Annotated in this window: 54 protein-coding genes and 1 pseudogene (1 of these 55 running past the window's edge); 32 read left to right on the forward strand and 23 right to left on the reverse strand. The window is 57.8% G+C overall.

From position 1 onward, the window contains the following. Nucleotides 1-45 precede the first annotated feature (45 nt). Nucleotides 46-702 (reverse strand): annotated as a pseudogene (locus ACIONG_RS06685) (flagellar basal body rod protein FlgF); the annotation flags it as partial. Between the two features lie 355 nt (nt 703-1,057). After that, nucleotides 1,058-2,620, reverse strand: a complete 1,563-nt coding sequence (locus tag ACIONG_RS06690; protein ID WP_103305336.1) for a sigma-54-dependent transcriptional regulator — start codon at nt 2,618-2,620, stop codon at nt 1,058-1,060. A 372-nt stretch (nt 2,621-2,992) separates the two neighbouring features. On the opposite strand from ACIONG_RS06690, the gene phhA reads away from it, so the two are divergent. The 6 genes from phhA (at nt 2,993) to ACIONG_RS06720 (ending at nt 7,500) form a co-directional block, all read left to right on the forward strand. Continuing rightward, nucleotides 2,993-3,784, forward strand: a complete 792-nt coding sequence (gene phhA / locus ACIONG_RS06695; protein WP_003222800.1) for a phenylalanine 4-monooxygenase — start codon at nt 2,993-2,995, stop codon at nt 3,782-3,784. 117 nt (nt 3,785-3,901) lie between these two features. Then, the gene (locus ACIONG_RS06700; RefSeq protein ID WP_003222798.1) at nt 3,902-4,258 is read left to right on the forward strand and encodes a 4a-hydroxytetrahydrobiopterin dehydratase; all 357 of its coding nucleotides are present in this window, start codon (nt 3,902-3,904) and stop codon (nt 4,256-4,258) included. Next, nucleotides 4,258-5,451, forward strand: a complete 1,194-nt coding sequence (locus ACIONG_RS06705) for an amino acid aminotransferase (RefSeq protein ID WP_401297587.1) — start codon at nt 4,258-4,260, stop codon at nt 5,449-5,451. The genes ACIONG_RS06700 and ACIONG_RS06705 overlap by 1 nt, the downstream gene beginning before the upstream one ends. Nucleotides 5,452-5,814: 363 nt before the next feature. Beyond that, nucleotides 5,815-5,946, forward strand: coding sequence for a hypothetical protein (locus tag ACIONG_RS06710; protein ID WP_256583563.1), 132 nt, complete (start codon nt 5,815-5,817; stop codon nt 5,944-5,946). Nucleotides 5,947-6,015: 69 nt separating this feature from the next. Continuing rightward, nucleotides 6,016-6,198 carry a hypothetical protein gene (locus ACIONG_RS06715; RefSeq protein WP_025113527.1) on the forward strand — a complete coding sequence of 61 codons (183 nt, stop codon included), beginning with the start codon at nt 6,016-6,018 and terminating at the stop codon, nt 6,196-6,198. A gap of 102 nt (nt 6,199-6,300) precedes the next feature. Continuing rightward, nucleotides 6,301-7,500: an MFS transporter gene (locus ACIONG_RS06720; RefSeq protein WP_401297589.1), complete on the forward strand. Its 1,200-nt coding sequence runs from the start codon at nt 6,301-6,303 to the stop codon at nt 7,498-7,500. Here ACIONG_RS06720 and arfB read toward each other — a convergent pair. Next, nucleotides 7,497-7,910 (reverse strand): alternative ribosome rescue aminoacyl-tRNA hydrolase ArfB, encoded by a 414-nt coding sequence (arfB, locus tag ACIONG_RS06725; RefSeq protein WP_095050152.1) that lies wholly within the window; start codon nt 7,908-7,910, stop codon nt 7,497-7,499. The genes ACIONG_RS06720 and arfB overlap by 4 nt on opposite strands. Before the next feature lie 259 nt (nt 7,911-8,169). On the opposite strand from arfB, the gene ACIONG_RS06730 reads away from it, so the two are divergent. The 9 genes from ACIONG_RS06730 (at nt 8,170) to queC (ending at nt 13,299) form a co-directional block, all read left to right on the forward strand. After that, nucleotides 8,170-8,667, forward strand: a complete 498-nt coding sequence (locus tag ACIONG_RS06730) for a hypothetical protein (protein WP_401297591.1) — start codon at nt 8,170-8,172, stop codon at nt 8,665-8,667. A 127-nt stretch (nt 8,668-8,794) separates the two neighbouring features. Further along, nucleotides 8,795-9,283: an SUKH-3 domain-containing protein gene (locus ACIONG_RS06735; RefSeq protein WP_401297593.1), complete on the forward strand. Its 489-nt coding sequence runs from the start codon at nt 8,795-8,797 to the stop codon at nt 9,281-9,283. A gap of 8 nt (nt 9,284-9,291) precedes the next feature. Further along, nucleotides 9,292-10,029: a hypothetical protein gene (locus tag ACIONG_RS06740; protein ID WP_401297595.1), complete on the forward strand. Its 738-nt coding sequence runs from the start codon at nt 9,292-9,294 to the stop codon at nt 10,027-10,029. Nucleotides 10,030-10,136: 107 nt separating this feature from the next. Then, nucleotides 10,137-10,565 carry a hypothetical protein gene (locus tag ACIONG_RS06745; RefSeq protein WP_401297597.1) on the forward strand — a complete coding sequence of 143 codons (429 nt, stop codon included), beginning with the start codon at nt 10,137-10,139 and terminating at the stop codon, nt 10,563-10,565. Between the two features lie 42 nt (nt 10,566-10,607). Beyond that, the gene (locus ACIONG_RS06750; protein WP_401297599.1) at nt 10,608-10,958 is read left to right on the forward strand and encodes a hypothetical protein; all 351 of its coding nucleotides are present in this window, start codon (nt 10,608-10,610) and stop codon (nt 10,956-10,958) included. Beyond that, the gene (locus ACIONG_RS06755) at nt 10,955-11,365 is read left to right on the forward strand and encodes a hypothetical protein (RefSeq protein WP_401297600.1); all 411 of its coding nucleotides are present in this window, start codon (nt 10,955-10,957) and stop codon (nt 11,363-11,365) included. The genes ACIONG_RS06750 and ACIONG_RS06755 overlap by 4 nt, the downstream gene beginning before the upstream one ends. 199 nt (nt 11,366-11,564) lie before the next feature. After that, entirely contained in the window at nt 11,565-12,029 is a 465-nt protein-coding gene (locus ACIONG_RS06760; protein WP_401297602.1) for a hypothetical protein, read from the forward strand. A gap of 6 nt (nt 12,030-12,035) precedes the next feature. Further along, nucleotides 12,036-12,428, forward strand: a complete 393-nt coding sequence (locus tag ACIONG_RS06765) for a hypothetical protein (RefSeq protein ID WP_103305325.1) — start codon at nt 12,036-12,038, stop codon at nt 12,426-12,428. Between the two features lie 172 nt (nt 12,429-12,600). Further along, entirely contained in the window at nt 12,601-13,299 is a 699-nt protein-coding gene (gene queC, locus ACIONG_RS06770) for a 7-cyano-7-deazaguanine synthase QueC (RefSeq protein WP_103305324.1), read from the forward strand. 62 nt (nt 13,300-13,361) lie between these two features. On the opposite strand, the gene ACIONG_RS06775 is transcribed toward queC, so the two are convergent. Together ACIONG_RS06775 and ACIONG_RS06780 are read right to left on the reverse strand one after the other, a co-directional pair. Beyond that, nucleotides 13,362-14,240, reverse strand: a complete 879-nt coding sequence (locus tag ACIONG_RS06775; RefSeq protein WP_103305323.1) for a queuosine precursor transporter — start codon at nt 14,238-14,240, stop codon at nt 13,362-13,364. After that, on the reverse strand, nt 14,224-14,829 hold the full coding sequence (locus tag ACIONG_RS06780; protein ID WP_103305322.1) for a helix-turn-helix transcriptional regulator: 606 nt from the start codon (nt 14,827-14,829) through the stop codon (nt 14,224-14,226). The genes ACIONG_RS06775 and ACIONG_RS06780 overlap by 17 nt, the downstream gene beginning before the upstream one ends. Before the next feature lie 555 nt (nt 14,830-15,384). Here ACIONG_RS06780 and glyA point away from each other — a divergent pair. After that, nucleotides 15,385-16,734 (forward strand): serine hydroxymethyltransferase, encoded by a 1,350-nt coding sequence (gene glyA, locus ACIONG_RS06785; protein WP_213027907.1) that lies wholly within the window; start codon nt 15,385-15,387, stop codon nt 16,732-16,734. A 54-nt stretch (nt 16,735-16,788) separates the two neighbouring features. On the opposite strand, the gene ACIONG_RS06790 is transcribed toward glyA, so the two are convergent. Then, on the reverse strand, nt 16,789-18,210 hold the full coding sequence (locus ACIONG_RS06790; protein WP_103305320.1) for an amino acid permease: 1,422 nt from the start codon (nt 18,208-18,210) through the stop codon (nt 16,789-16,791). 893 nt (nt 18,211-19,103) lie between these two features. Between ACIONG_RS06790 and ACIONG_RS06795 the strand changes: the two genes are divergently transcribed. Further along, entirely contained in the window at nt 19,104-19,241 is a 138-nt protein-coding gene (locus ACIONG_RS06795) for a hypothetical protein (protein ID WP_003222780.1), read from the forward strand. 70 nt (nt 19,242-19,311) lie between these two features. Beyond that, nucleotides 19,312-20,277, forward strand: a complete 966-nt coding sequence (locus ACIONG_RS06800) for a leucyl aminopeptidase (protein ID WP_401297606.1) — start codon at nt 19,312-19,314, stop codon at nt 20,275-20,277. Nucleotides 20,278-20,489: 212 nt separating this feature from the next. Here ACIONG_RS06800 and rluB read toward each other — a convergent pair whose 3' ends face one another. The 6 genes from rluB to ACIONG_RS06830 all read right to left on the reverse strand — a co-directional run bounded on the left by rluB (nt 20,490) and on the right by ACIONG_RS06830 (nt 25,531). Further along, on the reverse strand, nt 20,490-21,710 hold the full coding sequence (gene rluB / locus ACIONG_RS06805; RefSeq protein ID WP_103305383.1) for a 23S rRNA pseudouridine(2605) synthase RluB: 1,221 nt from the start codon (nt 21,708-21,710) through the stop codon (nt 20,490-20,492). A gap of 154 nt (nt 21,711-21,864) precedes the next feature. Beyond that, a complete protein-coding gene (locus tag ACIONG_RS06810; protein WP_007919669.1) occupies nt 21,865-22,056 on the reverse strand; it encodes a DUF1289 domain-containing protein in 192 nt (63 codons plus the stop codon). A 145-nt stretch (nt 22,057-22,201) separates the two neighbouring features. Then, nucleotides 22,202-23,191 (reverse strand): SMC-Scp complex subunit ScpB, encoded by a 990-nt coding sequence (gene scpB, locus ACIONG_RS06815; RefSeq protein WP_401297608.1) that lies wholly within the window; start codon nt 23,189-23,191, stop codon nt 22,202-22,204. An 11-nt stretch (nt 23,192-23,202) separates the two neighbouring features. After that, nucleotides 23,203-23,901, reverse strand: coding sequence for a ScpA family protein (locus ACIONG_RS06820; protein WP_177431432.1), 699 nt, complete (start codon nt 23,899-23,901; stop codon nt 23,203-23,205). 123 nt (nt 23,902-24,024) lie between these two features. Further along, nucleotides 24,025-24,654: an L-threonylcarbamoyladenylate synthase gene (locus ACIONG_RS06825; protein ID WP_103305316.1), complete on the reverse strand. Its 630-nt coding sequence runs from the start codon at nt 24,652-24,654 to the stop codon at nt 24,025-24,027. 13 nt (nt 24,655-24,667) lie between these two features. Further along, entirely contained in the window at nt 24,668-25,531 is an 864-nt protein-coding gene (locus ACIONG_RS06830; protein ID WP_103305315.1) for a PHP domain-containing protein, read from the reverse strand. 87 nt (nt 25,532-25,618) lie between these two features. Here ACIONG_RS06830 and ACIONG_RS06835 point away from each other — a divergent pair, with 87 nt between their 5' ends. The 6 genes from ACIONG_RS06835 to ACIONG_RS06860 all read left to right on the forward strand — a co-directional run bounded on the left by ACIONG_RS06835 (nt 25,619) and on the right by ACIONG_RS06860 (nt 30,030). Then, a complete protein-coding gene (locus ACIONG_RS06835; protein ID WP_401297611.1) occupies nt 25,619-26,215 on the forward strand; it encodes a septation protein A in 597 nt (198 codons plus the stop codon). Nucleotide 26,216: 1 nt separating this feature from the next. Further along, nucleotides 26,217-26,516, forward strand: coding sequence for a YciI family protein (locus tag ACIONG_RS06840; protein WP_096512859.1), 300 nt, complete (start codon nt 26,217-26,219; stop codon nt 26,514-26,516). A gap of 223 nt (nt 26,517-26,739) precedes the next feature. Then, a complete protein-coding gene (locus ACIONG_RS06845; RefSeq protein ID WP_103305312.1) occupies nt 26,740-27,150 on the forward strand; it encodes a translation initiation factor 2 in 411 nt (136 codons plus the stop codon). A 7-nt stretch (nt 27,151-27,157) separates the two neighbouring features. Continuing rightward, nucleotides 27,158-27,835, forward strand: a complete 678-nt coding sequence (locus ACIONG_RS06850) for a response regulator transcription factor (protein ID WP_016771129.1) — start codon at nt 27,158-27,160, stop codon at nt 27,833-27,835. A 166-nt stretch (nt 27,836-28,001) separates the two neighbouring features. Further along, entirely contained in the window at nt 28,002-28,451 is a 450-nt protein-coding gene (locus ACIONG_RS06855) for a Spy/CpxP family protein refolding chaperone (protein ID WP_103305311.1), read from the forward strand. A gap of 238 nt (nt 28,452-28,689) precedes the next feature. After that, complete coding sequence (locus tag ACIONG_RS06860; protein ID WP_401297614.1) at nt 28,690-30,030, forward strand: sensor histidine kinase; 1,341 nt, start codon at nt 28,690-28,692, stop codon at nt 30,028-30,030. Nucleotides 30,031-30,289: 259 nt separating this feature from the next. Here ACIONG_RS06860 and ACIONG_RS06865 read toward each other — a convergent pair whose 3' ends face one another. Beyond that, nucleotides 30,290-30,856: a nitroreductase family protein gene (locus tag ACIONG_RS06865; RefSeq protein WP_401297616.1), complete on the reverse strand. Its 567-nt coding sequence runs from the start codon at nt 30,854-30,856 to the stop codon at nt 30,290-30,292. A 121-nt stretch (nt 30,857-30,977) separates the two neighbouring features. On the opposite strand from ACIONG_RS06865, the gene ACIONG_RS06870 reads away from it, so the two are divergent. After that, nucleotides 30,978-32,432 (forward strand): TrkH family potassium uptake protein, encoded by a 1,455-nt coding sequence (locus ACIONG_RS06870; protein ID WP_103305308.1) that lies wholly within the window; start codon nt 30,978-30,980, stop codon nt 32,430-32,432. Here the strand turns inward: ACIONG_RS06870 and ACIONG_RS06875 are convergent. Continuing rightward, nucleotides 32,389-33,450 carry an AraC family transcriptional regulator gene (locus tag ACIONG_RS06875; RefSeq protein ID WP_401297618.1) on the reverse strand — a complete coding sequence of 354 codons (1,062 nt, stop codon included), beginning with the start codon at nt 33,448-33,450 and terminating at the stop codon, nt 32,389-32,391. The genes ACIONG_RS06870 and ACIONG_RS06875 overlap by 44 nt on opposite strands. 164 nt (nt 33,451-33,614) lie before the next feature. Between ACIONG_RS06875 and ACIONG_RS06880 the strand changes: the two genes are divergently transcribed. Next, complete coding sequence (locus tag ACIONG_RS06880; protein ID WP_095187810.1) at nt 33,615-33,926, forward strand: DUF962 domain-containing protein; 312 nt, start codon at nt 33,615-33,617, stop codon at nt 33,924-33,926. 23 nt (nt 33,927-33,949) lie between these two features. Further along, a complete protein-coding gene (locus ACIONG_RS06885) occupies nt 33,950-34,540 on the forward strand; it encodes an HD domain-containing protein (protein ID WP_401297621.1) in 591 nt (196 codons plus the stop codon). Between the two features lie 116 nt (nt 34,541-34,656). Here the strand turns inward: ACIONG_RS06885 and ACIONG_RS06890 are convergent, their stop codons facing one another. Then, nucleotides 34,657-35,472, reverse strand: a complete 816-nt coding sequence (locus ACIONG_RS06890) for a UDP-2,3-diacylglucosamine diphosphatase (RefSeq protein WP_103305305.1) — start codon at nt 35,470-35,472, stop codon at nt 34,657-34,659. 132 nt (nt 35,473-35,604) lie between these two features. Here ACIONG_RS06890 and ACIONG_RS06895 point away from each other — a divergent pair, with 132 nt between their 5' ends. After that, a complete protein-coding gene (locus ACIONG_RS06895) occupies nt 35,605-36,369 on the forward strand; it encodes an AraC family transcriptional regulator (protein ID WP_401297623.1) in 765 nt (254 codons plus the stop codon). A 196-nt stretch (nt 36,370-36,565) separates the two neighbouring features. Next, nucleotides 36,566-37,459 (forward strand): DMT family transporter, encoded by an 894-nt coding sequence (locus ACIONG_RS06900; RefSeq protein ID WP_401297625.1) that lies wholly within the window; start codon nt 36,566-36,568, stop codon nt 37,457-37,459. Here ACIONG_RS06900 and ACIONG_RS06905 read toward each other — a convergent pair. Further along, complete coding sequence (locus tag ACIONG_RS06905) at nt 37,453-37,740, reverse strand: SelT/SelW/SelH family protein (protein WP_103305382.1); 288 nt, start codon at nt 37,738-37,740, stop codon at nt 37,453-37,455. The two genes, ACIONG_RS06900 and ACIONG_RS06905, sit on opposite strands and share 7 nt — an antisense overlap. Nucleotides 37,741-37,811: 71 nt before the next feature. Between ACIONG_RS06905 and ACIONG_RS06910 the strand changes: the two genes are divergently transcribed. Then, nucleotides 37,812-40,001 (forward strand): patatin-like phospholipase family protein, encoded by a 2,190-nt coding sequence (locus tag ACIONG_RS06910; RefSeq protein WP_401297628.1) that lies wholly within the window; start codon nt 37,812-37,814, stop codon nt 39,999-40,001. Nucleotides 40,002-40,154: 153 nt separating this feature from the next. On the opposite strand, the gene ACIONG_RS06915 is transcribed toward ACIONG_RS06910, so the two are convergent. The 3 genes from ACIONG_RS06915 to recQ form a co-directional block, all read right to left on the reverse strand. After that, on the reverse strand, nt 40,155-41,939 hold the full coding sequence (locus tag ACIONG_RS06915) for a FimV/HubP family polar landmark protein (protein ID WP_401297632.1): 1,785 nt from the start codon (nt 41,937-41,939) through the stop codon (nt 40,155-40,157). A 127-nt stretch (nt 41,940-42,066) separates the two neighbouring features. Further along, entirely contained in the window at nt 42,067-42,501 is a 435-nt protein-coding gene (locus tag ACIONG_RS06920; RefSeq protein ID WP_213027896.1) for a MarR family transcriptional regulator, read from the reverse strand. A 134-nt stretch (nt 42,502-42,635) separates the two neighbouring features. Next, nucleotides 42,636-44,765, reverse strand: coding sequence for a DNA helicase RecQ (gene recQ / locus ACIONG_RS06925; RefSeq protein ID WP_103305300.1), 2,130 nt, complete (start codon nt 44,763-44,765; stop codon nt 42,636-42,638). A gap of 411 nt (nt 44,766-45,176) precedes the next feature. On the opposite strand from recQ, the gene ACIONG_RS06930 reads away from it, so the two are divergent. Both ACIONG_RS06930 and ACIONG_RS06935 read left to right on the forward strand, forming a co-directional pair. Next, complete coding sequence (locus ACIONG_RS06930; RefSeq protein ID WP_007919726.1) at nt 45,177-45,764, forward strand: YecA family protein; 588 nt, start codon at nt 45,177-45,179, stop codon at nt 45,762-45,764. 10 nt (nt 45,765-45,774) lie between these two features. Then, nucleotides 45,775-46,170 carry a YbaN family protein gene (locus tag ACIONG_RS06935; protein WP_401297637.1) on the forward strand — a complete coding sequence of 132 codons (396 nt, stop codon included), beginning with the start codon at nt 45,775-45,777 and terminating at the stop codon, nt 46,168-46,170. A gap of 252 nt (nt 46,171-46,422) precedes the next feature. Here the strand turns inward: ACIONG_RS06935 and ACIONG_RS06940 are convergent, their stop codons facing one another. The 4 genes from ACIONG_RS06940 to ACIONG_RS06955 all read right to left on the reverse strand — a co-directional run. Beyond that, nucleotides 46,423-48,807 (reverse strand): autotransporter outer membrane beta-barrel domain-containing protein, encoded by a 2,385-nt coding sequence (locus tag ACIONG_RS06940; RefSeq protein ID WP_401297640.1) that lies wholly within the window; start codon nt 48,805-48,807, stop codon nt 46,423-46,425. A 122-nt stretch (nt 48,808-48,929) separates the two neighbouring features. Further along, a complete protein-coding gene (locus tag ACIONG_RS06945) occupies nt 48,930-50,888 on the reverse strand; it encodes a hypothetical protein (RefSeq protein WP_401297643.1) in 1,959 nt (652 codons plus the stop codon). A gap of 127 nt (nt 50,889-51,015) precedes the next feature. Beyond that, on the reverse strand, nt 51,016-53,034 hold the full coding sequence (locus tag ACIONG_RS06950) for a hypothetical protein (RefSeq protein ID WP_401297646.1): 2,019 nt from the start codon (nt 53,032-53,034) through the stop codon (nt 51,016-51,018). Between the two features lie 326 nt (nt 53,035-53,360). After that, a protein-coding gene (locus tag ACIONG_RS06955) for a retention module-containing protein (RefSeq protein WP_401297649.1) crosses the window boundary here: on the reverse strand, nt 53,361-57,671 show its 3' end. Its footprint extends 5,052 nt past the window's final position; only the last 4,311 of its 9,363 coding nucleotides appear in the window; its start codon lies beyond the right edge, outside the window; the stop codon is at nt 53,361-53,363.

The raw sequence follows: 57,671 nt of genomic DNA on the forward strand, positions 1-57,671 counted from the left end.
AAATATACCGCATAACATAATCAAAACATTCAAATCAAAATGCTAGGCCAGAGCCAGCACCGAGGTCATCTCTTCCACGGCATTGACGTTGCTCGACTCCAGGAAACCCGACACCAGTTTGACGTTGGCATCGGCCGGCGCAGGCTGGCCGTCCTTGGTGTAGATCGAGCCGTCGAGGCCCTTGTTCATGTTCTTGATGTCCGGGTTGACCAGTTTGATCCGGTCGACTTCCGCCATGACGCGCGGGCCTTCGCCCATCGCACGAATACTGATGGTGCCGTCTTCACCGACTTCGACCTGCTGCTCGGGCGGCACGGCGATCGGACCGCCATTGCCCATCACCGGCATGCCGTTGCCGGCACGCAACACGCCGAGGGCGTCGATATTGAGGCTGCCGGTGCGCACGTAGCTTTCGCCGCCGTTGGGGTTCTGCACGGCGATGAAGCCGTTGCCGGTCACCGCGACGTCGAGGTCACGCCCGGTCTGTACCAGCGAGCCGGGAGTGAAATCAGTGGCGGGCCGTTCGCTCATGGCAAACGCGCGCGCCGGAAAGCTGTCACCGAACACCGGCATCGAACGCGCCTGCTCCAGGTCGCGCTGAAAACCGTTGGTGGAGATGTTCGCCAGGTTGTTGGCATGAGCCTTCTGCGCCAGCGCGTTCTGGCTGGCGCCGGTCATTGCCACATAAAGGTACTTGTCCACACTCTTTCCTCTGCATGCCGGACGTTTGCCGCCCACCGCTGTACTGCTGAGCCATAAGCAATTTGCAGACCAACTTTTTTCTGGCGGCTCGCGGCCCGGTAAACAAAGGACTTGGGGGATTTTGCGGGGATCGGGGAAATGTATCGAAGTCGAAAAACCGGCGGTGTCATGCCGCTAGGCGGCAATCCCGATCTCGGGCTGGGCGAATAACCCTGTGGCGAGGGGATTTATCCCCGATGGGTGGCGAAGCCGCCCCGATACCGATGAATGCGGTTCAGCTGATACATCAAGTTAAGCGGCCTTGGGGCTGCTTCGCAGCCCATCGGGGATAAATCCCCTCGCCACAGGGGGCCACTTAGCTTTCAGGATCTTTGCCCACTTCATATTCGCGGAGTTTGTTGGCGATGGTGGTGTGCGAAACCCCCAGCCGCTTACCCAGTTGCCGACTGCTCGGATGCTCTGAATACAGTCGCTCCAGCACCGCTTTCTCAAACCGCCCGACAATATCGTCCAGCCCACCCTCCAGCGAAAAATCGCCAAGCGGCTGACGCACGCCGTAATCCGGCAGGCGAATATGCTCAGCCTTTACCGTGCCGCCATCACACAACGAAACCGCCTGAAACAGCACGTTCTCCAACTGCCGCACATTGCCCGGCCAGTGGTAATGGCTGAGCCGATCCATCGCCGCCGGCGCGAGTTTCGGCAGCGAACAACCGATCTGCCGGCTGGCCTGATCCAGAAAGTGCTCGACCAATGGCGTCAAACCGTCGAGGCATTCGCGCAGCGGGGGAATATGCAGCGAAAGCACATTCAAGCGGTGATACAGATCCTGGCGAAACTCGCCACGCGCGCACAGCTCGGACAAGTCGACCTGGGTTGCGCAGATCACCCGTACGTCCAGATAAACCTCTTCATCACTGCCTACACGACGGAAGCAACCGTCCTGCAGAAAGCGCAGCAATTTCACCTGCAAGCGCGGACTCATTTCACCGACGCCATCGAGAAACAACGTGCCGCCCGCCGTCAGTTCCAGTAGCCCGAGCTTGCCTTCCGCCCGCGCACCTTCGAAGGCACCCGGGCCGTAGCCGAACAATTCGGTCTCGGCCATCGACTCCGGCAGCCCTGCACAGTTGAGCGCCATCAACGGCGACTGCCCACGCGGACTGGCGAGGTGACAGGCACGCGCCAACAACTCCTTGCCGGTGCCGGTTTCGCCTTCTATCAATAACGGCGCATCCAGCGGCGCCATGCGCCGCGCTTCGCGCACCACCGCCGCCATGACTTTCGAACTCTGGAAGATGCTGTCGAAGCCGCGCAACTCCTGCTTGCGCACGTTATAGATGCGCTCACCGACGCGGTCGGCGCGGTGCAAGGTCAGCACTGCACCGGCCATGGCTTCGCTGTCGTCGTGTTCGGATTGCAGCGGCGCGATGTCAGCGAGAAAGATGTCGCCCTTGACCTTGACTCGCATGCCGTTGATTCGGGATTTATTGGCGCGCACCAACTCCGGCAAATCGAAATCCTCGGCATAGCGCGACAGCGGAATCCCCGGCACTTCATCGACCCGCACGCCGAGCAATTGCGCCGCCGCACGGTTGGCGGCAACGATCGAGCCGCCCATGTCGATCGACAACACCGGGAATTCCAGCGCACCGAGCAGCGCATTCAACTCCATGTGCCGGCGTTCGCTTGGCATCAGCCCTACCCGCTTGACGCCGAACACCCCGGCAATCGCTTCGAACTTCGGCCGTAGCGCCTGGAACTGGATGTTGATCAAGTTCGGGCAATGCAGATAGATCGCGTTGCCATGCTCACCGCCGACCTCGCCGCGCGCGACGTTGATCCCGTACGCCACCAGCAGATTGAGGATGTCGCGCAGGATGCCGATGCGGTTCTGGCAGTGGACTTTGATGCGCATATAAATGACCCGTGAAGACAGTAATACCTGTAGGAGTGAGCCTGCTCGCGATAGCGGTGGGTCAGTTGATATTGATGCTGACTGATACACCGCTATCGCGAGCAGGCTCACTCCTACAAGGGAACGGCGCCGGACTTTTCTGTCGAGGGGCGCAGATAGTTGTCAAGATTATGTGACAGCCATTGGCCTTTTCAAACCCGAGAATCACCGCAAACGCGAGATATCCACAAAACCGTAACGATAACTTTACGAATTAAAGAGAAATTTCCTACGCGTAGGCCATTCAACCTGCTGCACATCAACACGCTCTCAGGTAATTCTGAATCCATCGCTGGACATAACAAGAACGAATTCCCCTAGCAGGAGAGCAGTATGAAGCAGACGCAATACGTGGCCCGCGAGCCCGATGCGCAAGGTTTTATCGACTACCCCGCCGAAGAACATGCGGTGTGGAACACGCTGATCACCCGTCAACTGAAAGTGATCGAGGGTCGTGCGTGCCAGGAATACCTGGACGGTATCGAAAAACTCGGTCTGCCCCACGACCGCATTCCGCAGCTCGGCGAGATCAACAAGGTGCTCGGCGAGACCACCGGTTGGCAGGTCGCCCGTGTCCCGGCGCTGATTCCGTTCCAGACTTTTTTTGAATTGCTCGCCAGCAAACAATTTCCGGTGGCCACGTTTATTCGCACCCGTGAAGAACTGGACTACCTGCAAGAACCGGATATTTTCCACGAGATCTTTGGTCACTGCCCGCTGCTGACCAACCCGTGGTTCGCCGAATTCACGCACACCTACGGCAAACTTGGTCTGCAAGCGACCAAGGAAGAACGCGTGTATCTGGCGCGGCTGTACTGGATGACCATCGAATTCGGTCTGGTCGACACCCCGCAAGGCAAACGCATCTACGGCGGCGGCATCCTGTCTTCACCCAAGGAAACTGTTTATTCCCTGTCGGACGAGCCCGAGCATCAGGCCTTCGATCCGCTGGAAGCCATGCGCACGCCATATCGCATCGACATTCTGCAACCGCTGTACTTTGTCCTGCCGAATCTCAAGCGCCTGTTCGACGTGGCTCATGAAGACATCATGGCCATGGTCAAGCAAGGCATGCAGCTGGGTCTGCACGCGCCAAAATTTCCGCCGAAACCGAAAGCGGCGTGAACCGTCGCTTTTAGTGACAAGTGAGTCTGTCAGTCGTCGCGGCTTTGGTTTAGCGTGACGGCATTGACGTCCGTAACAGCTCTTATAAAAAAGACACCCGATCTCAGGAATCCAACCATGTCCACTTTGAACCAAGCCCACTGCGAAGCCTGCCGCGCCGATGCGCCACAAGTCAGCGACGAAGAACTGCCGATCCTGATCAAGCAGATCCCTGACTGGAACATCGAAGTGCGCGACAGCATCATGCAGCTGGAGAAGGTCTTCCTGTTCAAGAACTTCAAGCACGCGCTGGCCTTCACCAACGCCGTCGGCGAGATCTCCGAGGCCGAGGGTCATCACCCGGGCCTGCTGACCGAGTGGGGCAAAGTCACCGTGACCTGGTGGAGCCACTCGATCAAAGGCCTGCACCGCAACGACTTCATCATGGCCGCGCGCACTGACGAAGTGGCCAAGACCGCAGAAGGACGCAAGTAATGCACTTTGACGCCATCGGCCGGGTACCCGGCGACCCGATCCTCGGTTTGATGGAGGCGTATGCGCAGGACAGCAACCCGCGCAAATTCGACCTGGGCGTTGGCGTCTACAAGGATGCCCAAGGCCTGACGCCGATCCCGGAAGCGGTGAAAATCGCCGAAGCACGGCTGGTCGAAAGCCAGGACACCAAGACTTACATCGGTGGCCACGGCAATCCGCTGTTCGGCAAAGTTATCAACGAGTTGGTGCTCGGCGCCGACTCGAAGTTGATCGCCGAACAGCGTGCCGGCGCTACCCAGACGCCGGGCGGTACCGGTGCCCTGCGTCTGGCCGCTGACTTCATCGCCCAATGCCTGCCGGGCAAAGGCGTGTGGCTGAGCAACCCGACCTGGCCGATCCACGAAACCATTTTCGCCGCGGCCGGGGTCAAGGTCAGTCACTACCCGTACGTGGGCAGCGACAACCGCCTCGACGTCGATGCCATGCTCGCCGTGCTCAATGAAGTACCGAAAGGTGATGTGGTGCTGCTGCACGCGTGCTGCCACAACCCGACCGGTTTCGACCTGAACCACGACGACTGGCAGCGCGTACTCGACGTGGTGCGCAGCCGCAATCTGCTGCCGCTGATCGACTTTGCCTACCAGGGTTTTGGCGATGGTCTGGAGCAGGATGCGTGGTCGACCCGCTTGTTCGCGGCAGAGGTACCTGAGCTGCTGATCACCAGTTCCTGCTCGAAGAACTTCGGCCTCTATCGCGACCGCACCGGTGCGCTGATCGTCTGCGCGAAAACCGCCGACAAGCTCATCGACATCCGCAGCCAACTGGCCAACATCGCCCGCAACCTGTGGTCGACACCACCGGATCACGGTGCAGCTGTTGTCGCAACCATCCTCGCCGATACAGAGCTGAAAGCTCGCTGGGCCGACGAAGTCGAAGCCATGCGTTTGCGCATCGCCCAGCTACGCAGTGGTCTGGTGGAAGCGCTGGAGCCACACGGTTTGCGCGAACGTTTTGCGCACATTGGCGTGCAACGCGGGATGTTCTCCTACACCGGCCTGTCGCCGGAGCAGGTAAAACAGCTGCGCGAACATCACAGCGTGTACATGGTCAGCTCGGGTCGGGCCAACGTGGCCGGCATCGATGCCACGCGTCTGGCGCTGCTGGCCGAAGCCATCGCCAGCGTTTGCAAGTAACACCGCAATACTCTGCAGGAATTGCCGCAGGCTGCGATCTTTTGATTTGATCGTTCCCACGCTCCGCGTGGGAATGCAGCCCAGGACGCTCTGCGTCCCAACAGCGGACGCAGAGCGTCCTTTGAGGCGTTCCCACGCAGAGCGTGGGAACGATCAACACACACTGCCTTCGCGAGCAGGCTCGCTCCCACATTTGGTTTCGGCTATGGCCCAGTCTTTTGCTTTTCGCTCTCCCTGCGGCCATCTGTCGCATTAATTTGAATTAAAAGTCTGATTGTCATTTTTCCTCCTGTATCCTGCGCAGGCTTTTTCAGAAGCGCGGATCTACCAGATCTATCAACAGACTTAGCGAGGAGCGCAACCATGCACGAGATTCCTAATCTCCCCTTCCCAAGCCTGCACGTACCTGAGCAGACGACCACGCAACAAGCCGGTGCGGGGCAGCCCGAGCCGCAAGAAGCCGTTGAGAGCCGCCCGGCCGACAACGAAGAGTAAGACCCGTCGTACAGACCGTGTGGAAAGCGCTAACATGCGCTTTCCACACTGCCTGAAACCGAGCCTGCCATGACCGACGAATTCTCCGAAAGCCAAGCCGCCGTCCTGATCGGCGCCACCGAGAAAATGATCGAGATCTGGAACCGCCTCTCTCCTGAGAAACAAGCCGCTCTGCTCGCCCGCTTCGGCAGTGAAGAAAACGCCCTCGCCGCACTGGTCACCACACAACTGGTCGCTCCGGCCAAATCCTGAAGCCGCCGCCCGACAAATAGTTTTACTTTTCCCGCCTCAGATTGTTTCGCGCCGGTATCATGAGCAGCCTATCTATTCTGCTCTCCCCGTGGATCGTTACCCATGTCGTTCTCTAAGTCAGAGCCCCAGCGCCCCCTGGCGGTCACGCTGCAAGTCGTCTCCATCGTCCTCTTCACCTTCATCGGCTACCTGAACATCGGCATTCCCCTCGCGGTGCTGCCGGGTTACGTCCACAGCGACCTGGGCTTCGGTGCGGTAATCGCGGGTCTGGTGATCAGCGTGCAATACCTCGCGACCCTGCTCAGCCGCCCGTACGCCGGCAAGATCATCGACAACAAGGGCAGCAAGCTCGCAGTGATGTATGGTTTGGCCGGCTGCGGTTTGAGCGGAGTGTTCATGCTGATTTCCGCGTGGACACCGAACATGCCGATGCTCAGTTTGATCAGCCTGTTGATCGGCCGACTGGTGCTGGGCAGCGCGGAAAGCCTCGTCGGCTCCGGCTCGATCGGCTGGGGCATCGGCCGGGTCGGCGCGGCGAACACCGCCAAGGTGATCTCGTGGAACGGCATCGCCAGCTATGGCGCACTGGCGGTCGGCGCACCGTTCGGGGTGTGGCTGGTCGGCCAACTGGGTTTGTGGAGCATGGGCGTCAGCATCATCCTGCTAGCCGCGCTGGGCCTGTTACTGGCATGGCCAAAAACCGCCGCACCGATTGTTGCCGGTGAGCGCCTGCCATTCATGCATGTGCTCGGACGCGTGTTCCCCCACGGTTGCGGGCTGGCCTTGGGCTCAATCGGTTTCGGTACCATCGCGACCTTCATCACCCTGTATTACGCCACTCAGCACTGGGACAACGCGGTGTTGTGCCTGAGCCTGTTCGGCGCCAGTTTCATCGGTGCGCGACTGCTGTTCGGCAACCTGATCAACCGCCTCGGCGGCTTCCGCGTGGCGATTGCCTGCCTGTCAGTGGAGACCCTAGGACTGTTGCTGCTGTGGCTGGCACCGGACGCGCATTGGGCACTGGCCGGTGCGGCGTTGAGCGGTTTTGGCTTCTCGTTGGTGTTCCCGGCGCTGGGCGTGGAGGCGGTGAATCTGGTGCCGGCGTCCAGCCGTGGCGCGGCGGTGGGTGCGTACTCGCTGTTCATCGACTTGTCGCTGGGGATCACTGGGCCACTGGCCGGGGCGATTGCGGCGGGATTCGGGTTTGCTTCGATCTTCCTCTTCGCCGCCCTCGCCTCGCTGAGTGGATTGGCCTTGAGCGTGTATCTGTATAAACACACCGCCAAGTATCGCGAGGACTAGAAATCCACCTTGCCCCGCCCGGCCTTGATGCTGCCGCGCTTGGTCTTCGACTCAAGCCGACGCTTTTTTGAACCGAGGGTCGGCTTGGTCGGACGGCGTTTCTTTTCAACTTTGGTGGCGCTGAGTATCAGCTCCACCAGACGCTCCAGCGCATCGGCGCGGTTGGCTTCCTGCGTGCGGTATTGCTGAGCCTTGATGATCAACACGCCATCGCTGGTGATGCGACTGTCGCGCAGCGCCAGCAGCCGCTCCTTGTAGAATTCGGGCAAGGACGAGGCTGGAATGTCGAAGCGCAGGTGCACGGCGCTGGAGACCTTGTTGACGTTCTGCCCTCCGGCCCCTTGGGCGCGAATCGCGGTCAACTCGATCTCGGCATCCGGCAGATGCACGTTGTTGGAAATTACCAGCATGGAAAAGCGTCCGTATTCAGAACGCGCAGGATACCGCGAATAGCCAGAACGCGATCGCATTACAAGAATACGCAACTTCTTGCGCACTTTGATGCGGTTTACTACAGCAAAAATTGAACAAGCTCTTCGGCCAGCGGCGCCCCTCCATGCCCCGTAATGGCCATATCATGGCTGGCATGAATCTTGATTCATGTTAAAAATTGAAGCGTAATTGACGCGGCTAGCATCAGCCCCCCCCCGCAAAAGTGAAAACCCGGTCATGGAAGAGATAAGGAAGTCGTTATATGCCGCAGAAGGAAAAGGAGCGCGCAAGCGAGTCATGGCGCTTGCTGATGACTACGATCGGCTGACACTGAGTCATGAGATCTTTCCTGAGAAATGTCTGAATTTCATTATTGAAATTCTCTCGACAGACGCATTTTTCAATAAGCATGGCGCAGATTTTTTCATAATAAAGATTTCATCGGATATGAACAGGCTCTCGGCAATTCAAAAGCAGGCATTGCTCGATGCCATTCGGAGCAACTATTCCAGATATGCAGTTATGGAATTCTGCTGGACTGTCGGCGATATGCTCGCGCGTCACTTTGATCGCACATCTGTCATCAGGGTATTTAAGTCAGTCTTTGACCAAGCGACAGCAGAGGGGAAAGAAGGTATTGCACTTGGGCTGGACATTTTCGCAAGGCATTCGAAGCGAGATCCGGGTGTCATGAGGCAAATCCAACGGATTTTATACAGCAGGCCGGCACACTGACTTTGACCATGCCCCATGAAAAACTCATCTTGATCAGGGTTATGGAAGAGGTTGCGTTTCTGCAAATGGAAAAATCAAAAAAGCATGACGCATTGCGGGTCAGATCTATCATGACGCAGGTTTACCGATGACACTCATTGCCCAGCCCGGACATTCGCTGATCGAGCTTCCTGACACTCTGCGCCCTCTGTTTCTGGCCGCTGGCTGGCCCGTGACCCTCGCAGAACCTTTGCCGGACTTCGTCCCGCCCGAGCACCCGGCCGCCGCACTGCTCGGACAACTCGCCGGCCTGCAGGTGGGGACCTGCGGTAGAGGCGAAGACTGCGCTACCAGCGATGTCGCCTTTGGCACCTTTGAATACCTGCATGACAGCGAAGACTTCCTGGCCTGGCAGCAACGCCTGGGCAGCACTTTGGTAAGCATCGCCGAGATCGATCACGGTCACGCTGCGCTATTGATGGACGAGCAGCAGCGCTGCTATGTCTTGAGCATGATTCATGACGGTTTCTGGCTACAAGGTCGAACCTTCGTCCAGGCCATGGAAACCCTGGTGTTTGGGCGCAAAGCGGGTGAACAGGTCGCGCTGACCACGCCCGGCGCCGTGCCCGCCATTTGAGTTTCTTTATGAAAGCCATCGTAGACACAGGATCAATATATGCATCGAAGGCTGCGCGGATCAGTCTTGATGAATCATGTGATGCAATATGGTATCTGGCTACAGGATATCGTCACGAGTTGATCTTCGAACCTCTGGCACCGATTTTTCTTCAATATAATGTATACGCAGTACTGGCTGCCGAACTCGAATCCAGTAGTGTTATTGCGGAGAAACTAGGTCGACACAAAAGGGCCTTTGGCAAACTTGGCATGGCCGCCATGAACAAAAGAAGGGAGATGGAAGTTGACTTACACATTGATGACAAACTTAATTTCTGTGACATCTCTAGCATTCTGTGCCACGAAGAAGTATTGACGCTATTTAGTGCTATATACAGAGGATGGAATGCCTTGATATTTTTATCCAAGACAAAGCTGGATGAAACAGATAAAAAAGAAATTCTAGGTACGATAGTCAACATGTATAAGGCTTCCGGCACAGAATTCTCAAAGGCGTCGTCTTTCAAGTCGTTTGCTAACGTCGCAAAATTATTAACTTCAAAAAAATACCTCGTGGCGCTTACAGGTGAGGATCTCTCCGATACTCGCTGCATACTGATTCACGGCCTCCCGGAACAGACTATTGAATTCTCAGAACTTGCAGAATCCTTGAAACAAGCCGACGCTGACATGACACCCACACCAAAAACCAGAGAATTCTTGCTTAAAATTCCATTTTCAAGAAGATCTACTTTTCAGCGGTAAAAATCAGACAGCCAAAGAGTCGGAATACTGGAAAGCCGTACTGAGCGAACGACCCAATAGAACCTTTTTGCAATGCACCGCCAATAGCGACAGGCAGGGAAACCAAATTGAACAAGATTGACTTCAAAAAATACAATATGAACGGCATCATTCGATCAAACAACAGTTCAATTGCGCACAAACATCAACTCACCTTTTTTCTTAAGGTATTGCACGCCCTGAACATCAAGTTTGCCAATTGCAAGCAAGACCCTATGCATCTGGCTCAAGAATACATTGATGGAAAAATCACCACCAAAATATTAAAAGCAGAATCATCTATTTGGTGGGCGAAAATCGATGAGCACGAGGCAATACGCAACTTTCGTGAACGTAAAAATCTGATGGCAAGACTGGCGTTATGTTTATTGACGAGTGAGAGGGAGGAAATCTCTGAACTCGGAGATGATCTATCGTGGTTCCTGGAGGTTCTCGGATTGCTGGGTGCTGGCATGAAGCCGACCGAACTTATGATCGAGTATTTTGACTTCCGCTGACGGCTACGAAAAAACCTATCGCGCTTTCGCGGAGCAAGTGAAATGTTCAATGATTATCTGCACAATCCGGACTGCTACTTCAGATTGGAGCGATCCTTTTATGAGTTTTTTCGCCTGGAGGCTCAGACGAACAAAATCGATATAAAGGAATTTAAAGCACCTTATTACAATACAACATTCTCAAATGGCACGCCGTTCATGGATGGCAATCCCATTTTTTCTGCCAGAAATGAAGCGAATGGGCAAATTCTTAGAGTGATACTCGACCAGGACACTGATGAGCTTGTTTCCTACCGAGACAAGGAACTGGGGTGCGAACTGGTTGTAATCGGCAACGTAAACTTACTGGAAGAAATAAAAAGAAAAATAGCTGAATGGACCAAAATTCAATGATCATTCAAGAAGAGTTAGCGCAAGCACTTGCCAACCTCCCCACAGCTGCTTTACAGCGCTATGCGTCCAGACTGCTGCATACCTATTGCGAAGCAAAGTTCATTCGACACGGTGCTATCGAAAAATTGATAGCTCACCTTGATAGCTTTCCGGAGTGCGGTGGCTTGACTGACTGGGAGAGAAAAGGTGCGACACTGCCCCTGAATGGCAGGGGAGACAATATGCCGCCTGATCTCCTCCACTGCATTTCATCACAAGATATCGATGACTTCCGCGTAATTGTTGATTGCGCTGTGGAAGTCGGATTAGTAGATATGTACTCCACCCCAACTGAGCGTCCGATAAAATTTATCGAGATGATTTTTTTAATTCTTTCCAGAAACAACATTGCTCTTCCTCGCCTGTAAATTGAGTTCTCTTTGGCTACAAGTAAACTTCCACCCTGTAAAACTCTGCGCGCTATTGCACAAAGCACTATCGGGCATAAGCTTTAGGTGCCTTGAAGATGGCGATCCCGCTGAAGAGGTGGGGCTGAATGAAGTTTTTCGCATTGAAGGTCACCTTGCCTAGACCCAGGAGCCCATTCAACACACAAGGATGTTTAACATGATTTATGATCCTTATAGGAGAGAGTTATTGTATCGAAAGGCACAATATAAGAATGTACTGGGCCGATACAGTAAAAAAACCAGCCTGCTTTTAGCACACCCTTTCGATGAGAGGTTGCTCTTAAGCCTGCCGGCAACGGACTCGATAATTAGTGATTTAAGATCAAGACGAGAAATCTTATGTGAGTTCACCGAGTTCTCTTCGATCGCTGAGTGCCTGCGCTTTACCTCATCACTAATGGATGATCGCGAATACTACTTGTTGATGGATGAAGACTGGAAATTCTGCGGGGCATACAAGGTAAAAAGCGGCGTCCGACTCTGTGAAGGGTTTGATTTTGACAGTACCGACAGCGACGAAATAAGACTGATCAGCTCTGATTTTACCGCGCAATTTTCTATTGATTACAGTGTCACAGGTTTCAGCAGAACCCTTGATTGCTGCATAAGACGCTATGGATAAATAAAAATGTCATTCTCGATCGACGACATCAATGAAATATCTCAGGCATTCAATCGGTTTGAAGATGGTTTGATACTGTCCTTCGAATTTTATTACGTACCCAATGAGCCACTGGCAGCAACCGTTGTGCTGCATGGAAGAGACCACAGAGCCAAAGGCAACGTCTGGAAAAAAATAAGAATAACCTTGACAGGTGTGACGGAATTGAGCGCACGGGTCATGGGCAATCAATTCAACTCCATTTGCTCGGGTGTTCGTTTATTGAAATTAAACGATCTCTGGTGCATTGATATCGACGGGAATTACGCGCTGGATGCAGACCCGTCTTCCCTGGAAGAAGTACGCCAGGACGGTGACCTCTACGTTATTGGTCGACAGATTGAGATTCAAGACGCCTGAGTCACGGCAAGCGGTCGATATGACGATTTTGAAACTGTGTTGTTTTATCTGCTGAATGTTTCGGGCAATAGAGCTTTTTGACAGATCCAGCGCCTGAAGCGTTTATACCGAGGGCCATTCGCGTTACCCTTTCGGGCGTTGCTCTACTCCAATCAATGCAGGAAGCATAAGCATGACCAATAAAGCAGTTATCGTGTTCAGCGGCGGGCAGGACTCCACCACCTGTTTGATCCACGCCCTGACCCACTACGATGAAATTCACTGCATCACGTTTGACTATGGTCAGCGCCATCACGCGGAAATCGAAGTTGCTCAGCAGCTCGCCAAAAAGCTCGGCGTGACCGTGCATAAAACCATGGACGTGTCCTTGCTCAATGAGCTGGCCATCAGCAGCCTGACCCGCGACAACATTCCGGTCCCGACCGTGAATAGCTCCGGCGAAAGCCTGCCAAGCACTTTCGTCCCGGGAAGGAACATTCTGTTTTTGACCCTGGCGTCTATCTACGCCTATCAAGTCCAAGCCAGGACTGTCATTACCGGCGTGTGTGAAACCGACTTTTCTGGCTACCCTGATTGCCGGGATGAGTTCGTCAAGGCCCTGAACAAGGCCCTTGAGCTAGGCATGGATTACAAGTTGCAACTGGACACCCCATTGATGTGGCTGAACAAGGCAGAAACCTGGGCCCTGGCTGATTACCACCATCAACTGGATCTGGTTCGTAACGAAACACTGACCTGTTACAACGGCATCAAAGGTAGCGGATGTTCCGATTGCGATGCGTGTAATCTTCGCGCCAAAGGCCTGAACGAATTCCTGAATAACAAAGATCAGGTTACACACAATCTTAAAAACAAATTGAACTTGAAATAAATCAAACCACAAACGAGGCGCTCACTAACGATGGGATTTCCCTAGTGAGCGCCTTGTTGATCTTATTGCGTCTGAGCGCCTGTCAAATACTTCTTGAACAGTGACCTTGCGCCATACGCGGGCAAGACGTTAAAGAAGGCAAAACCCACTTTTATCGCGATCTGAACATAGATCATGCTCAATATCGCACTATTGTCCATCTTTCCATAAAAGGCGATATAGCAGAAAAGGAAACTGTCGATAATCACCGCAAACAACGTACTCAAGAACACCCGCAAAAACAGGAATCTCGAGTTCGTCAGCTCCTTGATCTTGCACAACAAATAAGAGTTTATGTTTTCCGAGACCAGGAACGAGATGGATGAGGCTACCAGTACCGACGACAACTGACTGATCACGTCGTTGTAAGGCCCGTCCAGCTTCCAGCCTGGTAGCCCGGGCAAGTGGGTAGTAATAGCCAGCAAAATAATAATGGCCGCATTACTGATAAAGGCAAAAAGAATCGCCTTTCGCGCAAGTCTGAGACCAAATGTCTCATTGAGCAAATCGACGATCAGAAACGTCAGCGGATAAAGAAAGGTGCCCGGCGTTACAACAATATCGAAATATTCCAGATAAATCGGCTTCGTTGCGGCAATACTGGTGAAAATGTACAGCGTGAACAGCATCAGGTTCAGGATGATGTAGATCATCCAGGAACTCTCATGACGGTCATTGATCTCGTAGGCAGTGAGTGCCCCACCCTGAGAATAAAACTTTTTATAGAGATTTTTTACTTCTATTTTATTTAGATTATCCATAATCTCACTATTCAACACTTCACTGAGCTTTATTTTAATTATCTTGCCTGTGGCTATCACCATGATGACGGCCAGACTTTTACCGTTTTCAAACCCTAGCAGCTTGTATTTGCTGTTTTCCGTTTCAACGCTGCAATCCATTAAATCGTTCCTCGATTATATCCCCGACCACACAAATACGATCCGTATCAGGGTCAACCTCATCCATTATGAATAACTTTTTGCCGACTTTGTCATACACCAGCTTTTGCCTATCGTTGCTGGACGCCCCCTTCTGCACGATCAAAAGATCACCTGGTTCATTCATCCCACTGATCTCGTTTTCCAGCAGTACACCGATCAGATTGAAAGACGTACCAAAGTAGTATGTCAGTGGATAGATGGTAGCCAGCTCACCAATTCTTTTATCAAGATTCTGAAGCAGCAAGCTCTCTTTTATCACCGGCACAGCCGCGGGATTCATATTTCCCTGCGGAGAGATGCTGTTGTCGATTATTTCCTTTTCTTCAAAATCAATGGTCTCTATTTCTTCATACGATACACCGAAGAAATCAGAAATCTTGCGCACGGTGGAGTGCTGTACGTTGACCACCTTGCCTTCAAGAATGTTATAGATAGTCGTCCTGGTCAATCCACTGGAATTGCACAACGACAACTGTGTCTCCCCGCGACTCTTTATCAAGTATTTAATGTTGTTTTTCAGATTCTCCGATCTTTCTCTTCTGTGCATAAAGTACTTACCATCTTTTTATAAAGGCAATTAGAAAACACGCCACGAATGAGCATTCAGTGGTGACACAGGAACACTACGCAGATAGTTGTACTGGTATTGGAACCGCCAGCGATCATAGCATTCTCCATCCTTGGTTTCGGTACAAAAGTCAGACGCAACAACCACATGCTCAGCTCTGCGGAGTCGATTCATGCTGCGTACCGACTCGTCCGTTTTGGCTGCCATCACTCGACGAACGCCTCCCGAACTGCAGTTTTACACCGTTTGCTTACGCAAAAAGAATCATTTTATTTGAACAATGTTCATTTTTCTGATTAATTTTTCTGGCGTTCCTCACTGAAAAACCTATGATGCGTCGAGCTCACCTCCTCCGATCAGCGAGCGAAACGCAAGAGCAGTGGTTGCTCGTACAGACGTTAGTTTTGCGCGCATTGCCCGCAAAACACGGAATGCGCCTGTACCGATCGGCAAGTGGATGTACGCAAAGTCGTGAAACCAAGGAAGGCGTGCTGTTGTTGGCAGTACGCAGCAAACATGGAAGGAATACGAAGCATGGCAGTCAAAACTGAACCGCTGATGAACCAGGCCGACTTACTGCGAAATGGTCTGGCGGATCTTCGTACGGAAGATGCCGAGTTGGCGGGGATTCTCGACGCTGAGGTCGCACGACAACACCGAGTGCTGTCATTGGTCTCCTCCTCCTGCGCAGTCATGCCCCGCACGCTTGCCGCCTCTGCGTCGGCACTGGTCAACGTGACCGCTGAGGGGATGCCGGGCAGGCGCTATAACGCCGGCTGCGAGAACGTTGACCTAGTCGAATCGCTTGCCATTCGAAGGGCGCGGGAGTTGTTCGGTGCCCAATATGCCAACGTGCAGTCACACTCGGCTTCGAACGCCACTTATCAGGTGCTCACTGCGTTGCTTGAGCCGGGCGACACCCTGCTGGGCATGGCTGTTGAACACGGCGGAGACCTCACCCATGGCAGCTCCAAAGCCTTCTCGGGCGCCTACTACAAGGCGATTCAGTACGGAACGACATCAGACGGCGTCATCGATTACGACAATGTGCGCAGCCTGGCGCTTGCGCATCGCCCGCGCATCATCATGTGCGGCGCCACAGCCTATTCGCGGGCCGTGGACTTTGAACGGTTTCGCCAGATTGCCGATGAAGCCGGGGCGATCCTGCTCGCCGACATTTCTCATATCGCCGGACTGGTCGCCACGGGCCGACATCCGAGTCCGATCGACGCGGCTCACGTCACCACGACGTGCACACACAAACAACTCATGGGCCCTCGTGGCGGCCTGATCCTGTCGGGCCGGGACGCCAATACCAAGGTTCCCGGCTTGCGGACAACCTTCCGCCGTGCCCTCGATCAAGCCGTGTTTCCGCAAATGCAGGGGGCGCCAGCCGTCAACATGATTGCCGCCAAGGCTGCGGCGCTGGGCTATGCGATGTCTTCGCAGTTCGACGCTTACATGGGGCGAATTCGCAGCACCGCCGATGAGCTTGCCAGCGCGTTTCAAGCCCATGATTACGAAGTCGTGGGCGGCGGCAGTGAAAACCACACGGTGCTGATCCGCTTGCGTGGCGGCATCACCGGCGCCATTGCCGAGAAGGCGCTGGAGCATTGCGGGATCATCGTCAACAAACATCGCGTCCCCGGCGAGACTCGACCGGCACTTATCGCCAGCGGATTGCGTATCGGCACCGGCTCCATAGCGCAGCGTCACATCGACCCGCAGGGATGCCGCGAAGTTGTCAGTCTGCTGTGCCAGATTCTCGACAAGGTAACGCCGCAAGGCGAGCGGGAATACTCGCTGGACCCGGCCTCACAGGAACAATTCCGGTTACAGGCCGAGGCGTTGTGCGCGATCTATCCCATCGCCGATTACGTATAACGGCGAACACAAAAAACCCGGCACTTGGCCGGGTTTGTTGTTTTTGCACTTTGCTTACTTCGCGACAGAACTCGACGCGTGCAGAGCCTGCTGCGCACCACGTTTGTTCTTGATCACGTAGCAGACCCACATGAACACGACCCACAGCGGAATCGCGTACACCGAGATCTGAATGCCCGGGATCAGCAGCATGACGCCGAGGATGAACAACACAAATGCCAGGCAGACGTAGTTGCCGTACGGATACCACAGTGCCTTGAACAGCGGCGTCTGGTTGGTCTTGTTCATGTGTTGGCGGAACTTGAAGTGCGAGAAGCTGATCATCGCCCAGTTGATCACCAGGGTCGCAACGACCAGCGACATCAGCAGCTCCAGAGCATGCTGCGGGATCAGGTAGTTGAGCAGCACAGCGATCAGCGTCACTGCCGCCGAAGCCAGAATCGAACGCACCGGCACGCCACGTTTGTCGATCTTCGCCAGGCCTTTTGGCGCATCGCCCTGCTCGGCCATGCCCAGCAGCATACGGCTGTTGCAGTAGGTGCCGCTGTTATAGACCGACAGCGCCGCCGTCAGCACGACAAAGTTGAGGATGTGCGCAGCGGTGTCACTGCCCAGCATCGAGAACACTTGCACGAACGGGCTGCCGCTGTAGGAATCGCCGGAGGCGTTGAGGGTTTCCAGCAGGCTGTCCCATGGGGTCAGCGACAACAGGATCACCAGGGCGCCGATGTAGAAAATCAGGATCCGGTAGATCACCTGGTTGATCGCTTTCGGGATCACGGTCTTCGGCTTGTCGGCTTCGGCGGCGGTGAAACCGAGCATTTCCAGACCGCCAAAGGAGAACATGATGATCGCCATGGCCATCACCAGACCGCTGACGCCGTTGGGGAAGAAACCGCCGTGGGACCACAGGTTGCTGACCGAGGCTTGCGGGCCGCCGTGACCACTGACCAACAGGTAGCTGCCGAGGGCAATCATGCCGACGATGGCCACGACCTTGATGATCGCGAACCAGAATTCGGCTTCACCGAAGACTTTGACGTTGGCCAGGTTGATCACATTGATCAGCACGAAGAAGCCGGCCGCCGTGACCCAACTCGGGATGTGCGGTGCCCAGTAGTGGATGTACTTGCCGACCGCTGTCAGCTCCGACATGCCCACCAGGATGTACAGGATCCAGCAGTTCCAGCCCGACAGGAAACCGGCAAAGCCGCCCCAGTACTTGTGCGCGAAATGGCTGAAGGAACCGGCCACCGGCTCTTCGACGATCATCTCGCCGAGCTGGCGCATGATCATGAAGGCAATGAAGCCGCAGATGGCATAGCCGAGAATCATCGACGGGCCGGCGGATTTCAGGACCCCGGCCGAGCCGAGGAACAATCCGGTACCGATCGCGCCACCGAGGGCGATCAGTTGAATGTGGCGATTTTTCAGGCCGCGTTTCAGCTCGCCTGATTGCGAGGGTTGTCCACTCATGAAAAAGGTCTCACGCAAGGTTTGATGATGTTCAGTAGACGTTGCTGCAAGGTTGCGATTTCAAGCAGCCCCGATCAAACCCCAGCGCAGGCACCAGGAGTTCAGCTTTTTTACAACGGTCATGCGTCACCTGTTTGTTTTTATCTGTGACGAAATCGAACCCGACACGCTTGTGACGCGGCGGAGTGAACAAGGCGGATAGCCTTGAGGTTTGCGCGATTACGCAGAGGGTCACAGTTAAAACGCGGCGCATTGTACACCGCTAACCCCCTGCTGCCAGACTCCGCTGGATCAGCGTATCGGTTGCCGGGATTGCGTGTGTCCGCCTCGAGACGCTCGAGCGGCTGCAAAAATTGAGTCAGGCCTTTGCAGGCCATCGACGGGGACGAGGGAAAAACCGTCCCACGGAGAGAGGTGGAGATCAGTCACGGCGTTCATTGCGCCTCCTTCTTGTTATGCACCTGCACGACAGGCATGGGGCGCATCTCACCCTTCAAACGCCTCTGAAACAAGCGCGCCAGAGCCTTGCGCCATGCCCGGCCAGCGGCGCTTCGGCAGCTTTTCCTTACACTGGCTCGGTGCGCGGTGTTCCATTGGGTTTTACCGGGTTTTTCGTAAACATTTGTTTACAGTGCGTAACGCGAAGTTTCCATTTCAGAAATTTCCGTCAGACGTCTGCAAATTGACGGTAGCTAGCTTGCTAATGAAAACCACCACTTAGTTTTTTGTTTTTAAATAAGAAAACGCCGCTTAAAAAACAGAATAAAAAGTCCATTTAAAAATTAAATAAATTATTTTTTGCATTACAAAAGTCCCTGAACTAGGTTCTTCACGTCTTGCCGGCCACTTCGACCGGCCAGTCACAACCGTGAAAGTCATCTAGGAGATCGACCATGCAAGCACTGGAAAAAGACTTGGATACCGAACTGCAACTGGACGAATGGTTTGAAGCACCGACCCATGAGGCGGCTGTGGAAATGATGCAAGCCGATGCGGTCGTTCCGTTCGGCACGGCGATGTGGCCTCTGTAAGACATCCCGGGCAGGCATGATCCGGCCGGTCGTGCCTGCCACTTTTTTCTCGGTCAGTCAGGGAGGACTCATGGATAAGCCCCGCGCGATCTCGCATTTCCTTTACTACCTCGAACATCACCCTGCCCTCGCCGGCCTCGACTCGGCGAAGATATTGCTCGGCCACACGGCGGATTACGAAGCCCTGACTGGCGCCATCGCCGAACAGGCTGGCGAACATCCGCGTTTCAGTTTCAGCGCCCGACGCCTGGACCTGGAAAGCACCGCAGCGCTGACCTCGGCGATTACCGACAGCGATCTGTACATTTTCTTTTACGACTCTTCCACCCTGCCCAACCCGCGCCCCGACGGCCCGGAATTTATCCGCGCGCTGCAAGCGGTGATGGCGGAGAACTGGAAGAAGTCGCTGCTGTTCAAGGATTACGGCGACTATTTCTATGACACTTTCAGCATCGCCCCGCAGCGTATTGCCGGGCTGAACAGCCACTTGATCCAGCGCATGTCCCAGGCGACCACGCTGAGCTTTACCGATGAGCACGGCTCGCGGTTTGAAACCCCCTTGAGCAGCATCAAGAAGTGGACCGACATCAATGGCGTCGGTAACTTCGACCTGGCGCCCGGTGAAATCGCGACTCACAGTGAAGCCATCAACGGCCATGTGAAGTTCAAGGGCACCTTCCTCAGCACCATCCCGTTCGCGCGCAAATATGGCGTGCTGGAGTCACCGCTCGAGTTGTGGATCGAGAACTCGACCATCAGCCGCATCGCCACGGAGGTGCCGGGGCTGGAGCATGATTTCAACAAGTATCTGGACGCCAATCCTTCAAACCGGCGGATTGAGGAATTGGGGATTGGCACCAACGAAGGGGTGAAGGATCTGTATGCGCGTAATGCCGGGTTTGAGGAGCGGCATTGTGGGCTGCATCTGGGATTGGGGGGTGGCGCCAAGGGCAGTCATCACCTGGACCTGATCTTCTCCAGTGGCGTGTTGGCACTGGATGACAAACCGGTGTTTGATGGGCGGTTTGTGTTCTGATCCTGGAAATTATGGGGTTGCATTGGCCTCATCGCTGGCAAGCCAGCTCCCACAGGGAGCTGCGGTGTTCACAGGATTTATGTAACGCAACAGAAACCTGTGGGAGCTGGCTTGCCAGCGATGAGGCCCTCAAAAGCACCACCCGACTTTCGCCAGACGAAAAAAAACGCCAACCCTGCGGTTGGCGTTTTTTCATTCGGTGCTAAACCCGATTACTCAGGCTTCTTGCGACCGAAACCCGGACGCTGACCGGAACCGGCCGGTGCACCGCGACGCTTGCCCGATGGCTTGTCGCCGTCGACCAGTTTGATCCCCGGACGCTTCGGCGCGGGTTTCGCAGGACGCTTGTTGGTGGTGTCCGCCGGGCGATCTGCCACTGGCGTACCGCGACCGGCAGGCGCACCACGCTCGCCACGCTCAGTGCGACCGTTGGCCGGACGCGGAGCGCGCTCGCCGTCACGGGCGACTGGCTTGCGACCTGGACGCTCGCCTTCGATCTGCGGCTCGCGGGCCGGACGTGGGCCGGTCGGCGCGCCAGCGGCTGGACGCAGGGTGCGCACGCGCTCGGTCTTGGCCATCGGCCGCGATGATTTGCGCTGCATGCGCTCAAGCTTGTCTTTGCTCTTGGCGTTCAGTTGCGGCATGGCAACCGGCGTCAGGCCCACCTCAGCGCTGAGGATGTCGACTTCGTACTGGCTCATTTCGCGCCAGCGGCCCATCGGCAGGTCGGAGTTGAGGAACACCGGACCGAAACGCACGCGCTTCAGACGGCTGACCACCAGACCTTGCGATTCCCACAGACGACGAACCTCACGGTTACGCCCTTCCATCACCACGCAGTGATACCAGTGGTTGAAGCCTTCGCCACCTGGCGCCTGCTTGATGTCGGTGAACTTGGCCGGGCCGTCTTCCAGCACAACGCCGGCCTTCAGGCGTTCGATCATTTCGTCGTCGACTTCACCGCGTACACGCACGGCGTACTCACGGTCCATCTCGTAGGATGGGTGCATCAGGCGGTTGGCCAGTTCACCGTCAGTGGTGAACATCAGCAAACCGGTGGTGTTGATGTCGAGACGACCGATGTTGATCCAGCGTCCTTCTTTCGGACGCGGCAGCTTGTCGAACACGGTCGGACGGCCTTCCGGGTCGTCACGGGTGCAGATCTCGCCATCGGGTTTGTTGTACATGATCACGCGGCGGACCGATTCGGCCGCTTCTTCGCGCTTGATCACCTTGCCATCAATGGTGATGGCGTCGTGCATGTCGACGCGCAGACCGAGGGTGGCGTCTTTGCCATTGACCTTGATCCGGCCCTGGCTGATCCAGGATTCCACGTCACGGCGCGAGCCGACGCCGATACGGGCGAGGACTTTCTGCAGCTTTTCGCCTGCTGGGCCGATTTCCTGGTCGTCTTTCTGATTGATGTCACTCATCTGGGCACCTCCCGGTGTGATCTGTTCAGTCGCCTCGAAGTGAGCGCCTGAAGCATTGGAATCTGGGTTCTTGGCCGAAGGGATCGGCGAAGGGTCGCGAATCATACGCGGATGTGGGCCATCGCGCATCAGAGACTAGTTGATCAAGCCAAGGTTATTTCTTTTTCCGCCGACCGGCACCGCCGAGTTTGATCAGGCGCAACGCGGCTTCGGCCAATACCGTGCGCTTGTCGTCCTTGTCGAGTTTCTTCCAGGCCTTGATTTCGCGCTTGCTGCGGCCGCAGCCGAGGCAGATGTCGTCGGTGAATTTGCAGAGGCTGATGCAGGGGTCTTTGGTTGAGCTCATACCCTTCTCCAGAACACATTGAACCCTGTGGGAGCGGGCTTGCCCGCGATGACGGAGTGCCAGCCAGCCTATTTTTGTCTGATCCACCGCAAACGCGGGCAAGCCCGCTCCCACAGGGTTCTTCAGTGTTCAGAGAATTTGACTGTCAGTCTTCGAACTCGCGACGTTCGGCTTCGATCGCTTCAGCCAGGGCGCGGGCTTCGGCTTCTTCTTCGCTCAGCTCGGGTTCTGGTGCGGATTGCTCCAGGGCAGCGACGGCAGCAAGAAGTTTTTCCCGGGCTTCGGCGACGCCAAGCACGTCCTCTTCAGGTTCGGCTTCAGCCTCAGCCCCGAGTTCAACCTCGATAACCGGCTCGGTGATTTCAGCTTCGGGTTCGCTCGTCGATGCTTCAACATCAGCACCATCAGCACCATCAGCGGCATCACGCAGCAAATCGTCGAAGTCGGTCTTGATCCCCTCCTCCATGCTGTCCAGTTCCAGCAGCAAGGTATGGAAACTGGTTTCTTCCTTCTCCTCTTCCGGCTCGGCGCTGGCGTCGGCCAGCTCCTGCAAGCCTTGCGGCACCGGCGCATCGTCGAAATCGAGCACCGGGTCGGCTTCCATCTCGCGCAGTTCAGCCAGCGGCGGCAAGTCTTCGAGGTTCTTCAGATTGAAGTGATCGAGAAACGCCTTGGTCGTCGCAAACATCGCCGGTTTGCCGGGCACGTCGCGGTAACCGACGATGCGGATCCACTCGCGTTCAATGAGGGTTTTGACGATGTTGCTGTTGACCGCCACACCGCGCACGTCTTCGATCTCGCCACGGGTGATCGGCTGGCGATAGGCGATCAGCGCGATGGTTTCCAGCAAGGCACGGGAATAGCGCTGCGGGCGCTCTTCCCAGAGTCGGCCGACCCACGGCGAAAACTTCTCGCGGATCTGCAAGCGATAGCCGGACGACACCTCTTTGAGCTCGAACGCACGGCCGTCGCAGGACTTGGCCAGTAACGCCAAGGCTTTCTTGAAGACTGGCGGTTCGGGCCGCTCGCCCTCTTCGAACAGTTCGTAGAGGCGCTCAAGGGATTGCGGCTTTCCCGAGGCCAACAGAAAGGCTTCAAGCAGGGGGGCCAGCTCGCGGGGTTCAGTCAGGTTCATGTTTCGACTCGTTATTCGGCTCGGGCTCGCACGTGGATCGCGGCGAACGGCTCATTCTGCACCAGCTCGACCAAGGATTCCTTGACCAGTTCAAGGATTGCCATAAAGGTCACCACCACACCGAGGCGGCCTTCTTCGGCGGTGAACAGCTCGACGAACGGCACGAAACCGCCGCCCTTGAGCCGTTCCAGCACATCGCTCATGCGTTCGCGGGTGGACAGCGCCTCGCGGCTGACCTGGTGGCTTTCAAACATGTCTCCTCGGCGCAGCACTTCGGCCATGCACATCAGAATCTCTTCCAGCGCGACGTCGGGCAACAGCTTGCGTGCGCGGGCTTCCGGGGCGTCAAGCTTGGGCACCACGACGTCGCGCCCCACCCGGCTCAGGCCGTCGATGCCTTCGGCGGCAGCCTTGAAGCGTTCGTATTCCTGCAAGCGGCGGATCAGTTCGGCGCGCGGGTCGTCTTCTTCGTCTTCGACGGTTTCGGCCCGTGGCAGGAGCATGCGCGACTTGATCTCGGCGAGCATCGCGGCCATCACCAGATACTCGGCCGCCAGCTCCAGGCGCACCGACTGCATCAACTCGACATACCCCATGTACTGACGGGTGATTTCCGCCACCGGGATGTCGAGGATGTTGATGTTCTGTTTGCGGATCAGGTACAGCAGCAGATCGAGCGGGCCTTCGAAGGCTTCAAGGAAGACTTCCAGTGCATCCGGCGGGATGTACAGGTCGAGCGGCATTTCCATGACCGCTTGGCCATAGACCATGGCAAACGGCAGCTCCTGCTGAGCGCCGGCCTGGGGATCGACAACGGTTTCCACTGCGGACATTCAGGCCTCGACCATGAACGGCGTCGGATCGCCACAACCGACACGGACCACTTCCGGGTCATCGCCGGTCAGGTCGATCACGGTGGAGGCCTTGATGCCGCCAAAGCCGCCGTCGATGATCAGGTCCACCTGATGTTCGAGCAACTGACGCATTTCGTACGGATCACTCAAGGGATCTTCGTCGCCGGGCATGATCAGCGTTACGCTCATCAGCGGCTCACCCAACTCGGCCAGCAGCGCCAGGGCGATCGGCTGGCTGGGTACGCGTAGCCCGATGGTGCGCTTCTTCGGATGCAGGAGCAGCCGAGGCACTTCGCGGGTGGCGTTGAGAATAAAGGTGTACGGCCCCGGCAAATGCGCTTTGAGAATGCGGAAGGTGCCGGTGTCGATCTTGGCGTAGTTGCCCAGTTGCGAAAGGTCACTGCAGATCAAGGCGAAGTTGTGCTTCTCATCGAGCTGACGCAGGCGTCGCACGCGCTCGATCGCGGTTTTGTCGCCGATTTGGCAACCGATGGCGTAGGAAGAGTCTGTGGGATAAATCACCACCCCGCCCCTGCGGATGATCTCGACCGCCTGTTTGATCAGGCGCGCTTGCGGGTTTTCCGGATGAATCTGGAAAAATTGACTCACATTCTCTACCTGTTCAGACGGCGGCAATAACTGTGTCATGTTTGAACCGACCCCACAGGGGTGGAAGGTCCTCGGGAACCGGCCGGTACTGGCCGATCTCGGACCAGCCGCCAGGGCCATGGAAATCACTGCCGGCGCTGACCAGCAGACCGAACTCACGGGCAAGGATTGCCAGGCTGCCGACCTGTTCCGCAGGCTGATGGCCATTGACCACCTCGATCGCATGCCCGCCTGCTTGAATATAGTCGGCAATCAGCTTTCGGCGCTTGCTGCGGGTGAAATCGTAGTGCCACGGATGCGCCAGACTGACCCAGGCACCAGCAGCGCGCAGTGTGCCAACGGTGTCTTCCAGGGTCGGCCAGTGCAATTTGACGTCGCCCAGCTTGCCGGCGCCGAGCCACTTGCGGAACGCCTCGGCGCGATCCTTTACAAAACCTTCACGCACCATCCAGTCAGCGAAATGCGGCCTGGCCGGGGCGTTGCCGCTATCGCCCAGCTCCTGCTGGATCTTCCGGGCGCCGTCAAGGGCGCCGGGCATGCCCTTGAGGGCGAGTTTGCGGCTTATCTCTTCCGACCGCAGCCAGCGGCCATCGTGCAGTTTGGCAATCGCCTCGACCAACGGCGCGGCGTTGACGTCGAAACCGTAGCCCAATACGTGAATGGTTGCGCCGCCCCAGGTGCAGGACAACTCGACACCGTTGACCAGTTGCATGCCCAATTCGTTGGCGGCCGTGCGTGCTTCGGCGAGGCCTTCGAGGGTGTCGTGGTCGGTCAGAGCCAGGACTCGCACGCCGTTCTCGAACGCACGCGCAACCAGAACCGCAGGCGCCAGGGCGCCATCGGAGGCCGTGCTATGGCAGTGCAAATCAACATTCACGGGGAGTTGTAACCTCAAATCAGCTGGCGCTATCGCGCGCCCATATGTTTGTTATTATGCCGCCACATCCGGCATCTGGCTCTCACTGTGAAACAATTCATCGATTTCATCCCGCTTCTGCTGTTCTTCATCGTCTACAAACTCGATCCCCGCACCGTCGACATCGCCGGCCATGAATTGACTGTAGGCGGTATTTACAGCGCCACTGCGATGCTGATCATCAGCTCCCTGGTGGTGTACGGCGCACTGTTCATCAAGCAGCGCAGGCTGGAAAAGAGCCAATGGCTGACCCTGATCGCCTGCCTCGTCTTCGGCAGCCTGACCCTGGCCTTCCACAGCGAGACATTCCTGAAATGGAAAGCCCCGGTGGTCAACTGGCTGTTCGCTCTGGCCTTCATCGGCAGTCACTTCATCGGTGACCGCCTGCTGATCAAACGAATCATGGGCCACGCGCTGACCCTGCCGGATCCGGTCTGGACACGCCTGAACATCGCCTGGATCGTCTTTTTCCTGTTCTGCGGGGCCGCCAACCTGTTCGTCGCCTTCACCTTCCAGAGTTACTGGGTCGATTTCAAGGTGTTCGGCAGCCTGGGCATGACCGTGCTGTTCCTGGTCGCACAGGGCATTTACCTGTCCCGTCACCTGCACGACACCGATACCACAACACCAAAAACCGAGGACTGACATGCTCTACGCAATCATTGCCACCGACGTCGCCAACTCGCTGGAAGCGCGCCTGGCTGCGCGCCCTGCGCATCTGGAACGTCTGCAAGTGCTCAAGGGCGAAGGCCGCATCGTCCTGGCCGGCCCGCATCCGGCCGTCGACAGCAATGATCCGGGCGCAGCGGGCTTCACCGGCAGCCTGATCGTCGCCGAATTCGATTCCCTGAGCGCCGCGCAGGCGTGGGCTGATGCTGACCCGTACATTGCCGCTGGCGTGTATGCCAATGTGGTTGTGAAGCCGTTCAAGCAGGTTTTGCCGTAAAAACCCTCCACTGAGGCAATTGCTGCTTAGTTAAAAACTGGCTGAGCAGAAAACTTGTGGCGAAGGAGCTTGCTCCCTCGCCACAGTTACAACCTGTGCTCTCACCACCCGCGACATTACCTCTGGCACTGAACCTTCTCGGTTCTTGCCGCTCTCAATCGCTCATTATTCTCGTTTGCCTGCCGACAACCTGCCCAATATCCATTTGGAAGCAGGTGTCGCGATGCGCAAGGGTCCGTTGTGTCTGATGTTGGTCACGTTGTCGATCATGGCGCCCGCCCATGGTGAGGAAACTACCGAAGGCGGTAACTCCACGCCGCTGTCATTGAGCGCCGGCAGTCAGATCACCGAGTTGCAGCAGCGCCTCAAGGCCAGCGAGCAGCAGCGAGAAGAATTGAACAAACAACTGCAAAATGCCGACAACACACGCGAAAGCGCTCAGCTCGCCCGGCTACGCCAAGAGAACCAGCGCCTCAAGCTGCAACTCAAGGAAGCCCAGGCCAGCCCGCTGCCGCGCCTGTTGACCGATCAGCAGCAGTGGTTCGTTACCGGGGCCGGGGTAGCGCTATTGGCGCTGCTCTGCGGTATCTTTGCCAGTGGTGCAAGCCGAAAACGTCGGCAATGGTTAAATTGAGTGAGTCATGAGCGAGCTGTTACTGATTGATGATGACCAGGAGTTATGTGAACTTCTGAGCAGTTGGCTGAGCCAGGAAGGCTTTCAGGTGCGTGCTTGCCACGATGGTCAGAGCGCCCGCAAGGCACTGGCGGAAACCGCCCCGGCGGCGGTGGTGCTGGACGTGATGCTGCCCGACGGCAGCGGTCTGGAACTGCTCAAGCAACTGCGCAACGATCACGCCGATCTGCCGGTGCTGATGCTATCGGCACGCGGCGAACCGCTGGATCGTATCCTCGGCCTGGAACTGGGCGCCGACGATTACCTGGCCAAACCCTGCGATCCCCGTGAACTGACCGCTCGCCTGCGCGCCGTGTTGCGCCGCAGTCATCCGGCCGCGGTGTCGACGCAACTCGAGTTGGGCGACCTGAGTTTCAGCCCGGTGCGCGGTGTGGTCAGCATCGATGAGAAAGAACTGACGCTGACCGTCTCCGAAAGCCGTCTGCTCGAAGCCTTGCTCAAGCAACCCGGCGAGCCGCTGGACAAACAGGAACTGGCGCAACTCGCCCTCGGCCGCAAACTGACCCTGTACGATCGCAGCCTCGACATGCACGTCAGCAACCTGCGTAAAAAGATCGGCCCCCACCCGGACGGTCGCCCGCGCATCGTCGCCCTGCGCAGCCGCGGCTATTACTACAGCCTGTAAATACCCATCTGTGGCGAGGGAGCTTGCTTCCTCACCACAGTGTTTTGTCAGGCTGATGGCAAAGCGTCTTTACCCAAGCTTTACGCAGCGCTGACCGCCGCTGACCTTGATCTCCGTAATCTGCACACATCCGGAACGTACCGGGAACGAGACAAGGAGATACACCATGCGCAAGACTCTTATCGCTTTGATGTTCGCTGCCGCTCTGCCAACCGTCGCCATGGCCATGCCACAGGATGGCGGCCCGATGGGTGGCCCGCTCGACGGCCCACGCCACGGCGGTCAGATGCACGGCATGCACGGCAAAGGTCCGTACAGCCAACTCGACCTGTCCCGCGAACAGCGTGAACAGATCCGCAAGATCATGGGCGAGCAGATGCACGAGCGTAAGCAAGTGGTCGACAAGTACCTGGAAAAACTTTCGCCAGCTGACCAGAAAGCCCTGAAAGACGAAATGGCCGCTAACCATAAGAAAGCCGAAGCCGATGTGCGTGCGGTATTGAAACCGGATCAACAGAAGAAATTCGACGAGATCCAGAAGAAACAAGCCGAGCGCCGCGCCGAATGGGCCGAGTTCAAGGCGTGGAAAGCGCAGCAGCCGCAAAAGGCGCAATAATGTTCTAACCCAGGCCCGACGGTTAAATCCGTCGGGTCTTTTGTTTTCGATCTAATGTTGAGGCCTGGTGGCGAGGGGATTTATCCCCGATCGGCTGCGAAGCAGTCGCAAAATCAGCGGATGCAATGTATCTGGCAATCCGCATTCGCAGGTTTTGGGACCGCTACGCGTCCCATCGGGGATAAATCCCCTCACCACAGGGCTTCCAACATGGACTGTGTTTGATTGAGGATTTTCTGTGCGTTCATTGTTCTGGCGTATTCTCGCAAGCTTCTGGCTGGCCATTGCTCTGGTGGCAGGGCTTTCGATTCTGCTCGGGCACATGCTCAATCAGGACGCGTGGATCCTCAGCCGCCATCCGGGCCTCAACACGTTGGCCTCCGAGTGGACGCAGACCTACGAAGCGCAAGGCGAAGAAGCCGCCCAGGACATCCTCGAACAACGCAAACGCCAGTATCACATCGACGTTCAGGTGCTCAACGAAAGCGGCGACCCGGTGGTACGCGGCACCTTCCCCCGCCGCGCCGCCGCCTTCGAAGCACGCCAGAACAACGATGACCGCCGCCTGCCATGGCGGCGCCTGACAGACGAGTTCACCAGTGACAAAACCGGCGACACTTACCTGTTCATTTACCGCATCCCGCACCCGGAACTCGACGCCTGGCATCGCGAAAGCCTGCTTTGGCCGTTGAGCGCGTTGGGGATCGCGCTGGTGGTACTGACCCTGTTCAGTCTGCTCGTGACCTTTTCCATCACCCGCCCGCTCAGCCGTTTGCGCGGCGCGGTGCATGATCTGGGGCAGACGACTTATCAGCAAAACAGCCTGGCGAAACTGGCCAACCGTCGCGATGAGTTCGGCGTACTGGCCACCGATTTCAACCGTATGGGCGCGCGCCTGCAAAGCCTGATCGGCAGTCAGCGCCAACTATTGCGCGATGTCTCACACGAACTGCGTTCGCCGCTGGCGCGGCTGCGTATCGCCTTGGCGCTGGCCGAACGCGCCAACCCTGAAGAACGGGAAAAACTCTGGCCACGCCTGACCCGCGAGTGTGATCGGCTGGAAGCGTTGATCAGTGAAATTCTGGTGCTGGCGCGGGTCGATGCCGACAATGCCAGTGCTGAAGAAGTGGATCTGAATGCGCTGCTGGGTACCCTGCAAAAAGACGCGCAGCTTGGCTCGCCGGAGCAGACGGTACGCCTGGAAGCCGAGCCGCAACTGAACCTCAAAGGCTGGCCGACGATGATTGAGCGGGCCATCGACAACCTGCTGCGCAATGCTCAGCGTTTCAACCCTGAGGACCAGGCCATTGAAATGCAGGCATCGCGTCAAGGCGAAAAAATTATCGTGAGCGTGCGCGATCATGGGCCCGGGGTGCAGGAAGAGCATCTGAAGCAGTTGGGCGAACCGTTTTATCGGGCGCCGGGGCAGACTGCCGCCGGGCATGGTTTGGGATTGGCGATTGCGCGAAGGGCGGCGGAGCGGCATGGCGGCAGTCTGACGCTGGCCAATCATCCGCAGGGCGGGTTTATTGCCAGCCTGGAATTGCCGCTGGTGCCAGGCGCGGTGGTGCAACCCTAAGAGCCGCCCTCACCCCAACCCTCTCCCGGAGGGAGAGGGAGCCGACCGCAGTGTCTGGCGTCATACATCGACCTGAAAAACCGAGTTGATTATGGATTCGGAGGCCTGATCAACTTTGAATTCGACTTAAACCGAAGTCGATTCTGGATTCCACGAAGATCGCCCACGTCGGCGTAACTCTTGAGCACCCACCAATCAATCCCCTCTCCCTCCGGGAGAGGATTAGGCGGGCGGCGTTCCGATGAGGGGCTTTTGATCTTCAGGCTTTACCAGGCCAGGCGCTGACAAACTCGGCCAGATCAACTTTCTCCGCCACACGCGGTTCTTTCTGCGGAGTGCCGAGGTAAAGGAAAGCAATCATCTCTTCACCCTCGGTCAAGCCCAAACCCTGCGCCACATGCCTGGAATAAGCCAAATCACCCGTACGCCACACCGCACCAATCCCCTGCGCATACGCCGCCAGCAAAATCCCGTGCGCCGCACACCCGGCCGCGAGCAATTGCTCGGCCTTCGGATACTTGACGTGTTCCTGCAATCTGGCGATCACCACAACCACCAGCGGCGCACGCAGCGGGCCGTTGCGGGCCTTGTCGATCATTGCTTCGGTGACTTCGCCTTCCTGCATTTGCGCAGCTTCAGCCAGCAACTCGCCCATCTGCTCACGCGCTGCGCCTTCGACCGTCAGGAAGCGATACGGCTGCAAATGCCCGTGATCCGGCGCGCGCAACGCTGCGCCAAACAGCGCTTCGCGCTGCTCGGCAGTGGGGGCCGGTTCGACCAGGCGGGGAACGGAAACACGGTTGAGCAAAGCGTCGAGAGCCTGCATCGGCCACCTCCTGAGAAAAATGTGCGGCTATTCTAGCTGCATCTGCCAACGGGATGCCGGTTTACATGCCCTGTCCCACGGGTAGAATGGCGCCCTTCTTACATCAGCCCGAGCGGACTTCATGGCGTTGCCGACCTTACGGATCATTGGTTTCATCATCGGCATCTTCCTGATCACCCTGGCCGTCGCCATGGTTGTGCCCATGGCCACCCTGGTGATTTTCGAGCGCACCAGCGACCTGCCATCGTTCCTCTGGGCGAGCATGATTACCTTCGTCGCCGGTCTTGCGCTGGTGATTCCCGGCAGGCCCGAACACATTCACCTGCGCCCGCGTGACATGTATTTGCTGACTGTCAGCAGTTGGCTGGTGGTGTGTATTTTCGCCGCGCTGCCGTTTCTGCTGACCCAGCACATCAGCTACACCGATTCGTTCTTCGAAAGCATGTCCGGCATCACCGCCACCGGCTCGACCGTGCTCAACGGCCTCGACACCATGTCCCCCGGCATCCTGATGTGGCGCTCGCTGCTGCACTGGATCGGTGGCATCGGCTTTATCGGTATGGCGGTGGCGATTCTGCCGCTGCTGCGCATCGGTGGCATGCGCCTGTTCCAGACCGAATCCTCGGACCGTTCGGAAAAGGTCATGCCCCGCTCGCACATGGTGGCGCGGCTGATCGTGGCGGCGTATGTCGGCATCACCATCCTCGGCAGCCTGGCGTTCTGGTGGGCCGGGATGAGCCCGTTCGATGCGATCAACCACGCGATGTCGGCGATTTCCACCGGTGGTTTCTCGACGTCCGACCAGTCGTTGGCCAAGTGGACACAACCGGCGGTGCACTGGGTCGCGGTGGTGGTGATGATTCTCGGCAGCCTGCCGTTCACCCTTTACGTGGCGACGTTGCGCGGCAACCGCAAGGCGTTGATCAAGGATCAACAAGTGCAGGGCTTGCTCGGCATGTTGCTGGTGACCTGGCTGGTGCTCGGCACCTGGTATTGGTGGACGACCAATCTGCATTGGCTGGATGCGTTGCGGCATGTGGCGCTGAACGTGACGTCAGTCGTCACCACCACCGGTTTCGCCCTCGGCGACTACAGCCTGTGGGGCAACTTCTCGCTGATGCTGTTTTTCTATCTGGGCTTCGTCGGCGGCTGCTCCGGTTCGACGGCGGGCGGGATCAAGATCTTCCGCTTCCAGGTCGCGTACATCCTGCTCAAGGCCAACCTTAACCAACTGATTCACCCGCGCGCGGTGATCAAGCAGAAGTACAACGGTCACCGCCTCGATGAAGAGATCGTGCGTTCGATTCTGACCTTTTCGTTTTTCTTTGCGATCACCATCTGCGTTATCGCCCTGCTGCTGTCGCTGCTCGGCGTCGACTGGATGACCGCGCTGACCGGCGCTGCCAGTACCGTGTCCGGCGTCGGCCCGGGTCTGGGCGAAACCATCGGTCCGGCGGGCAACTTTGCCACCCTGCCGGACGCGGCCAAGTGGATCCTGTCGTTCGGCATGCTGCTTGGCCGACTGGAGATCATTACGGTGTTTGTGCTGTGTATTCCGGCCTTTTGGCGTCACTGATCACATTCGGCGCCTGCAACAGCTGCGCCCGGTAATCACCGGGCGTTGTGTCGAACCAGCGACGGAAGGCGCGGAAGAAGTTGCTCGGATCGGCAAAACCCAACAGATAGGCGATTTCCAGCAACGTCATGCTCGGTTGCGCCAGATACTGCTCGGCCAGTTCGCGGCGGGTGTCATCGAGCAGTTGCTGAAAGCTTGTGCCCTCCTCCTGCAACCGGCGCTGCAAGGTGCGCTGCGACAGGTGCAACGTCTGCGCAACGGTGTCGCGCTTGGGTTCGCCCTGAGGCAGTAAACGGCACAGCACCTGCCGCGCCTTGTGGGTCACGCGACTTTCGGAAAACCGCGCCAGGTACTCCCCGGCAAACCGGTCATGCAGCAACGCCATCGCCTCATTGGCCGTGGGCAGCGGCGCTTCCATGTCGGCGCGCTCGAAGATCAACGCGTCGTACGGCGCATTGAACATCAGTGGTGCATGGAAAGCCTGTTTGTAAGGTTGCAGATCTTCCGGTTCATCGCCTTGCACCAGCACTTTGACCGGGTGCAGCGTGCGCCCGGTCAACCAGCCACACAGGCCCAAAGCGCAGGCCAGCGAAGCCTCGGCACTTTGCCGGGTCGGCGGCAGATGGTCGCCGTGCACGGTCAAGATCAGCGCGTAGCCTTCTTCCAGCAAGCGAAAACTCAGGTCGGCACTTTCGGCAATGATGCGCTGATAGCGCACCAGTCGCTGAAAGCCTTCGGCGAGGGTGTTGCTGGACATCAGCGCATAACCGGCGACATGGAACGACGCCGGGCGCACCACTTTGCCCATGTTCAGGCCGATCGCCGGGTTGCCGGACAACTCGACCGCCCGTTGCCAGAGTCGGGTCATGGAATCTTGCGGAAAACGCGCATCCGGATCATCCAGGGCCGAATAATCGAGCCCCAGTTGCTTGAACAGTACCCGGCAATCCAGGCCATCCATCTCCAGTGCTTTGACAATCCCCATCGCCCAGCTTGCAGAAGTTGTTCGTTCGCTCATGGCGTTATTCTTTTACATGAGGGGCCGCATGCTACGGCCTGATTTGCGAAGGATACTAAAGTGGCGCCGATTGTCACTGGCCCACGCCAATGATCACTCTAGACTCAAATAAGCTACCCGCAGAACAACTCGTCGCCAGAACAATAACCACAGAGATCGCGGTCGTGGAAAACATCAAGCATTTCAACAGCTTCGCCGAGTTCTATCCGTATTACCTCAGCGAACACAGCAACAGTACCTGTCGTCGGTTGCATTTCATCGGCACGACACTGGTAATTTTCATTCTCGCCATGACCATCGCCAAGGGCGCTTGGCTGCTGTTGCTGGCCCTGCCGCTGGCCGGTTACAGCTTCGCCTGGGTCGGGCATTTCTTCTTTGAAAAGAACCGTCCGGCGACGTTTCAGCATCCGCTGTACAGCCTGCTCGGCGACTTCGTCATGTATCGCGACATGATCCTCGGTCGCGTGGCCTTCTGAAAAAACAACACTGAGGATGGCCGATGAACGCCAGCGCCCGTTTCACCCATATGCAAGATGGCACCCAGGAAGACTGGGCGATCATCGCTGCGGATTTCAGTGCCTATGCCAAGCAATTGCCGTCACGGATCATGACCCACCTGAAATTGCTCGAAGGTGATTTCGGCGGTTTCCCGGTGGACCGCCTGACCCATTCGCTGCAAACCGCGACCCGCGCCTTTCGCGACGGGCGTGACGAGGAATACGTGGTCTGCGCATTGCTGCACGACATTGGCGACACTTTGGGCTCGTATAACCATCCGGATATTGCGGCGGCGATCCTCAAGCCGTTCGTCAGTGTCGAGAATCTGTGGATGGTCGAGAAGCACGGGGTGTTTCAGGGTTATTACTTCTTTCATCATCTGGGCATGGATCGGCACTTGCGCGAGCAGTTCAAAGAGCACCCGCAGTTTCAGGCGACCGCCGAGTTTTGCGCCAAATACGACGCGGCGGCGTTTGACCCGGCGTATGACACGCTGCCGTTGAGCTTCTTTGAACCGATGCTGGAAAGGCTGTTTGCGCAGCCGAAGAACTCGATCTACAAGGCTGCCATGGAAGAACACAGCCCAGCTTGATGTTGCCTGTTCCGGCCTCATCGCTGGCAAGCCAGCTCCCACATGGGTTTGTGGCGTTCATAAACCCTGTGGGAGCTGGCTTGCCAGCGATGGGGCCCTCTCAAACACTCGAGAATTCAGGCAACCTCAACGACTTTGGCAGCCTTGAGTTCCGCCTCACGCGCCTGCGCATCCGCCAGCCGATACAGCTCGATCGTGCCATCCCAATGCTCGATCAGCGCCGTGCACGACTCCACCCAATCGCCGCAATTGAGATAATCCACCTCACCGACCTTGCGGATCTCGGCATGGTGAATGTGCCCGCACACCACTCCGTGCAGTTCGCGCTTCACACATTCATGGGCGATGGCTTCTTCAAAATCGCTGATAAAACTCACCGCGGTCTTCACCTTGTGCTTCAGATACGCCGACAACGACCAATAACCGTAGCCATAACGGGCGCGCCAGTGGTTGAGCCAGCGATTGAGCGTCAGGGTGAACTCGTAGGCGGAGTCGCCGAGAAAAGCCAGCCAGCGGTGATAACGGGTAATCACATCAAACTGGTCGCCATGAATCACCAGCAAGTGCCGACCGTCCGCCGTGACGTGCACCGCCTCGTCGACCAACTGAATGTTGCCCAGAATCAGTTTCGAATACCGGCGCAGGAATTCATCGTGGTTGCCAGTGACATAGATCACCTCGGTGCCGCGCTTGCTCATGGTCAGCAAGCGGCGAATCACGTTGGTGTGCGCCTGCGGCCAATACATGCCACCGCGCAGTTTCCAGCCGTCGATGATGTCGCCGACCAGGTAGATCTTGTCGGCATGGTAGCCCTTGAGAAATTGCGACAAGTGCTCGGCCTGGCAATCCCGCGTGCCCAGGTGCACGTCGGAAATCCACAAGGTGCGCACCCGTTGTTTACGACTGGGTCTGGCGAGCTCGGCGCTGGTCATGGGCAACCCTCTGCGATGTTTTCGCCAGAGTGCGCCCGTCCGGTTAATCGACCATGACAGGCGCGAGTCAGTCCTGTGACAGCGCATCCCGGTTGCGTCGGTGTAGACTGGCTGCCTGCCCGGAGACTTGCCATGCGACCGATTCTCACCCTGCGTCAGTACACCCACGACTTGATCGTTCACAGCCACGAGCATGCCCAATTGGTGTTCGGTCTGTCCGGTGCGCTGGATTTCGAGGTCGAGGGCTGCGGCAGCCAGGTGCGGCAGCAGAGTTTCGTGGTCATCCCTTCCGGCGCCCATCACGCCTGCGGCAGTCCGCAGGGTAGTCGCTGTCTGGTGCTGGATATTCCTGACGGGCAATGGCTTGCCGATTCACTCGGTGATCATGCCGAGGCCAGCCGCCGCTTGCTCGACACTCCTGCTCGTCTGTCGCTGGATGGCGGGCAAAGCCAATTGGTCAGTTGGCTGGCGCACAGTCCGGTCAGCGACCCGCTGATTGCCCAGCAAGGTGCGGTGTTGCTGCTGGCCAGCCTCAATCATGCGCAACCGGTCGAATTCGCCGCCCGGCGCCTGCCCTATGCGGCACTGGATGCGCACATCGAACAGAACGCCGCTTACCCATTGCAGGTCGCAGATCTGGCGCGGGTTGCCGGGTTGTCCAGCGCGCGTCTGCATGCCCGTTTCATGGCCGAATGCGGGCAGACGCCGATGGATTACATTCGCAGTCGACGGCTGCATCTGGCGGTGCAACTGCTGCGCGACACCGCATTGCCGATAGGTGAAATCGCCAGTCGCGTCGGTTACAGCTCGCAGAGTGCCTTTTCAGCCGCTGTCCTACGTGAGTTCGGCTCATCACCCGGCCAGCTTCGGCGCGATTCCTGCGACAAAAGACGATAGTCTGCCGACAGACTTATTGGCCTGAACGCGCTTCAATGAGCCTACGGGTTGATCGCTCCCATGCTCTGCGTGGGAATGCAGCCCGTGACGCTCCGCGTTACTGAACGCAGAGCGTCCCTAGAGGCATTCCCACGCAGAGCGTGGGAACGATCAACGGTTCAATGTAGGTTGAATTTGCGTTAGTAGAAGGATTGCAATGACTCCGCGTACCGCCCTTGGCGCCCTGCATATCGGTGCCCTGATGTTCGGCCTGACCGGTGTGTTCGGCAAACTCGCCGCCGCCTCGCCCGCTGTTATCGTGTTCGGACGAGCCGCTTTCGCTGTGCTTGCCCTGGGATTTTTCGCCCGTTTCGCCAGTCAGCACGGCTGGCAAAAACTGCAAGCCGTGGACTGGCGCCGTCTCGTCCTCAGCGGCGTATTGCTCGCCGGGCACTGGGTGAGCTTTTTCATCGCGGTGAAGGTGGCCGGCGTGGCTATCGCCACTCTGGGTTTTGCCAGTTTTCCGGCATTCACGGTGATTCTGGAAGGGCTGATTTTCCGCGAGCGCATCCGCGCCAATGAAATCGTGCTGGTGGTACTGGTCAGCGTCGGCCTGATCCTCGTGACCCCGGCATTCGATCTGGCCAGCGGCGCGACCATGGGTTTGCTCTGGGCGGTGTTGTCGGGCCTGTTGTTCGCGCTGCTGTCGCTGACCAACCGCGCCAGCTCCGGGCGCATTCCGGCGGTGCAGGCGGCGCTGTGTCAGAACGTGGTGGTGGCGCTGTGTCTGCTGCCGGTTGCGGCACCGCAACTCAGTGAGGTGCGCGCGCTGGACTGGTTGTGGATCGCCCTGCTCGGCGTGTTTTGCACCGGCGTCGCCCATAGCCTGTTCGTTGCCAGCCTGGCGGTGATCAAGGCGCGCACCGCTGCGGTGGTGTTTGCGATGGAGCCGGTCTACGGCATCACCGTCGCCTGGCTGTTGTTCAACGAAAATCCGACGCTACGGATGTTGATGGGCGGCGCGCTGATCATCGTCGCCATCGTCGTGTCCGCGCGGATGTCCGGCAGCACCGACAAGAAAACTGTTGCCGCCGAGGTCGCGTCTCACTGAGTGCGGTCGTTGTGGCCGAGGTCGCGGTCAGGATCGATCTGATCGCGCACCCGCTGCTTCAGCACTTTCGCCTCGGGGAAACCGCCGTCAGCCTTGCGTTCCCAGATCTGCACGCCCGCGCAGGTAATGTGGAATACGCCGCCAGTGCCCGGCACCAGCGACACTTTGCCGAGGTCATCGCCGAAGGTGCTGAGCAGTTCCTGCGCCAGCCACGCGGCGCGCAACAGCCACTGGCATTGGGTGCAATAGGTAATGACGACTTCGGCTTTTGCGGCAGACATGTTCATTGAAACTCCTGAGACAGAGGGCGCCGCTATAATAGCCGGCTTTATCGTTTGCCCCGAGACTCACAATGCGCCGTCTGCTGTTCTGCCTGTTGCTTGGTTTCCTTCCAATGTTGCTTTGCGCCGCTGAAGCGCCACGGCCGAAAGTTGGCCTGGTGCTGTCCGGCGGTGCCGCTCGCGGGCTCGCGCACATCGGCGTGCTCAAGGCACTGGAAGAACAGGGCATCAAGATCGATGCGATCGCCGGCACCAGCATGGGCGCAGTGGTCGGCGGTCTGTATGCCTCGGGCTACAAGATCGATGAACTGGAAAAACTCGCCCTGGGTATCGACTGGCAACAGGCGCTGTCCGATGCGCCGCCCCGCGAGGACGTGCCATTCCGGCGCAAGCAGGATGACCGCGACTTTCTGGTGAAACAGAAACTCAGTTTTCGCGACGACGGCAGCCTCGGCCTGCCACTGGGGGAGATTCAGGGCCAGAACCTCGCGTTGCTGCTGGAAAGCCTGCTGGCCCACACCAGTGACACCCGGGATTTCGACAAACTGCCGATCCCGTTCCGCGCCGTGGCCACCGACATCGCGAACGGCGAGAAAGTGGTGTTCCGCAAAGGCCACCTGCCTCAGGTGATCCGCGCCAGCATGTCGATCCCGGCGGTTTTCGCCCCGGTCGAACTCGATGGTCGGCTGCTGGTGGACGGCGGCATGACCGACAACATCCCGCTGGATGTGGCGCGGGAAATGGGCGTCGATATCGCCATCGTGGTCGACATCGGCACACCGCTGCGCAATCGCAAGCAACTGACCACCGTGGTCGATGTGCTTAACCAGTCGATCACCCTGATGACCCGGCGCAACTCCGAAGAACAACTGGCCGCCCTCAAATCGACTGACGTGTTGATCCAACCGGCATTGGCCAGCTTCGGTGTCACCGATTTCGGCCGCGCCCAGGAGATGATTGATGCCGGTTATCGTGCCACCCGAATCCTCGACGCCCGCCTCGCCCGACTCAAGCCGAGCGAGTCTCAGGACGCCGAACTCAACGCCGCCCGCGCACCCGGTCAACGCACGCCCATCATCACCGCGATCAAGGTCGAGAACGACTCGAAGGTCGACGACGATGTGATCCGCTACTACATCCGTCAACACATCGGCGAGCCGCTGGATCTTGGCCGATTGCATTCAGACATGGGCACCTTGTACGGCCTCGACTACTTCGAGCAGGTGCAGTATCGCGTGGTGCACAAGGGCCAGGATCACACCTTGGTGATCAGCGCCCGGGGCAAGCGCAGCGGCACCGATTATCTGCGCGTCGGCTTGAACCTGTCGGACGACATGCGCGGCGACAGCGCCTTCAACCTCGGCGCCAGTTACCGCATCAACGGTATCAATCGCCTCGGTGCGGAATGGCTGACCCGGGCGCAGCTTGGCGACAAACAGGAACTGTACAGCGAGTTCTATCAGCCACTGGACGTCGGTTCGCGCTACTTCATTGCGCCCTCGGTGGTGTTCGAAGCACAGAACGTCGATGCCGTGCTCGACAATGATCCGATCGCCCAGTACCGCGTCGAGCGCTACGGCATGGCGCTGAATGTCGGCCGGCAAATCGGCAACAACGGTGAAGTGCGTTTCGGTGTCGGCGAGGCCTGGGGCAAGGCTGACGTGCGGATCGGCGATCAGGATCTGCCCAGCGAAAACTTCAACGAAGGTTTCTACTCGCTGAAGTATTCCTACGATTCGCTGGACAACGTTTACTACCCCCATGAAGGCAAGGACATCAGCCTGACGTTCCTGCAATTCGAGCCAAGCCTGGGTTCGGATACGCGCTATCGACAGTGGGAGTTCAAACTCGACAAGGCGATGAGCCGCGGGCCAGACACACTGATTCTCGGTGGGCGTTATGGCCGTACCCTCGACGACACCAACGTGGTGACGTCGAGTTTCCTGCTCGGCGGCGCACGGCAATTGTCGGGGTTCCGCGAGGATGCGATTTCCGGGCAGAACGTCAGTTTGATGCGCGCCGTTTATTACCGTCGACTGACACCGCGCTCGTACCTGCCGCTGGACTTCCCGCTGTATGCCGGAGCTTCGCTGGAACGTGGACGGGCGTGGAACAACGACAATGAGTTCGACAGTGGATACATCAATGCAGCGAGTGTGTTTATCGGTTTCGATACGCCGCTGGGGCCGTTGAATTTCAGTTATGGATTGAATGATGCAAATGAGCAGGCGGTTTATCTGAATCTGGGGCAGACGTTCTGATCAGGATTCAGAATGGGCGGTGCCTGTTCTATTGCCGCTCCCACAGGGATTTGTTGTGTTGTCGAGAAATGGGACACAGCAAACAACCTGTGGGAGCGGGCTTGCCCGCGATGGCGTCGTCAAGAACACCACATCAGTCAATGAACGTCTGGATCAGCGAATGCCCGCCAGAAGGGTTCGGGCGGTTTGCTTCAATGGCTCATCGCCTTCCTTGAGTAATTCATTGAGCAAGGCAATCGCGCTGTCGATGTCTCCGTCATCAATGCAGGTTTGTGCCTGTTCGAGCTTCCCGGCACCCGCTGCCTCCTCCGCCTCCGACATTTGCAACGCCAACGGCTCCAGCGTGAGCGATGGCGCTGGATCAGCAAACTCATCGAGAAAATCATCGTCCAGCGCTTGCGTATCCGGCTCGGGAATCCACTCAAGTTCGGCGTCCTCGCTGACCGAGGTCTCCGGCAGTTCAAAGCCCTGCGGCAAGACTTGCAGGCTGGAACTGAAAGCGGACTCTGCAGCGGATGGCTGAACCGGCGCCGAACGGCTGTCCTCCAGATCCCAACTGGCATCCATCGACAACTCGTCGAGATTCAACTCGAAATCATCCTCGGGTGGTGCGGGCTCAGGAACAGCGACGACGGCGGGAACTACGCTGGCGACCACAGGGGCAACTGCCGCCAACGGCGCGCTGTTCGCCAGTTTCGGATACCGGACGCGGATTTCCTGTAAGGACTGCGCGTCCACGCCAAGCGCTCGCAAATGACTTTCCTGTTGCTCGAACGCCGCGCTATCACCCTGACGCCCCAGCACTTCCAGCAATTGCAGACCCAGGTCGACACGCTCGGGCTCCTTGTGCAAGGCATCGCGCAACAACCCGGCCGCCTCGCCAAGTCGCCCATAGGCGAGGTAGATCCCCACCGCTTCCAGCACATCACCTGCCGCCGGTTCTTCTCGCTGTTCAGCTACAGCGTGAGCCGTGACGGGACGGCTATCTTCGGTTTCATCAACATCCGGCTCATTGCGCAGTGGCAACAGCGGCAGCGGTGCAACGCCTTGCAGCTGTTGCTGGCGTCGGCGGTGAACAAACAAAGCGGCCAACACGCCCAGCAAAAGCAGCAGACCACCCAACAACGGCCAGCTCAAACCTTCATCCGTGGATTCGACGGGTGCAGCAACTGGCGTTGGCGTCGGTGTGACGACGGGCGCTGGCGGGGGCTTTTGCTGTTCGGCCAGGCGCGTTTGCAAATCACTGACCTGCTTCTTGCCGTCGGCAATCTGCACATCCTGCGCCTGCAGTTTCGCGTTCAGTTCGTCGAGAGACTTTTGCAACTGCTGGTTCAGCAGCACGCTGGCGGCCAATTGTTCGGCCAGCGCATCGTTGGCCGGCGTCGTTACGGGCGATGGCGCAGCCGGTGTGTCGCGTTTGCCCTGCGTCCCCTGTGGCGGCGCAGTGACGGGTTCGACCGTGGGAAACGCCGAGGACTGTGCGCGGGGATCCGGCTCATCGGTGGCCGGCACGATACCCGGCGAGCCCGGTGGATCGATCAGCACCGTGTACTCGCGCAGCAGACGGCCGTTGGGCTGATTGAGTTGCACAAGGAAATTCAGAAAGGGTTCGTTGACCGGTTTGCTGGAGGTCACCCGGATCATCTGGCGATTGCCATGCAGGATTGGCGTGAATTTCAGGTCGCTGAGAAAGAACACCCGCTCGACCCCGGCACGGCCGAACTCGTCTGCCGTGGCCAGGCTCACCGACAGATCGTTCTGCGTCAGACCACCGACATCAAACAGCGCGATATCGGCCTTTAGCGGCTGATTGAGCGCGGAATGAACCGTGATGTCACCCAGCCCCAGGGCCAGCGACAAGGTTGAATAGCCGACGGCGCCAGCGACCAACAGCGCTTTGGCGCTAACGCGCAGTACCACGTGCCAACTTGCGAGCATGAGCATCCCTTAAATAAGCAAAACCGACTTCTATGCGTTCGCACATCCGGTACGAACACGATATTGCCCAGTAGTTCTTATAGTCTGCCCAGCCCGATCTCTCAAAAAACCGGCACGCGGTTATGCCTCAAGATTTTTCCAGATTGGCCAGAATGTGCCCGTGAACACGCATGCACACCTTTAAATCCGCCTCATCCACGCCATCGAACAATTCATGGCGCAGTTGCGTGGCAATGGTTTCGATCTGTTCGATGAGCGGCAGGGCGGGTGCGCACAGGACGATTTTTTTCGCCCGGCGGTCTTCCATCACGGACTGGCGTTGCACCAGACCCTGGCTTTCCAGACTATCGAGCAAGCGGGCGAGCGTCGGACCTTCGACGCCGACGCTTTGCGCCAGCTCGCGTTGGGTGGGTGCTTCTTCGAAACGCGCCAGATGCAGCAGCACCAGCCAGCGCGCCTGAGACAGGCCGAGGCCGGCCAGGCGCCGGTCCAGCTCGGCACGCCAGCCGCGGGACATCTGGGCCAGTTGCATGCCAAAGCGGTGTTGATCGGTTAACGGCATAAAACACTCATGATTAGACTGAAGTAATAGAGAAAAACTAATTATTAGTCAGCTAAGCATGAGCTGCAGCTATAGGCAAGTGGCGGTCTGTACTGAATCGTTACAACTGTATAGCGCTTGGCGCAAACGCCATCTCACATCTCAAATTCAGATTGCAGCGCAGCCCGCACGCAGTACAGCACGCCCTCCGGCACGCGGCCGGCAAACAACTCGGCGATCTCGGCGACCGACGGCAACTCGCCCTCGCCATCGAGGAACGCGTCCTGCACTTCGCCCATCAGTTCTTCAGGCAAATCCAGGGCCTGCTCCAGCGACAACTGTTGCTTGCCAATCGCTTCGGCGAGCATGGTGTAAACGTTCTTTTCCGAGCACTGCAATTGCCCGGCGATCTGCATCGGCGTCATGCCGGCGCGAGCCAGGGTGATCAACTCGTGACGCACGTCGGCCACCACTTTCGGCGCCTCGGCCTCGCCACCAAGCACTTCGAGGAAAGCATCGCCGTAACGCTCCAGCTTGCGCGCACCGACGCCGCTGACCCGGGCCATGTCCGCCAGCGAGGTTGGCTGGCTGCGGAGCATTTCCAGCAGGGTCGAATCGGGGAAGATGACGTACGGCGGCACGCCATGCTCTTCGGCGAGTTTGCGCCGCAGGGCGCGCAAGGCTTCCCACTGTTCGCGTTCCTCGCCGCGCACCAGTTGGCTGGCCGGGCTCTTGCTGGCGGTTTTGGCGGTGACTTGCGGTTTCAGGTCACGGCGCAATTCCAGGGTCACTTCGCCCTTGAGCAATGGCCGGCAGGTGTCGCTCAGGCGCAAGCCGCCATAGCCTTCATGATCGACATCGGCCAGGCCACGCGCCACCAACTGGCGGAACAACGAGCGCCATTCGCTTTCACTCAGCGCCTTGCCTACGCCATACACCGACAGATGCTGATGGCCAAAGCTGCGAACTTTTTCGTTGTCCTTGCCCAGCAGCACGTCAACCAGATGGCCGACGCCGTAACGCTGACCGGTGCGATAGATCGCCGACAACGCCTGACGAGCAGGCTCGGTGGCGTCCCAGGTCTGCACGCCATCAACGCAGTTGTCGCAATGGCCGCAAGGCTCCGCCATCTCTTCATCGAAATACGCCAGCAGCGTCTGTCGGCGGCAACGGGTCTCTTCGCACAGCGAGAGCATTGCATCGAGCTTGTGCTGCTCCAAGCGCTTGTGGCGCTCGTCGCCTTCGGAGTTTTGCAGCATCTGCTTGAGCATCACCACGTCTTGCAGACCGTACGCCATCCACGCGTCCGCCGGCAGACCGTCACGGCCGCCGCGCCCGGTTTCCTGGTAATACGCCTCAAGGGACTTCGGCAGGTCGAGGTGGGCGACGAAACGCACGTTGGGTTTGTCGATACCCATGCCGAACGCCACGGTGGCGACCATGATCAGGCCTTCCTCGTTGAGGAAGCGTTTCTGGTGATAGGCGCGCAGATCGTTGGGCAGGCCGGCGTGATACGGCAGCGCCGGGAAGCCTTGCTCGCTGAGGAACGCCGCCACTTCCTCGACTTTCTTGCGCGACAGGCAATAAACGATGCCGGCATCACTTCGCCGCTCGGCGAGGAACGCCAGCAACTGCTTGCGCGGCTGTTCCTTGGGCACGATGCGATAGAAGATGTTGGGCCGGTCGAAACTCGACAGAAAGCGCTCGGCATTCTGCAAATGCAGGCGTGTGACGATTTCTTCGCGGGTACGCTTGTCGGCGGTGGCGGTCAGGGCGATGCGTGGCACATCGGGGAACATCTCCGCCAACTGACCCAGTTGCAGGTATTCCGGACGGAAGTCGTGACCCCACTGCGAAACACAGTGCGCCTCGTCGATGGCGAACAGGGCGATGTTCAGCCCTTGCAGGAAAGACAACATGCGCGGCTGCACCAGACGTTCCGGCGCCAGATAGAGCATTTTCACTTCGCCGCGCTTGATCCGCGCGGCCAGATCACGCTGCTGCTCGGCGCTCAACGTGGAGTTCAGCGCGGCGGCGGCCACGCCCAGCTCTTCGAGGGTGGCAACTTGGTCGTCCATCAAGGCGATCAGCGGCGACACCACTACCGCCAAGCCATCGCGCAGCAACGCCGGCACCTGGAAGCACAGGGATTTGCCGCCACCGGTAGGCATCAGCACCAGCGCATCACCGCCGCTGGCCACGCGCTCAATGATTGCACCCTGACGGCCACGGAAACTGTCGTAGCCGAAGATGTCCTTGAGGACGCGTTGAGCCTGTTCGAGCATAAAAACTCCAAAAATCTACTGATACATCCCTGCTCAGGCTGGTTCAAGACAGCCAGGGCTGCTTAAACAAAACGTAAGGACGCGTTGCATGGCGGCCGCCTTACGGGCAGGGATCGCAAAACGCGGCAGTATACCCGAGCGTTCCCCGGCACAGGGTGCCGCTGATAAGACTCCGCTAGTCACCAATACGAAACCCCGTGGGAGCGGGCTCGCCCGCGATGGCCGGCACGGCAAACTTCTTCATCGACAAATACACCGCTATCGCGGGCAAGCCCGCTCCCACAGGAGTCGTTGCCCACCTTCAGTTTGTAGGCCGGCCGGCAATTGCGGCAAATCTGCCATGCGGCTGGCTTGAGCGCTCAAGAAGGCCTAGAATTCCCGCATTGTTTATTCCCCCAAGGTAGCCCCGTAATGTCCTTCGCTGAGCAACTGACCCGCCTGCAAGTCTTCCTCGATGCCGACGAGCTGCACGACGAGGCACTGGATTACGTGGCCGCTCACGGCTACCTGACCGCGCTGTCGATCTGCGCCGAAGACGTACCGGAGCGTGAATGGATCGACGCCCTGTTCGCTGAAGAGCCGCATTACAGCAGCGACGCCCAGCGCGAAGAGATCGAAGCCACCCTGATCGGCCTCAAGGCGCACATCGCCCGTCAACTCGCTTCCGACGAAGAATTCGAGCTGCCCTGCGAACTGGATCTGGGCGAAGAGCCGGACGATTCCGAACTGCGCGGCTGGTGCATCGGCTTCATGGAAGGCGTGTTCCTGCGTGAAGCGGCCTGGTTCGAAACCGCCGAAGAAGAAGTCAGTGAAATGCTCCTGCCGATCATGGTCGGTTCGGGCCTGTTCGACGAACAGCCAGAGTTCGAAGACATCGCCAAGGATGCGAACCTGATGGACGACATGATCGTGCAGATCCCGGAAGCCCTGACGGCGCTGTACCTGCTGTGCCAGGCGCCCGACGAAAAACCGGCGATCCTCAAGCCACGTCACCACTAAGATCCGGCCTATGGACAATCCCATAGGCAACCGCCCCCTGATGTTGCGCTACTGCCTGCTGGCCATCGGCTGGCTCAGCGTGGCATTGGGGGTGATCGGGATTTTCCTGCCCGTCCTCCCCACCACTCCCTTCCTGTTACTCGCGGCCGCGTGTTTCGCCCGCAGCTCTCCGCGTTTCTATCATTGGCTGGTCGAGCATCCGAAACTCGGGCCGTGGATTCGCGACTACCTGAATGGCAACGGCATTCCGCTCAAGGGCAAGGTCTACGCGATCGGGCTGATGTGGGCGAGCATTCTGTTTTCCTGCTACCTGGTGCCGCTGCCGTGGGCGCGGGGGTTCATGTTGACCAGTGCGGTGTTGGTGACGGTTTATATCTTGCGGCAGAAGACCCTGGAAAAAGACTGAATCTGCGGACTCACCCGCGCGGGCTCGACACCACGGCCACTTCAGGTCACTCGGGGCTGTCATTCAGTCAATCATTCCGATTTTTGGTCGGCCAAACCTACTCATTTTGTACTTACAGCCCAACCTTCCTCACCTGTAAAGGCTGGCAGGTTTATTCGAAAAAGCCGCTTGCTCTGTTACAGAGAAGCGGCTTTTTTTACTCCTTGACGATGTTCTGAAGATCACACCGTCGCCTCGCCAGCGCTGTCAGACCTACCAGCTATACCTCACCCCGACATTGGCCCCCCAGGGCTGCTCGATGTGCTCGCCTTTCGAGTAGTCAAAATCGGCATGCACTTGCCACTGCGCAGACATGGCCACCGCCACCCCCGCTCCGAACTCGGCCCGGGAACCTGACAGGTCGTTGTTGAACTCGTTGTTGTTGACCTTCACCTCATTGTTCGAGGCAAATTCGTGGGCAACTGCCGCGCGCACATAGGGCTGTGCAACGGCGCCATGACCAAAGCCGAAGTTACGCCCGAACGTGGCACCGGCCTTGCCGAGCAGTGAACGCATGCGATCGCCGTCGGCGTCCATGTCGTTGTCCAGCGTGTAGCGTTTGCCCTGTATCTGCACCGCCGACAATTGCGTGAAAGGCTCGATGAAGTAACCGTCAGCCAGTTTGATATGCCGACCGAATTCCGCCGAACCGCCCACACCCCAGTTGTCGTAATCGCCCTTGGTACGACTGCCGTCGCTCAGGTTGACCTTTGATTCGTTGCGAAAGCGGTTGAACTTGAGCACGCCATCAACGTAGTAACCGGTGTCGCTGTCGAGCCAGGTCACGTACGGGCCGACGTAATAGCTTTTCACCGTGCCCGAGGTGCCACGATTCAAATCCAGATCAGACTGGCTCGTGCCCGCCAGCACACCGACCAACACCTGGCTTTCACCTATCCGGGCGTCGGCGCCAAGGGACACGCCCTGCTGCTGTTGCTGATAACCGGTTCCCGAACCGTCGGCCACGTTGTATTTGTTGCCGTAGGTGCGGATCCAGCCACCGGCCTGACCGCCGTTGAAACGCAGCTCACCCATGCGGCTGCGCAACGAGCTCAACTCGCCGTACCACACGGTGGGCGCGGTATTGAACAGTGCCAGCACTGAACGCGCGCCAGGGCTGATCACGGCGGTGGTAGGGTCAAGAAACCAGTCCCTGCCGCCTTCGCCGTTTTCTCGATTGGCCAGGCTGTAAGACCAGGTGCCGACGTCGACCACACTGTTGCCCGCCAGTGCAAACTGCGCACCATTGGTACTGCTGGTGCGTGCCAGCGTCAATTGCTGAGGCGACACCGCATCCAGGCCCGACGCCGCCACCGCGAGAGCAAAGTCACCCGCTGATGCGCCGACCACATTCAGGAAGTCATGCTCTCCCGTAGCAAAATCCCCCTTCATGACAAAGGTGCCATTGCCAGACAGCGCGCCGACATTCAATTGGTAATAGGTGGCGGGCGCATCAGCGGCGCCAAAGGTGACACTGCCGCCATTCATGCCCAGGGCGCCGATCGAGTCGTTGCCTGTCAGCGTCCAGTTCGAATGGCTGTCGATGTTGACGCTGGCGACCTTGTCCAGGCGACCGGTGAACTGTGATTGGTTTTGCAAGGTCACGCTGGCTGAGGAACTGCCATCGACCAGCACGTCGCCGGTCATCTGGCCCTGATCGAAAGTGAGGTTGGCGGTGCTGCCGTCCGCAATGTTGATGTTGCCTTGCAACGTGCTGTTGGCAACTGCCATGGTAACCGTTGAAGCACCTTGCACATCGAGCAGGATGTTATTGCCAGCGAGCAATTTCGAGTTGTTCAGAACATGAATATCCGCCTGCACCCCTTCCTCGACAAGAATGGCTGACGATAACCGCCCTTCAAGTGTTGCGCCATCAAGCGTCAGATCGGTCTCTGCCAACCCTTGACCACTCAGGGCCATCCGCACACCGTTGGCGTCACCACTGATAATTGTGCCGTTCGCCCGAACCGTACCTGCAAAAAATTCGATACCGACGCTGTCCGCAAGGGTACCCGTGACTTCACCGCCATTAAGTTCGAGGGTACTCAATCCTGTAATCGCAACACCCGCTATTCCACCGCGCAGGACGCTGTCTGTCACTACGGCAGCAGAACCGGTAAGCGTTCCCACCTGGCGCCTCAGCGTCAGTGCGGCGTCATCACTGGTGAGCGTTACTCCGATCAACGTTGCCTGACTGTTCGAGAGGGTAATACCACTATTGCCATTGCGACCGGCGAAAGTGCCCCCTGTCGCATTTATTGTCGATCCGGACTGAACGAGAACTTCATAAGTACCGGCATTATGGGCGTTCAGGATACCGCCGCTGTTCACCAGGTAATTATCAGTTGGCGTGGCGTTGTCTATGCTTCGACTTTCCCCCGCCCCCACGATGGTCAATGCCATCAGGGGCGAGCTGACAAAAAACAAAGGTGAAAACATCAGAAGGGTTACTCGGCCGGCGCACAGAAAATGCCCTCTCGACTTTTTACAACTCATAATTCTCTCCGATGGTATGAGTGTTAAAAAACAGATTCTTTGATGTGAGCAGAGTAATAGGAAGTGCCACCCACAAAATGTAGGAAACGTCTCATATTGCATGAGGTTTTATCCCGCGCTCGCGCCGAATCCGCACATCGCTTCCATTGCGAAACCCCACATCATAAAAACCTGCAGCGCAAATGAAAAAGGAAGATTTGCATCTTCCTTTTTCGTTACACCGATTAACGAACAGTCGGGATCGGGCACATACCTCCGTCGCCTGTGCGGGCAATCACTTGAACTTCGTGCTTATCAGAAGTCTCAGACCGACCCTGTACTAAAGCTGAATATTCAATGCTCCCACTGCCGTCTATGATCGGTTGCAAGACGGCGTTGTAAGGTATATACACAGTGAATCCGTCTCGATGTTCTTCGTTGGCAAGTTTTTTGGTAAATTCATAAGGTGTGATTGGAACAGGATCTGTTCCATCCCAGCCCACGCCAGTCCAGGTAAACTCCAAGTCCATGCCCAACTCCAAAGGCGCTCCGCCCGGAACCGTCACAACGGCTACATGTCCCTGTCCGGCAATATTTCTCAGCGACCCACAGTCCAAGTATTCGCTACTTCCAATCATGAAAGTAAAGTTGATCTTTGGCTCTGGCAAGGTGACGGGCATAACGTAAACGCTCACTGGCTGTCGAAGTGACGGGTTTGGATTATTGTCGGGCAATGCGGGATTGGTAATCTTGTAATGTACGGGAATTGCCTGACCATTACCCTGTGCAGTAATAAATGCGTGTGGAATGGTAAACGGAACCGGATCGTCGTCAACTTCACTACCAGTCACGGTATACACCCCTCCAGGAGCGGGAACAGCTACGTCCCCCCAGTAGAGTTGATAGACGTCACCAACTTCTCGAACTTTATCAATGACTGTACTCGCCGTGCCGTCCTGCCCTGCATCGACGAGCTCAAATTTATTGGGATCGGTAGTGACTGCCGCTTGCACCCTTACCACGCTCAAGTTCGGGTTGCCTGTTTCCGGATCTTCTGGATCAGGTGGCAGGGTACCAGGACGCCGAAGGTCGACCTTCACCGGCACAACCGTGTTTTCAGGATATTCCTGCGTGCTACGCCATACCGAGTAGGTGACGCTGACAGGCCTTTCCCCGAGTCCTTTGGATTTCACATGGTCGTAAGGAACGTCGAAGATCATCGGAAAACCATCAACGGACCTTTTGCGTGGCTGTGCAATGCCATCCCACGTCAGCGCTACCTCATCCATCGCGCCAACATTGTCATACGCGCGGATGATAACGCCGACATCAGGGTACGCATCGCTGATAGTGATGAGGTTATCGGGAGCCGGCGCCTCAGGCACTTCAAGAGGCTTCAGGTTAGTGGGCTGCTGCGTCAGCAGAACCAGAACGTCCAGCTCATGTGAAGGCGGTCCTTCATTGCCAACGCGATCCTGCCATTGGTAATAAATGATTCGTTTCCCCTCACCCCCGGCTTCGATCCGGGCCTTCGTCAGTGTGACCGTCATAGCATCGCTACCGGCATCGGGGGCAATATAGGTGTCGACGATCGTGCCCGGATAGCTCTCGCCCATATAGACACGAGCAGTATCCCCGGTTCGTCGATCGGGATGCAGCGGGATCGTCAACTCAAGATCAGGGTCGGTTGCCAATCGCTCTATTGTTATACGACCGTCCTCGTACGGGGTCGGTAATTCAATTGGCTCACCAGCGATATTTTTATTCGGCGGCTCCTTATCAATCAGAATAAATTCCGGAACTGGAAAATCATATACATCCCTGACATAGGTCAATCTATAGCTCAATGCAAACCGACCTTCTGCACTCGTCTCAAGACCCGGCAATACCAGTTTCTGCTGAGTAGTTACCGGAGTCTTCGCTATGATGGGATCGCCCACTTCCATGCCATTCCACAATAGTTGCAACTTTACGTCGCGATTAGGTGGAGGGACAGGATTGATATCCAGAACGTTTTCGATAATAACTTCGTTAGGAAAACCCTGCCGAGCCTTCGGTAGTTTGTTTTCATCGTCACCTGTAACATTATCCAGCAAGCCCTGTAGCTTCGGTGGTGTTGGAGCGCGTGACACCCGGGCTGCGCGGATGGCCTTCATTGCCGCCCTGCCGGGCTCACCTTGCGTATTTTTTTCATGGACAGTCATTTTGTCACTCTCCTGATATTAAAGCAGATATTTGAACTCTATTTTTCGACACAACATGACCTCCGAATCGAAACTTCGACCCGTTACTGCCTGTCATTTATTTACTGCTTTATTTGCACGAAAAAACTTATTCCGGGCAATAAACCTCATTCATCGGCGAACAGACTATGCCGCTAGGCATGGTTCTATTGATAATTACAAATTCAGGTCGTGACCTGCCAATCGTGCCGTCCTGTTTATACAACACATAATAAACAAGTGCAGAAGCATTATTCACCATGGGTGCTATAAGCCGTTCGTAATCAGTGACGACCAGATCAAAGCCATTTTGGATATCCGCCAACTCGATTTGTTTTGGCAATTCGTCATAGGCATCGACAATAGGATTAGTCCCGTTCGGTCCCAGACACCCCTGCCAATGCACAATAACTTCATCCTTCTCTGCAAAGAGAGGGTTGGCCGGAATATGTACGGTGACGCCTTCCCACAAACGAGGTTTGGAGCAACAGTGCAATTCGACTTGTTTTCCGGCATGGGGGAATGTCGGCTCGTCGAGATTTTCGATGACGACGATCGCCACCTCTACCTCAGTCTTTCGAGCATGCTGGTCATTCACCCCATTACGGGTAACGTAGTAAACCGGTAACTTCGGATTCTGCAGGTCTGGCTGAATGTACTGCCATGGAATCTCCACCTCGATGGGCGTGCCGGCGCCATCACTGGCTTGCACCGTGTACGTGGCAACCGGCGTCGGAATCTGCCCCCAGTACACGTCTATTTCCTCAAAGGGCTGAGGATTGTCGTAGAGCGTCAATATCGCTCGCGCCGGCAAGCCGAAATCAATACTGCGTAGCTTGTCGGGAAGATCAGACTTCTGCCCGCGAATTTCCACTTTAGCCAGGGTTTCATTGAGCAACGCCGGGGCGTGTACATGATCCTGACCGGCAATGGTCAAATTCAACGCGACAGAAATGTCGGAGGAAGGCGCAGTGTAGCTGCCATCTGCCAGACGAATGCGATAACTCACTTTGGGCCGTGACGGACCATCGCCACGCGCATGCAGCGCCGTCCACGGAACAGTGGTTTGCAGCGGGAAGTCCGTCGGATCGACTGGAATTTCTGCCAGCGTTGTTCCGTCCCAGTCGATAGCAACCCGATGGGCAGCATCCGGAAAATCATAAGGATCTATCAGTACCTGGACGCTTTCACGAGCCTGCTGCCGATCAAGCAGATTACGCGTCAATATCACGCGAGGAGGAGGCAGCTTACCTGGCAGCGGCGACAGATCGACAAAGATTTTCGCTCGCCTGGCGTTGGGCCCGATATTGCCCGCAAGATCCCTGAGCCGGTAATACATAAAACGATCACCGTGCCCCCAAGGGCGGATCTCGTCGGCATACACAGTGATCAACAGACGTTTGTCGATAATGTCCTGAGCGCTGAACTCCTGTTCGCGGATCTCAACGTCGCTGTCGAGCGGATCTTCCTTGTCCGTCCAGAAATAGACTGCTCGATCGCCCGGTGCTACATCGATGTAAAACGGTACTTCGACGATGACCTGCCCGTGCTGCGTCAAATAGCTTTCTGTGATGACACCGTTCAGCTCGTCAGGAAAAATGACCGCATCGGGCTGGTTGCCGAAATTGGGCTTGCTGGTGTCGATGGTGATCTGTTTTTTTAAGGATTCCGAAGCGTTGGCCTCAGATCCGCTGGGGTAAAAGCGAATGGATACGTCATAGACCCCATGGCTTAAAAGATCTTTCGGTACGCTAAGAGTCTGCGGCTGCTGCACCGGGACATTGGATGGGTACTCGCGAAAATCCACCGGAACAAAGGCTGCGCCGCGCGTTCTGAAGCTCAGTTCCACTTTGTCGGTACGATTGGGAACCGTGGTGAAATCCACGCCTTCGAACGTGACCTGCAGAGGCTGCCCCAGCGCACGCAGAGGAAGAAGTCCCGCAGGATCATCCGGGTCCAGCACCGAAGGTACTTTGGGTGCTGGAATATCGGCGAGCGGCTCGCACTGAGGAGTGATTTGATCGTTCGGCGTATTGGTGGCAGACATCGCACGTAATCCCTGACGAATGTTGAAGCCCGCGTTGCGCACATTGTCGAACTGCGGCAGGCGTGTGTTGAATGGCTTCATTTAGCGCGCATCACTCAAAAGCGACAACTGTCAGAAATTACAGGTATTGCTACCGTTCGTCGGAGAAAATCCCGATTAGCAGGCCTACACCCGATAAACGACAGCGTTTAACCGATCGCGCCCTCGACCGTGGTTGCTGAAGCTCTCGGGAGCAAGCCCTCCGCCAACAGCTATCTGTGTAGATCACAAACCTCTGTCACACCACCGAACCTGTGGGAGCGAGCTTTTTCGCGAAGACTGGCCAGTAAGCAACGCAATTCCATCAGGCGAAAAAAACCCGCCGCCCCTTCAACAGGGGCGGCGGGTTTTGTCGTTTCAGGCCTCGATCAGACGGTGTCCACCTTCAACGAATGATCATTCAACATGCCGCTGATGATCGTCGCCGTGTCATGTCCACCGGCAACCACGCCACCCGCTCCCGGCGTGACGCCGTAGTGGCTGGCGAGGTTGACGCCGGCCAGATCGATGGTCTGGTTCGGCGTGGCGCCGGCCATGGCGCTGACATCGATGCTGGTGAGCACCGACGCGCCGCTGCCGGTGACGGTGAAGTGCAGGTAGTCATCCAGCGACGCCGTGGTGCCGTTTTCACCTTGCAGCAGTTGCGACAGGTCGAGCTTGTCGGTGCCTGGGGTGAAGTCGGTGATCAGGTCGTGGCCGCTGTTGCCTTTGAGCCACTGGAAGGTGTCGGCCCCTGCGCCGCCCGTCATCGTGTTGTTGCCCATGCCGCCGATCAGCAGGTCATCGCCGCCGCCACCGTTGAGGATATCGTTGCCCAGGCCGCCGTTGATCACATTGTTATTGTTGTCGCCGGTCAGGGTGTCGTTGAAGTTCGAACCGACGAGATTTTCGATAGCGGTCAGGGTGTCCGTCCCTGCGCCGACGGTGTTTTGCGCGCCGAGCAGGCCGAGGTTGACCGTGACGCCGGCCGTGGCGTGGGCGTAGCTTGCGGTGTCGATACCCATGCCACCGTCAAGCAAGTCATTGCCCGGGCCGCTATAAAGCAAGTCATTCCCAGCGCCGCCGTGCATTTCGTTGTTGCCCGAGCCTGCGGTGAGCACGTCATTGCCATCGCCGCCGTTGAGGATGTTGTCGCCGGTGCCGGCCACCAGAATGTCATCCCCGGCAGTGCCCGTGAGGGTGTGGCCATCCTGATAGGTAATGGTCACAGCAGCGGTATCGCTGCCGCCGTGGTTGTCGTTGGCGGTGTAGGTACCGTTGAAGTCCGGGGTGATGTCGTGGGCCCCGGCGTAGTTGACCGTCATGGTCAGTTGGTAGTTTTCCGCAGCGTTGGTGTTACTGCCGCTGGTGTTGGTGATGTTGGTCACGTGGATCTGATACGTGCCGTCGGCGCTGGCGGTGATGGTGCCGCCATCGGCGATGCCGACGAACGCGCCGCCGTTGAGCGAGTACTCCATGGTGATGTGCCCGGCCGCCAGGTTGTGATCGAGGTTGAGAGTTTCGCCCTGTTTCAGTTTGACGGTGATCAGGTCTTCATCGTTGGCATTGGCGTTGGTCACCGCGCCGAGGTAACCGCTGACCACCAGCACGGCGGTCATCGCTGCGGTGTTGGCGGCAAACGCATTGCGCACATCCGCCAGACTCTGGTTGGCGGCCGTATTCCCGGTACCGTTGAAGGTGATCGCGCCGGAGCCGGTGAAGTCCGCACCCTTCGCCGCCCAACCGGTATTGAAACTGGTTGGCGTGGCGTTGAGCGTGTCGCCATTCGGATCAGTGTCGTTGGCCAGCAACAACTCGCCCGGCACCACGATGTTGTTCGACAGCACGTTAGTGATGACGTGGTCGTCCGCCGCCACCGGAGGCGCGTTGGGGATCACTTTCACCGTCAGCGTCGAGCTGGCGAGGTCGCCGTCGTTGTCGCTGAGGGTGAAACCGATGTTTTCGGTGATCACCACCGCGGTGGTTTTCTGCGAGGTGTAGCTGTAGTCACCGGTGTCGAGGTTGATCACCAGCGTGCCGCTGTTGTTGGTGGCGATGCTCAGCGTGTTGTTCACGGTGTTGAAGGTGCCATGATTGGTGCCGCCGCTGGCGACCAGCGAGCCCTGTCCGCCATTGGCTTTTGGATCGTAGGTGTACGTGGTGCCGTCAATGACGATGGATTTGATGAAACCGCCATCGGCGCCGAACGTACCGCCCTCGCCCAGCAACGAACCGGTAACCGGCGCGCCTTCCACGGTGCCGGACAGCACCGAGTTGAGCTGGTTGAGATCCGTCACCACCACCGCGTTGGTATTGGTGTGGGTGATGCCGTCATACGCCAGCGGATCGAGGTTGGCGTTGCTCACGCCACTGCCCAGGCCGATCGCATAGTTCTTGATGTTGTTGGCATCGAGGAAGTTTTTCAGCGCCGCTTCGTCGGCAGCGTTGATGTCGCCCTCGTTGGGTTTGCCGTCGGAGAAGAAGTAGCCGACGTTCTGCGCCCCGGTGAGTTTGCCCGAGGTGTTGAACGCGGTCTGCATCACCGCCACGGCCGCGTCGTAGTTGGTGCCGCCGCCCGCCGTGAGGCCGGCGAGAATGGTTTTCGCCGTGGCCACATCGACCCACACCGAGGTGCGGTCGGTAGCGTTGCTGCTGAAGGTAACGAGCTGCACTTTCACATCGCCAAGATCATCGTACTTGTCGAGCAAGGCACTGATCGCCTGCTTGGCCAGCGCCAGCCGCGACAAGCCGGGCACGCCAGAGGCGTCGGCCATACTGCCCGAGATGTCGAGAACGATCAGCAGGTTGGAATCGATCTCCACTGCCGCCACCGAACGATCCGACGCCACGGCTTTGGGCACGTCGTCGACGATGTTGACGACAAGGGTGCTGGTGGTGCTGTTGCCCAGTGCATCGGTGGCTTTGTAGGTGAAGCTTTCGCTCAGGGTATTCGCCCCGTCGTTGGCATTCGGCGTGGTTTTCGGTGCCGAGGTCAGCGTGTAGGTGTAGGTGCCGTCAGCGTTGAGCTGGATCTGCCCGTACGTGCCGGTGGCGCTGCCGACCAGGGTGTAGGTGATCGCGCCCGTGCCGCCGGTGACCGCGCCGACCAGGGTACCGGTGGCGGTTTCGCCGGTGTTGGTCGGGTCGCTGCCGGTGACCGTGCCGGGGGCAAGATCCGCGCCGTCCTTGGTCAGGTCGAGGGCTTTTTCGTAGACCGTCACGTCCTGATCGACCGAGGCCACCAGTTTGCTGTCGGCGACATTGATGGTGATGGTCGTGGTGCTTTCGTCGCCGTCACTGTCGCGGATGGTGTAGGTGAATGTATCGGTGGCGCCGGGTGGACTCACCGAGTTCGGGTTGCTGTGGTAGACGGCGTTGCCTGCCGCATCGAGGGTCAGGTATCCGAAGGCGCCGTTGATGTTGCTGTTGAGGCCGCCGATTGCCGACGTTGCGGTGTTGCTGCCGGCACGCACGCCCACCACAGCTCCGCCCGCCGCAGCACCATCGGCGCCGGTGACGTCGTTGCCGAGCACGCTGATGTTGACCGTGCCACCCTCCGCCACCGAGCCGGTGTCGGCTTTGGCGGTGGGGAGATCATCGATGATGTTGACGTTGATCTGGCCGCTGGCGGTGCTGCCGTCGGTGTCGGTCGCCACCACGTTGAAGTTCTCGGTCAGGCTGTTGGCACCGTTGGCGTTCGGGTGGGTTTCGTTATCCACCAATGTGTAGCTGTAGCTGACCACGCCGGTCGCCGGGTTGTAACCGGTGATGGTGAACGTGCTGCCCAGCGGCGAGACGACCGATTGCGGGAAGCCTGCGGCCACGCCGTTGGTGACCACGGCAATGCCACCAACGGTGAGGGTTTGCAGACCATCGAGCGCGGTGACGGTAAAGGTGCCGCTCTGGGTCAGGGCCGGTGCGTTGGGGCTGGTGCCGTCGCTGAGGTTTTTCTCGTAAACGGTGAGTTCGCCGCCATTGACGTCAAGGCCGTTGAGCACCACCGGATCGTCGTTGTTGTGGATGTTCAGCACCAGATTGGCGGTGCTGGTGTCGCCGTCGGCATCGGTCAGGGTGTAGGTGAAGGTCTCGGTGCCGTTGCCACCGCCGTGCAGATTTTTGAAGTCGGCGTCGCTGGTATCCAGCGTGTAGGTGTAAGTGCCGTTGGCGTTGAGTACCAGGGTGCCGTAGGTCCCGACGATCGTGGCGGGCGTGATCGGACCGGCATTCGGCCCGGTCGCGACGACATCGGCGCCTTGCACGTCGTTGGTCAGCACGTTGCCGGTCAGCGTCAGTTGGCTTTCCGAGGCGGTGCTGGCGTTGCTGTCATTTACCGCTTTCGGCACGTCATCGACGATGCTGACGACGATGGTGCTGGTGACGACGTTGCCCAGCGAATCGGTGGCCTGATAGGTAAAGGTTTCGGTCAGGGTGTTGGCCCCGTCGTCGGCGTGCGGCGTGGTGGTCGCCGGCGATGTCAGGGTGTAGGTGTAGGTGCCGTTGGGGTTGAGGACGATCTGCCCATAGTTGCCGGTGGCACTGCCGACCAGCGCATAACTGATCGCACCGACGGCGCCGGTGACCGAGCCGACCAGCGTGCCGGACGCGGTTTCGCCGGTATTGCTCGGATCGCTGCCGGTGACCGTACCAGGGGCCAGATCGGCGCCGTCCTTGGTCAGGTCGAGCGCTTTTTCGTAGACGGT

It is taken from the genome of Pseudomonas sp. NPDC087817 (genome assembly GCF_044742875.1).
GTDB lineage: Bacteria > Pseudomonadota > Gammaproteobacteria > Pseudomonadales > Pseudomonadaceae > Aquipseudomonas.

Coding starts and splice junctions, on each gene's coding strand:
- ACIONG_RS06690 (WP_103305336.1), bottom strand. CDS start 2,620: ATGCGCATCAAAGTCCACTGCCAGAACCGCATCGGCATCCTGCGCGAC.
- phhA (WP_003222800.1), top strand. CDS start 2,993: ATGAAGCAGACGCAATACGTGGCCCGCGAGCCCGATGCGCAAGGTTTT.
- ACIONG_RS06700 (WP_003222798.1), top strand. CDS start 3,902: ATGTCCACTTTGAACCAAGCCCACTGCGAAGCCTGCCGCGCCGATGCG.
- ACIONG_RS06705 (WP_401297587.1), top strand. CDS start 4,258: ATGCACTTTGACGCCATCGGCCGGGTACCCGGCGACCCGATCCTCGGT.
- ACIONG_RS06710 (WP_256583563.1), top strand. CDS start 5,815: ATGCACGAGATTCCTAATCTCCCCTTCCCAAGCCTGCACGTACCTGAG.
- ACIONG_RS06715 (WP_025113527.1), top strand. CDS start 6,016: ATGACCGACGAATTCTCCGAAAGCCAAGCCGCCGTCCTGATCGGCGCC.
- ACIONG_RS06720 (WP_401297589.1), top strand. CDS start 6,301: ATGTCGTTCTCTAAGTCAGAGCCCCAGCGCCCCCTGGCGGTCACGCTG.
- arfB (WP_095050152.1), bottom strand. CDS start 7,910: ATGCTGGTAATTTCCAACAACGTGCATCTGCCGGATGCCGAGATCGAG.
- ACIONG_RS06730 (WP_401297591.1), top strand. CDS start 8,170: ATGGAAGAGATAAGGAAGTCGTTATATGCCGCAGAAGGAAAAGGAGCG.
- ACIONG_RS06735 (WP_401297593.1), top strand. CDS start 8,795: ATGACACTCATTGCCCAGCCCGGACATTCGCTGATCGAGCTTCCTGAC.
- ACIONG_RS06740 (WP_401297595.1), top strand. CDS start 9,292: ATGAAAGCCATCGTAGACACAGGATCAATATATGCATCGAAGGCTGCG.
- ACIONG_RS06750 (WP_401297599.1), top strand. CDS start 10,608: ATGTTCAATGATTATCTGCACAATCCGGACTGCTACTTCAGATTGGAG.
- ACIONG_RS06755 (WP_401297600.1), top strand. CDS start 10,955: ATGATCATTCAAGAAGAGTTAGCGCAAGCACTTGCCAACCTCCCCACA.
- ACIONG_RS06760 (WP_401297602.1), top strand. CDS start 11,565: ATGATTTATGATCCTTATAGGAGAGAGTTATTGTATCGAAAGGCACAA.
- ACIONG_RS06765 (WP_103305325.1), top strand. CDS start 12,036: ATGTCATTCTCGATCGACGACATCAATGAAATATCTCAGGCATTCAAT.
- queC (WP_103305324.1), top strand. CDS start 12,601: ATGACCAATAAAGCAGTTATCGTGTTCAGCGGCGGGCAGGACTCCACC.
- ACIONG_RS06775 (WP_103305323.1), bottom strand. CDS start 14,240: ATGGATTGCAGCGTTGAAACGGAAAACAGCAAATACAAGCTGCTAGGG.
- ACIONG_RS06780 (WP_103305322.1), bottom strand. CDS start 14,829: ATGCACAGAAGAGAAAGATCGGAGAATCTGAAAAACAACATTAAATAC.
- glyA (WP_213027907.1), top strand. CDS start 15,385: ATGGCAGTCAAAACTGAACCGCTGATGAACCAGGCCGACTTACTGCGA.
- ACIONG_RS06790 (WP_103305320.1), bottom strand. CDS start 18,210: ATGAGTGGACAACCCTCGCAATCAGGCGAGCTGAAACGCGGCCTGAAA.
- ACIONG_RS06795 (WP_003222780.1), top strand. CDS start 19,104: ATGCAAGCACTGGAAAAAGACTTGGATACCGAACTGCAACTGGACGAA.
- ACIONG_RS06800 (WP_401297606.1), top strand. CDS start 19,312: ATGGATAAGCCCCGCGCGATCTCGCATTTCCTTTACTACCTCGAACAT.
- rluB (WP_103305383.1), bottom strand. CDS start 21,710: ATGAGTGACATCAATCAGAAAGACGACCAGGAAATCGGCCCAGCAGGC.
- ACIONG_RS06810 (WP_007919669.1), bottom strand. CDS start 22,056: ATGAGCTCAACCAAAGACCCCTGCATCAGCCTCTGCAAATTCACCGAC.
- scpB (WP_401297608.1), bottom strand. CDS start 23,191: ATGAACCTGACTGAACCCCGCGAGCTGGCCCCCCTGCTTGAAGCCTTT.
- ACIONG_RS06840 (WP_096512859.1), top strand. CDS start 26,217: ATGCTCTACGCAATCATTGCCACCGACGTCGCCAACTCGCTGGAAGCG.
- ACIONG_RS06845 (WP_103305312.1), top strand. CDS start 26,740: ATGCGCAAGGGTCCGTTGTGTCTGATGTTGGTCACGTTGTCGATCATG.
- ACIONG_RS06850 (WP_016771129.1), top strand. CDS start 27,158: ATGAGCGAGCTGTTACTGATTGATGATGACCAGGAGTTATGTGAACTT.
- ACIONG_RS06855 (WP_103305311.1), top strand. CDS start 28,002: ATGCGCAAGACTCTTATCGCTTTGATGTTCGCTGCCGCTCTGCCAACC.
- ACIONG_RS06865 (WP_401297616.1), bottom strand. CDS start 30,856: ATGCAGGCTCTCGACGCTTTGCTCAACCGTGTTTCCGTTCCCCGCCTG.
- ACIONG_RS06870 (WP_103305308.1), top strand. CDS start 30,978: ATGGCGTTGCCGACCTTACGGATCATTGGTTTCATCATCGGCATCTTC.
- ACIONG_RS06875 (WP_401297618.1), bottom strand. CDS start 33,450: ATGAGCGAACGAACAACTTCTGCAAGCTGGGCGATGGGGATTGTCAAA.
- ACIONG_RS06885 (WP_401297621.1), top strand. CDS start 33,950: ATGAACGCCAGCGCCCGTTTCACCCATATGCAAGATGGCACCCAGGAA.
- ACIONG_RS06890 (WP_103305305.1), bottom strand. CDS start 35,472: ATGACCAGCGCCGAGCTCGCCAGACCCAGTCGTAAACAACGGGTGCGC.
- ACIONG_RS06895 (WP_401297623.1), top strand. CDS start 35,605: ATGCGACCGATTCTCACCCTGCGTCAGTACACCCACGACTTGATCGTT.
- ACIONG_RS06900 (WP_401297625.1), top strand. CDS start 36,566: ATGACTCCGCGTACCGCCCTTGGCGCCCTGCATATCGGTGCCCTGATG.
- ACIONG_RS06905 (WP_103305382.1), bottom strand. CDS start 37,740: ATGTCTGCCGCAAAAGCCGAAGTCGTCATTACCTATTGCACCCAATGC.
- ACIONG_RS06910 (WP_401297628.1), top strand. CDS start 37,812: ATGCGCCGTCTGCTGTTCTGCCTGTTGCTTGGTTTCCTTCCAATGTTG.
- ACIONG_RS06915 (WP_401297632.1), bottom strand. CDS start 41,939: ATGCTCGCAAGTTGGCACGTGGTACTGCGCGTTAGCGCCAAAGCGCTG.
- ACIONG_RS06920 (WP_213027896.1), bottom strand. CDS start 42,501: ATGCCGTTAACCGATCAACACCGCTTTGGCATGCAACTGGCCCAGATG.
- recQ (WP_103305300.1), bottom strand. CDS start 44,765: ATGCTCGAACAGGCTCAACGCGTCCTCAAGGACATCTTCGGCTACGAC.
- ACIONG_RS06930 (WP_007919726.1), top strand. CDS start 45,177: ATGTCCTTCGCTGAGCAACTGACCCGCCTGCAAGTCTTCCTCGATGCC.
- ACIONG_RS06935 (WP_401297637.1), top strand. CDS start 45,775: ATGGACAATCCCATAGGCAACCGCCCCCTGATGTTGCGCTACTGCCTG.
- ACIONG_RS06940 (WP_401297640.1), bottom strand. CDS start 48,807: ATGCAATATGAGACGTTTCCTACATTTTGTGGGTGGCACTTCCTATTA.
- ACIONG_RS06945 (WP_401297643.1), bottom strand. CDS start 50,888: ATGACTGTCCATGAAAAAAATACGCAAGGTGAGCCCGGCAGGGCGGCA.
- ACIONG_RS06950 (WP_401297646.1), bottom strand. CDS start 53,034: ATGAAGCCATTCAACACACGCCTGCCGCAGTTCGACAATGTGCGCAAC.